The sequence below is a fragment of the Novosphingobium sp. Fuku2-ISO-50 genome (genome assembly GCF_001519055.1).
GTDB lineage: Bacteria > Pseudomonadota > Alphaproteobacteria > Sphingomonadales > Sphingomonadaceae > Novosphingobium.
In genome coordinates this window covers 503,254-559,059 of record NZ_KQ954285.1, presented here as the reverse complement: position 1 = coordinate 559,059, position 55,806 = coordinate 503,254, and the positions used below count along the sequence as shown (strand labels likewise).

The 55,806-nt window shown below is 64.4% G+C and carries 53 protein-coding genes and 1 other RNA gene (1 of these 54 only partly in view); 24 read left to right on the top strand and 30 right to left on the bottom strand.

Going from position 1 to position 55,806, the window contains the following annotated elements:
- From AQZ50_RS02535 to AQZ50_RS02525, 3 genes are all read left to right on the top strand, one after another.
- Nucleotides 1–844, top strand: the 3' portion of a protein-coding gene (locus tag AQZ50_RS02535; protein ID WP_067742017.1) for an A/G-specific adenine glycosylase. Its footprint begins 263 nt before the window's first position; 844 of the gene's 1,107 nt are visible here — the last part of the coding sequence; its start codon lies beyond the left edge, outside the window; its stop codon occupies nt 842–844.
- Between the two features lie 79 nt (nt 845–923).
- Nucleotides 924–1,814 carry an NAD(+) diphosphatase gene (nudC, locus tag AQZ50_RS02530; RefSeq protein WP_067742014.1) on the top strand — a complete coding sequence of 297 codons (891 nt, stop codon included), beginning with the start codon at nt 924–926 and terminating at the stop codon, nt 1,812–1,814.
- Nucleotides 1,811–2,494, top strand: a complete 684-nt coding sequence (locus AQZ50_RS02525) for a DsbA family oxidoreductase (RefSeq protein ID WP_067742011.1) — start codon at nt 1,811–1,813, stop codon at nt 2,492–2,494. The genes nudC and AQZ50_RS02525 overlap by 4 nt, the downstream gene beginning before the upstream one ends.
- Here the strand turns inward: AQZ50_RS02525 and AQZ50_RS02520 are convergent.
- Complete coding sequence (locus AQZ50_RS02520) at nt 2,491–2,883, bottom strand: DUF1489 family protein (protein WP_067742008.1); 393 nt, start codon at nt 2,881–2,883, stop codon at nt 2,491–2,493. The two genes, AQZ50_RS02525 and AQZ50_RS02520, sit on opposite strands and share 4 nt — an antisense overlap.
- Nucleotides 2,884–3,033: 150 nt before the next feature.
- On the opposite strand from AQZ50_RS02520, the gene AQZ50_RS02515 reads away from it, so the two are divergent.
- The 4 genes from AQZ50_RS02515 to AQZ50_RS02500 all read left to right on the top strand — a co-directional run bounded on the left by AQZ50_RS02515 (nt 3,034) and on the right by AQZ50_RS02500 (nt 6,594).
- Nucleotides 3,034–3,492 (top strand): peptidylprolyl isomerase, encoded by a 459-nt coding sequence (locus AQZ50_RS02515; protein WP_067742005.1) that lies wholly within the window; start codon nt 3,034–3,036, stop codon nt 3,490–3,492.
- 205 nt (nt 3,493–3,697) lie between these two features.
- Nucleotides 3,698–5,239, top strand: coding sequence for an acetyl-CoA hydrolase/transferase family protein (locus AQZ50_RS02510; protein ID WP_067742002.1), 1,542 nt, complete (start codon nt 3,698–3,700; stop codon nt 5,237–5,239).
- A 77-nt stretch (nt 5,240–5,316) separates the two neighbouring features.
- Nucleotides 5,317–5,790: a nuclear transport factor 2 family protein gene (locus AQZ50_RS02505; RefSeq protein ID WP_067741999.1), complete on the top strand. Its 474-nt coding sequence runs from the start codon at nt 5,317–5,319 to the stop codon at nt 5,788–5,790.
- 33 nt (nt 5,791–5,823) lie between these two features.
- Entirely contained in the window at nt 5,824–6,594 is a 771-nt protein-coding gene (locus AQZ50_RS02500; RefSeq protein WP_067741996.1) for a bestrophin-like domain, read from the top strand.
- A 53-nt stretch (nt 6,595–6,647) separates the two neighbouring features.
- On the opposite strand, the gene AQZ50_RS02495 is transcribed toward AQZ50_RS02500, so the two are convergent.
- Entirely contained in the window at nt 6,648–8,060 is a 1,413-nt protein-coding gene (locus AQZ50_RS02495) for a MocR-like pyridoxine biosynthesis transcription factor PdxR (RefSeq protein WP_067741993.1), read from the bottom strand.
- A 100-nt stretch (nt 8,061–8,160) separates the two neighbouring features.
- On the opposite strand from AQZ50_RS02495, the gene AQZ50_RS02490 reads away from it, so the two are divergent.
- The 3 genes from AQZ50_RS02490 (at nt 8,161) to AQZ50_RS02480 (ending at nt 10,710) form a co-directional block, all read left to right on the top strand.
- Entirely contained in the window at nt 8,161–8,820 is a 660-nt protein-coding gene (locus AQZ50_RS02490) for a pyridoxamine 5'-phosphate oxidase family protein (RefSeq protein ID WP_067741990.1), read from the top strand.
- 103 nt (nt 8,821–8,923) lie between these two features.
- Nucleotides 8,924–9,721: a hypothetical protein gene (locus AQZ50_RS02485; protein WP_067741987.1), complete on the top strand. Its 798-nt coding sequence runs from the start codon at nt 8,924–8,926 to the stop codon at nt 9,719–9,721.
- Nucleotides 9,722–9,732: 11 nt separating this feature from the next.
- Nucleotides 9,733–10,710 carry a GGDEF domain-containing protein gene (locus tag AQZ50_RS02480; protein ID WP_067741985.1) on the top strand — a complete coding sequence of 326 codons (978 nt, stop codon included), beginning with the start codon at nt 9,733–9,735 and terminating at the stop codon, nt 10,708–10,710.
- 9 nt (nt 10,711–10,719) lie between these two features.
- On the opposite strand, the gene AQZ50_RS02475 is transcribed toward AQZ50_RS02480, so the two are convergent.
- Genes AQZ50_RS02475 through AQZ50_RS02460 form a run of 4 tightly spaced genes read right to left on the bottom strand, consistent with a single transcriptional unit; the run spans nt 10,720 to nt 14,227 of the window.
- Complete coding sequence (locus tag AQZ50_RS02475; protein ID WP_067741982.1) at nt 10,720–11,601, bottom strand: LysR substrate-binding domain-containing protein; 882 nt, start codon at nt 11,599–11,601, stop codon at nt 10,720–10,722.
- A 60-nt stretch (nt 11,602–11,661) separates the two neighbouring features.
- On the bottom strand, nt 11,662–12,615 hold the full coding sequence (locus AQZ50_RS02470) for a hemolysin family protein (RefSeq protein ID WP_067742453.1): 954 nt from the start codon (nt 12,613–12,615) through the stop codon (nt 11,662–11,664).
- Between the two features lie 26 nt (nt 12,616–12,641).
- Entirely contained in the window at nt 12,642–13,148 is a 507-nt protein-coding gene (gene ybeY / locus AQZ50_RS02465; protein WP_231730070.1) for an rRNA maturation RNase YbeY, read from the bottom strand.
- Complete coding sequence (locus AQZ50_RS02460; RefSeq protein WP_067741979.1) at nt 13,145–14,227, bottom strand: PhoH family protein; 1,083 nt, start codon at nt 14,225–14,227, stop codon at nt 13,145–13,147. The genes ybeY and AQZ50_RS02460 overlap by 4 nt, the downstream gene beginning before the upstream one ends.
- Before the next feature lie 295 nt (nt 14,228–14,522).
- Here AQZ50_RS02460 and AQZ50_RS20310 point away from each other — a divergent pair, with 295 nt between their 5' ends.
- Nucleotides 14,523–14,672 (top strand): hypothetical protein, encoded by a 150-nt coding sequence (locus tag AQZ50_RS20310; protein WP_156427199.1) that lies wholly within the window; start codon nt 14,523–14,525, stop codon nt 14,670–14,672.
- Nucleotides 14,673–14,707: 35 nt separating this feature from the next.
- Here AQZ50_RS20310 and miaB read toward each other — a convergent pair whose 3' ends face one another.
- From miaB to AQZ50_RS02425, 7 genes are all read right to left on the bottom strand, one after another.
- Nucleotides 14,708–16,030, bottom strand: coding sequence for a tRNA (N6-isopentenyl adenosine(37)-C2)-methylthiotransferase MiaB (gene miaB / locus AQZ50_RS02455; protein ID WP_067741976.1), 1,323 nt, complete (start codon nt 16,028–16,030; stop codon nt 14,708–14,710).
- Between the two features lie 54 nt (nt 16,031–16,084).
- On the bottom strand, nt 16,085–16,954 hold the full coding sequence (locus tag AQZ50_RS02450) for a lysophospholipid acyltransferase family protein (protein ID WP_067741972.1): 870 nt from the start codon (nt 16,952–16,954) through the stop codon (nt 16,085–16,087).
- Nucleotides 16,926–17,348: a Fur family transcriptional regulator gene (locus AQZ50_RS02445; protein ID WP_067741969.1), complete on the bottom strand. Its 423-nt coding sequence runs from the start codon at nt 17,346–17,348 to the stop codon at nt 16,926–16,928. The genes AQZ50_RS02450 and AQZ50_RS02445 overlap by 29 nt, the downstream gene beginning before the upstream one ends.
- A 202-nt stretch (nt 17,349–17,550) precedes the next feature.
- Nucleotides 17,551–17,991 (bottom strand): Ros/MucR family transcriptional regulator, encoded by a 441-nt coding sequence (locus tag AQZ50_RS02440; protein ID WP_067741967.1) that lies wholly within the window; start codon nt 17,989–17,991, stop codon nt 17,551–17,553.
- Between the two features lie 203 nt (nt 17,992–18,194).
- A complete protein-coding gene (locus tag AQZ50_RS02435; protein WP_067741965.1) occupies nt 18,195–18,665 on the bottom strand; it encodes a GNAT family N-acetyltransferase in 471 nt (156 codons plus the stop codon).
- 17 nt (nt 18,666–18,682) lie between these two features.
- Nucleotides 18,683–19,330: a tRNA (adenosine(37)-N6)-threonylcarbamoyltransferase complex dimerization subunit type 1 TsaB gene (gene tsaB / locus AQZ50_RS02430; RefSeq protein WP_067741962.1), complete on the bottom strand. Its 648-nt coding sequence runs from the start codon at nt 19,328–19,330 to the stop codon at nt 18,683–18,685.
- A gap of 83 nt (nt 19,331–19,413) precedes the next feature.
- On the bottom strand, nt 19,414–19,989 hold the full coding sequence (locus AQZ50_RS02425) for a NifU family protein (protein WP_067741958.1): 576 nt from the start codon (nt 19,987–19,989) through the stop codon (nt 19,414–19,416).
- 153 nt (nt 19,990–20,142) lie between these two features.
- Here AQZ50_RS02425 and AQZ50_RS02420 point away from each other — a divergent pair, with 153 nt between their 5' ends.
- The 3 genes from AQZ50_RS02420 (at nt 20,143) to AQZ50_RS02410 (ending at nt 25,187) form a co-directional block, all read left to right on the top strand.
- Entirely contained in the window at nt 20,143–20,709 is a 567-nt protein-coding gene (locus AQZ50_RS02420; protein WP_082703375.1) for an FKBP-type peptidyl-prolyl cis-trans isomerase, read from the top strand.
- Nucleotides 20,710–20,812: 103 nt separating this feature from the next.
- Entirely contained in the window at nt 20,813–23,692 is a 2,880-nt protein-coding gene (locus tag AQZ50_RS02415; RefSeq protein ID WP_067741955.1) for a M16 family metallopeptidase, read from the top strand.
- A 121-nt stretch (nt 23,693–23,813) separates the two neighbouring features.
- A complete protein-coding gene (locus AQZ50_RS02410) occupies nt 23,814–25,187 on the top strand; it encodes a class II 3-deoxy-7-phosphoheptulonate synthase (RefSeq protein WP_067741952.1) in 1,374 nt (457 codons plus the stop codon).
- Nucleotides 25,188–25,257: 70 nt separating this feature from the next.
- Here AQZ50_RS02410 and AQZ50_RS02405 read toward each other — a convergent pair whose 3' ends face one another.
- A complete protein-coding gene (locus AQZ50_RS02405) occupies nt 25,258–27,750 on the bottom strand; it encodes a TonB-dependent receptor (protein WP_231730069.1) in 2,493 nt (830 codons plus the stop codon).
- A 434-nt stretch (nt 27,751–28,184) separates the two neighbouring features.
- On the opposite strand from AQZ50_RS02405, the gene AQZ50_RS02400 reads away from it, so the two are divergent.
- Complete coding sequence (locus AQZ50_RS02400; protein ID WP_067741951.1) at nt 28,185–30,032, top strand: methyl-accepting chemotaxis protein; 1,848 nt, start codon at nt 28,185–28,187, stop codon at nt 30,030–30,032.
- Between the two features lie 36 nt (nt 30,033–30,068).
- Here the strand turns inward: AQZ50_RS02400 and AQZ50_RS02395 are convergent, their stop codons facing one another.
- Nucleotides 30,069–31,193 (bottom strand): DUF2332 domain-containing protein, encoded by a 1,125-nt coding sequence (locus AQZ50_RS02395; protein WP_082703356.1) that lies wholly within the window; start codon nt 31,191–31,193, stop codon nt 30,069–30,071.
- 62 nt (nt 31,194–31,255) lie between these two features.
- Here AQZ50_RS02395 and AQZ50_RS02390 point away from each other — a divergent pair, with 62 nt between their 5' ends.
- Nucleotides 31,256–32,167, top strand: a complete 912-nt coding sequence (locus tag AQZ50_RS02390; RefSeq protein ID WP_067741949.1) for a hypothetical protein — start codon at nt 31,256–31,258, stop codon at nt 32,165–32,167.
- A gap of 14 nt (nt 32,168–32,181) precedes the next feature.
- Nucleotides 32,182–33,453, top strand: coding sequence for a Xaa-Pro dipeptidase (locus tag AQZ50_RS02385; protein WP_156427198.1), 1,272 nt, complete (start codon nt 32,182–32,184; stop codon nt 33,451–33,453).
- A 38-nt stretch (nt 33,454–33,491) separates the two neighbouring features.
- Here the strand turns inward: AQZ50_RS02385 and AQZ50_RS02380 are convergent, their stop codons facing one another.
- Nucleotides 33,492–34,415 carry a dienelactone hydrolase family protein gene (locus tag AQZ50_RS02380; RefSeq protein WP_067741945.1) on the bottom strand — a complete coding sequence of 308 codons (924 nt, stop codon included), beginning with the start codon at nt 34,413–34,415 and terminating at the stop codon, nt 33,492–33,494.
- Between the two features lie 220 nt (nt 34,416–34,635).
- Here AQZ50_RS02380 and AQZ50_RS02375 point away from each other — a divergent pair, with 220 nt between their 5' ends.
- On the top strand, nt 34,636–36,774 hold the full coding sequence (locus AQZ50_RS02375) for a PQQ-dependent dehydrogenase, methanol/ethanol family (protein ID WP_082703355.1): 2,139 nt from the start codon (nt 34,636–34,638) through the stop codon (nt 36,772–36,774).
- A gap of 35 nt (nt 36,775–36,809) precedes the next feature.
- Here the strand turns inward: AQZ50_RS02375 and AQZ50_RS02370 are convergent, their stop codons facing one another.
- Entirely contained in the window at nt 36,810–37,265 is a 456-nt protein-coding gene (locus AQZ50_RS02370; RefSeq protein ID WP_231730068.1) for a VOC family protein, read from the bottom strand.
- A 141-nt stretch (nt 37,266–37,406) separates the two neighbouring features.
- On the opposite strand from AQZ50_RS02370, the gene AQZ50_RS02365 reads away from it, so the two are divergent.
- Nucleotides 37,407–38,519 carry an S-(hydroxymethyl)glutathione dehydrogenase/class III alcohol dehydrogenase gene (locus tag AQZ50_RS02365; RefSeq protein ID WP_067741942.1) on the top strand — a complete coding sequence of 371 codons (1,113 nt, stop codon included), beginning with the start codon at nt 37,407–37,409 and terminating at the stop codon, nt 38,517–38,519.
- On the opposite strand, the gene AQZ50_RS02360 is transcribed toward AQZ50_RS02365, so the two are convergent.
- The 6 genes from AQZ50_RS02360 to AQZ50_RS02335 all read right to left on the bottom strand — a co-directional run bounded on the left by AQZ50_RS02360 (nt 38,513) and on the right by AQZ50_RS02335 (nt 44,009).
- On the bottom strand, nt 38,513–40,357 hold the full coding sequence (locus AQZ50_RS02360; RefSeq protein ID WP_067742441.1) for an aspartyl protease family protein: 1,845 nt from the start codon (nt 40,355–40,357) through the stop codon (nt 38,513–38,515). The two genes, AQZ50_RS02365 and AQZ50_RS02360, sit on opposite strands and share 7 nt — an antisense overlap.
- 112 nt (nt 40,358–40,469) lie before the next feature.
- Nucleotides 40,470–41,252 carry an SDR family oxidoreductase gene (locus AQZ50_RS02355; protein WP_067741939.1) on the bottom strand — a complete coding sequence of 261 codons (783 nt, stop codon included), beginning with the start codon at nt 41,250–41,252 and terminating at the stop codon, nt 40,470–40,472.
- Nucleotides 41,253–41,283: 31 nt separating this feature from the next.
- Nucleotides 41,284–41,826, bottom strand: a complete 543-nt coding sequence (locus AQZ50_RS02350) for an NUDIX hydrolase (protein WP_067741936.1) — start codon at nt 41,824–41,826, stop codon at nt 41,284–41,286.
- A gap of 13 nt (nt 41,827–41,839) precedes the next feature.
- Nucleotides 41,840–42,520: a TPM domain-containing protein gene (locus AQZ50_RS02345; protein ID WP_067741933.1), complete on the bottom strand. Its 681-nt coding sequence runs from the start codon at nt 42,518–42,520 to the stop codon at nt 41,840–41,842.
- A gap of 11 nt (nt 42,521–42,531) precedes the next feature.
- Nucleotides 42,532–43,347, bottom strand: coding sequence for a TPM domain-containing protein (locus tag AQZ50_RS02340; RefSeq protein WP_197412355.1), 816 nt, complete (start codon nt 43,345–43,347; stop codon nt 42,532–42,534).
- A gap of 26 nt (nt 43,348–43,373) precedes the next feature.
- Nucleotides 43,374–44,009, bottom strand: coding sequence for a LemA family protein (locus AQZ50_RS02335; RefSeq protein ID WP_067741930.1), 636 nt, complete (start codon nt 44,007–44,009; stop codon nt 43,374–43,376).
- 185 nt (nt 44,010–44,194) lie between these two features.
- Between AQZ50_RS02335 and mscL the strand changes: the two genes are divergently transcribed.
- From mscL to AQZ50_RS02320, 3 genes are all read left to right on the top strand, one after another.
- On the top strand, nt 44,195–44,641 hold the full coding sequence (gene mscL / locus AQZ50_RS02330; protein WP_067741928.1) for a large conductance mechanosensitive channel protein MscL: 447 nt from the start codon (nt 44,195–44,197) through the stop codon (nt 44,639–44,641).
- A gap of 54 nt (nt 44,642–44,695) precedes the next feature.
- Nucleotides 44,696–45,099: a transfer-messenger RNA gene (ssrA, locus tag AQZ50_RS02325) on the top strand.
- Between the two features lie 159 nt (nt 45,100–45,258).
- Nucleotides 45,259–46,005: a glycosyltransferase family 2 protein gene (locus tag AQZ50_RS02320; RefSeq protein WP_067741925.1), complete on the top strand. Its 747-nt coding sequence runs from the start codon at nt 45,259–45,261 to the stop codon at nt 46,003–46,005.
- 6 nt (nt 46,006–46,011) lie between these two features.
- On the opposite strand, the gene AQZ50_RS02315 is transcribed toward AQZ50_RS02320, so the two are convergent.
- The 4 genes from AQZ50_RS02315 to AQZ50_RS02300 form a co-directional block, all read right to left on the bottom strand.
- Entirely contained in the window at nt 46,012–46,254 is a 243-nt protein-coding gene (locus tag AQZ50_RS02315; RefSeq protein ID WP_067742437.1) for a hypothetical protein, read from the bottom strand.
- Nucleotides 46,255–46,395: 141 nt separating this feature from the next.
- Nucleotides 46,396–47,655, bottom strand: a complete 1,260-nt coding sequence (locus AQZ50_RS02310; protein WP_067741921.1) for an N-succinylarginine dihydrolase — start codon at nt 47,653–47,655, stop codon at nt 46,396–46,398.
- Between the two features lie 9 nt (nt 47,656–47,664).
- On the bottom strand, nt 47,665–48,705 hold the full coding sequence (locus AQZ50_RS02305; protein ID WP_067742429.1) for an arginine N-succinyltransferase: 1,041 nt from the start codon (nt 48,703–48,705) through the stop codon (nt 47,665–47,667).
- On the bottom strand, nt 48,705–49,940 hold the full coding sequence (locus tag AQZ50_RS02300) for a hydrolase (protein ID WP_067741918.1): 1,236 nt from the start codon (nt 49,938–49,940) through the stop codon (nt 48,705–48,707). Before AQZ50_RS02300 ends, AQZ50_RS02305 begins: the two co-directional genes overlap by 1 nt.
- A 182-nt stretch (nt 49,941–50,122) precedes the next feature.
- On the opposite strand from AQZ50_RS02300, the gene AQZ50_RS02295 reads away from it, so the two are divergent.
- Entirely contained in the window at nt 50,123–52,249 is a 2,127-nt protein-coding gene (locus AQZ50_RS02295; RefSeq protein WP_067741915.1) for a malate synthase G, read from the top strand.
- A 68-nt stretch (nt 52,250–52,317) separates the two neighbouring features.
- Here the strand turns inward: AQZ50_RS02295 and AQZ50_RS02290 are convergent, their stop codons facing one another.
- Nucleotides 52,318–53,589: a hypothetical protein gene (locus AQZ50_RS02290; protein WP_067741914.1), complete on the bottom strand. Its 1,272-nt coding sequence runs from the start codon at nt 53,587–53,589 to the stop codon at nt 52,318–52,320.
- Nucleotides 53,590–54,180: 591 nt separating this feature from the next.
- Between AQZ50_RS02290 and AQZ50_RS02280 the strand changes: the two genes are divergently transcribed.
- Complete coding sequence (locus AQZ50_RS02280) at nt 54,181–55,077, top strand: SPFH domain-containing protein (protein ID WP_197412354.1); 897 nt, start codon at nt 54,181–54,183, stop codon at nt 55,075–55,077.
- 30 nt (nt 55,078–55,107) lie between these two features.
- On the opposite strand, the gene AQZ50_RS02275 is transcribed toward AQZ50_RS02280, so the two are convergent.
- Both AQZ50_RS02275 and AQZ50_RS02270 read right to left on the bottom strand, forming a co-directional pair.
- On the bottom strand, nt 55,108–55,443 hold the full coding sequence (locus AQZ50_RS02275; protein WP_067741908.1) for a type II toxin-antitoxin system RelE/ParE family toxin: 336 nt from the start codon (nt 55,441–55,443) through the stop codon (nt 55,108–55,110).
- Nucleotides 55,440–55,718: a type II toxin-antitoxin system Phd/YefM family antitoxin gene (locus AQZ50_RS02270; protein ID WP_067741905.1), complete on the bottom strand. Its 279-nt coding sequence runs from the start codon at nt 55,716–55,718 to the stop codon at nt 55,440–55,442. The genes AQZ50_RS02275 and AQZ50_RS02270 overlap by 4 nt, the downstream gene beginning before the upstream one ends.
- Nucleotides 55,719–55,806 lie beyond the last annotated feature (88 nt).

The following is a 55,806-nucleotide window of genomic DNA, read 5'->3' as shown; positions in this document are numbered from 1 at the left end:
GCTTGGCTATTACAGCCGCGCGCGCAATCTGATCGCCTGCGCCCGCGAAGTCGCGCGGATCGGCGCCTTTCCCGATGACGAGGCCGGGCTGCGCGCGCTGCCGGGGCTGGGCGCCTATACGGCGGCGGCGGTTGCGGCGATCGCGTACGACCGACGGGCGGTGGTGGTCGATGCCAATGTCGAACGCGTCGTCGCGCGGCTGTTTGCGATTGCCGAGCCTTTGCCCGGATCGCGCGGGGCCATCCGCGCCGCCGCCGCGACGATCACCCCCGACACGCGTGCGGGCGATTTCGCGCAAGCCATGATGGATCTGGGCGCAACGATCTGCACCACGCGCAACCCGCGCTGCCTGTTGTGCCCCTTGCGCGGGGATTGCCGGGCAGAGGCGCTGGGAGTGGCCGACACGCTGCCCGCCAAGGCGCCCAAAAAGGCCAAGCCGCAGCGCACCGGCCATGTCTGGTGGATCGAGCGCGACGGCGCGGTCTGGCTGGTGCGCCGACCGGGCAAGGGCATGCTCGGCGGGATGCGCGCGCTGCCCGATGACGGCTGGACCGCGCGCGCCGACGGGCATGGTCAGCCGCCGTTTGCCGGGCCCTGGCGCAAGGGCGGGGTGGTGCGCCACGGCTTCACTCATTTCGATCTCGATTTGCAATTGATGCTTTGCGAGGGGGATGACATGGTTCACTTGTCGAGCGAGCGTGGGCCCACTGAAATTTGGCCCACTGAAATTTGGTCCGGCGAATATTGGCCGCTTGAGGCGATTGAAGCGGCCGGTTTGCCCACGGTGTTTGCCAAGGCGGCGCGGATCGCCATCGCCACGCGCGAAGAACGGCGCGAGGGCTGAAGCGGGAGAGAATCATGGCGGATTTTGTGGATCGGACGGCCCTGTCACGGCGCGGTCTTTCAGGTGAATGGGGCGCTGCATGACCGATACGACGATCGCTTTTTCCGGCTCGGTGATCGATCGCGCCGATGCCGTGCGATCCGATCCGGACAAGCTGGCGGCGCTGACCAATTGGCGCGCGCGGCTCTTGCGGCTCGATGGGCTGGCGCCGCTGGTCGCGGCAGACGGCGGGCTTGAATGGGGGACGCTGGCCGATGCCGACGAAGCGGCGGAGCTGGTGTTTCTGGGCCTTGGTCCCGATGGGCGCGCGGCTTTTGCAGCGGTCGATCCCAAATTGGCCGGTGTCGGCAGCACGGCGCCGCCCGATCCGCGTCTGTGGCAGGTCATGGGCCTGCTCAGCCCGCCCGATCTTGCCGTTTACGGCGCGGCCAAGGCACTGGTCGACTGGCACGCGCGGCACCGTTTTTGCGCGCGCTGCGGCCATGCGACAAAGCTGACCAAGGGCGGCTGGCAGCGCAATTGCACCAACCAAGCGTGCCGCGCCGAACATTTTCCGCGTGTCGATCCGGTCACCATCATGACCGTCGAGTACGAGGGGCGGCTGTTGCTCGGGCGTCAGCCGCGTTTTCCGGCGCGCCGCTATTCGGCGCTCGCCGGGTTTGTCGAGCCGGGCGAAACGGTCGAGGAAGCGGTCGCGCGCGAAATTTCCGAAGAGGCCGGGCTGGTCGTGCGCGATGTGCGCTATGTCGCCAGCCAGCCCTGGCCGTTTCCTTCGTCGTTGATGATCGCGTGCCATGCTTTCGCCGACAGCGAGGCGCTGACCATCGATCGGACCGAGCTTGACGATGCGCGCTGGTTTACCCGCGATGACATCGTGGCGGCGATGCGTGGCGATGCCGATGCATCGTTCGTCGCGCCGCCGCCGTTTGCGATTGCCCATCACCTGATCCGTTGGTGGCTTAACGCATGAGCGCGCATCCCGTCACGATCGACATCTGGTCGGATGTCATGTGCCCATGGTGCGTGATCGGCACGCGCCAGCTCGAAACCGCGCTGGCCGGGCTTCATGACGAAGTGGCCGCGACGATCCGCTTTCACCCCTTCGAGCTCAATCCCGACATGCCGCCCGAAGGCGAGGACCAGCGCGCACACATCATGCGCAAATATGGCCGTAGCGCCGATGAGGCCGCGCAAGGCCGCGAACGCCTGCGCGAAATCGCCGCGCAGGCGGGCTATTCGTTCGATTACAGCGGCGCAGGCGATCCGCCCCCGGCGATGATGTGGAACACGCGGGCCGCGCACAAGCTGCTGGTCATGGCGCTGCGCGATCATGGGGCGCAAGTGCAGGGGCGGCTCAAACACGCGCTGTTCGACGCGCATTTTCAGGCCCGGTGCAATGTTTCGGACCCGGCGGCGCTGATCGACATTGCCGCTGCGGTGGGGATCGACCGCGCCGAGGCTGCGGCGGCGCTCGCCGATGACGAACTCGATGCGATCGTCACCGCCGGGGAGCAACAGGCGTGGGACTGGAACATCACCGGCGTTCCGGCGATGATCGTCAACGGCAAATACCTGATCCCCGGCGCGCAAGACCCGGCGACCTATACCGCTGCGCTGCGCCGCGTCGTCGCGCGCGAGACTGCCGCTTAAACGAGGCCCAGCTTCGCCAGTTCGCCGGCAAGATGCGCGGGCATGACATCGGCGCTGTCGCCCGAGGCGAGATCGGCGGGCACCTCGCTTTCGTCGAGATAGCGCCAGCCCTGATGCGCGCGGCGCGGGCGGGGGTGAACCTCGATCAGGCGGGTGGAGATGATGATCTCCGTCCGTCCGTCGGGCGCCTCGGCAAAGCCCAGGATTTCCGAGCGCGCGACGAGTTGGTGCTTGAGAATCCAATACAGCGACCCGCCGATCATTTCGGCATGGCGGCGCGGCAGATTGCGCGTGGTCAGCCGCGCCTCGGCGCCGCGATCGGCAAACCAGCCGTGAACTTCGTCAAGCGATTGTGCGCCATAGGCAACTTTGGTCATGTTGAGCGGCATGACGCCGATCTAGGGGGCCGGACGCCGAAAGGGAAGGTGGCCCAAGGCGCAAGCCAATGTCGATCCAATGTCGACCCAATGTCGACCCAATGTCGACAATGCCCGCAAACCTCCTATATCGGCGGCAATTGGCAAAAAAGGACGCAAGCAATGGCCGAAGAAAAACTGGTGTTCTCGCTCGACACGGGCGACGTCGTGATCCGACTGCGCCCCGACAAGGCGCCCGGTCATGTCGAACGGATCAAGGAGCTGGTGAACGAGGGATTCTACGACGGGGTGAAGTTTCACCGCGTGATCCCCGGCTTCATGGCGCAAGGCGGTTGCCCGCAGGGGACCGGCATGGGCGGTTCGAAGAAGCCCGATCTCAAGGCGGAATTCAACGATGTCCCGCATGTGCGCGGCGTCTGCTCGATGGCGCGGACGCAGAATCCGAATTCGGCCAACAGCCAGTTCTTCATCTGCTTTGACGATGCGCGCTTCCTCGATCGGCAATATACCGTGTGGGGCGAAGTCGAAAGCGGCATGGAACACGTCGACGCGCTGCCCAAGGGCGAACCGCCGGCAAAGCCCGGCGTGATCCGCAAGGCAACGATCGTCACCGCCGAGTAAGGCAAGACGGCCGCGCATCGGGGAGGCGGGCGTGATCATCACGGCCGCCTCTTCGGCGTGCAGGCGATTGCAAAATGCGCAATCGCAGTTGCAAATAAAAAATCAGTTTTCGACTGAGGTATAAGTCGTATCGTCACGGTCGAGAGCATAGGGGCACGTTTCGGGAATCCTCCCAGTCCTCCCCTTGCAAAAGGCGCCGAAAACGATGTCCGTTTCCGCTGAGTCCTTCACGCCAACCAACGCTCGCATTGCCCACCCGGCCTATGCCGCAAAGGTCATGGATGCCACGGCCGCCGCAGAGCTGATCCAGCCGGGCGATACCGTGGGGATGAGCGGATTTACCGGCGCGGGGTATCCCAAGGAAGTGCCGCAGGCGCTGGCTGCGCGAATCGAGGCGAGCCATGCGGCGGGCAATCCGTTTTCGATCCGGGTGTGGACCGGCGCTTCGACCGGGCCCGAACTCGACGGCGCGCTGGCCAAAGTCAAAGGCATCGATTTTCGACTGCCCTACAATTCCGACCCTTATGCCCGCGAACAGATCAACGCCGGGACGATGCAATATATCGACATGCATCTGTCGCAAGTCGCGCCGATGGCCTGGCAGGGCTTTCTTGGCCCGCTCAATGTGGCGCTGATCGAAGTTTCGGCGATCCTGCCCGACGGGTCGGTCGTGCCGTCAAGCTCGATCGGCAACAACAAGACCTGGCTCGACCGCGCCGACCGCATCATCCTCGAAGTCAATTCCTGGCAGAGCGAAGCGCTGCAGGGCATGCACGACATCTATTACGGCACGGCGCTGCCGCCGAACCGCGTGCCGATCCCCCTGGTCAAGCCGCAGGATCGCATCGGCCAGCCGACGTTCCGCATCGATCCGTCGAAAGTCATCGCGGTGGTGCCGACCGATACGCCCGATCGCAATGCCCCGTTCAAGGCGCCCGACGCCGCGGCCAACGCGATCGCCGGGCATCTGATGGAATTCTTTGCCCATGAAGTGAAACTGGGCCGCCTGCCGCAGCATCTGTTGCCGATCCAGTCGGGCGTGGGCAATATCGCCAATGCCGTGCTCCACGGATTGCAGGACAGCCCGTTCGAGCAACTGACGTCCTATACCGAAGTGCTGCAGGACGGGATGCTCGACTTGCTCGACAGCGGAAAACTGTCGATGGCTTCGGCCACGGCATTTTCGCTCAGCCCCGAGGCCGCCGAGCGGCTGAACAACAACATGGCGCATTACCGCGATCGCATCGTGCTGCGTCCGCAGGAAATCAGCAACCATCCCGAACTGGTGCGCCGCCTCGGCTGCCTTGCCATGAACGGGATGATCGAGGCCGACCTTTACGGCAACGTCAATTCGACGCACCTGATGGGCAGCCGTATCCAGAACGGGATCGGCGGATCGGGCGACTTTGCCCGCAACGCCTATATCTCGATCTTCATGGCGCCTTCGACGGCCAAGGGCGGCAAGATTTCGACGATCGTGCCCCAGGTCAGCCATGTCGACCATATCGATCAGGACGTGCAGGTCATCGTCACCGATCAGGGCCTAGCCGATCTGCGCGGTCTGGCGCCGAAGCAGCGCGCCGAAGTGGTCCTCGCCAAGTGCGTCCACCCGACCTATCGCGACCAGTTGGCCGATTACTATGCCCGCGCGCTGCGCGATTCCTATGGCAAGCATTCGCCCTCGCTGCTGCGTGAAGCGCTGTCGTGGCACTTGCGCTTCGTCGAAACCGGCACGATGCTCGCTTGATCCGGCTCACCTGACCAGATTCCCCCCGGGGCGTTTCGCTCCGGGGGTTTTCGTGTCATGATCGCGTGATCATGAGCATGGAACCCGATCGCCCGCCGCTGCCGCCGTTTACCCGCGTCGAAGATGCCGCGCAGAAAGTGCGCCTGGCCGAAGATGCCTGGAACGGGCGCGATCCGGCGCGGGTCGCGCTGGCCTATACCCCCGACAGCCAGTGGCGCAATCGCGCCGAATTCATCACCGGGCGCGAAGCCATCGTGGCGTTTCTGGCGCGCAAATGGGCGCGCGAGCTTGGCTATCGGCTGATCAAGGAACTGTGGGGCTTTCGCGAAAACCGCATGGCGGTGCGCTTTGCCTATGAATGGCATGACGACAGCGGGCAGTGGTTCCGCTCTTATGGCAACGAATTGTGGGAATTCGATCCGCGCGGGCTGATGCAGCGGCGCATGGCCAGTATCAACGACGCGCCGATTGCCGAGCCCGATCGCCTGTTCCATTGGCCGCAAGGCCGTCGCCCCGACGATCATCCGGGGCTGAGCGAACTCGGCCTGTAAGGTTCCGGGATTTGGGGGCGAGGGAGAGCGGCTTTGGATTGGCTGGCATACGATCACTATCTCTATGCGGCGGCGGCCTTGCTCGGCACGTTCGTCGCGGCTTGGGTATTGCTCCAGGTGCTATGCGGACCACGATGGAGCCATGCAGTTGCCGGAATTGCGGGTGTGGTGCCGCCGTTCATCAATGTTTTGGGGGTCTTGTTCGGGCTGACGCTGGCGTTCCTCGCCAACGACACCTGGAACGCGCACGATCGCGCTCTGGCAGCGGTCAATCGTGAGGCGGATGCGCTTCATGCCATTGCCGTGCTCGCGGGGCACTTGCCTGCCGCGGACACTGTGCTGGTAGATGGCGCCGTGCGGGACTATGCGCGTGCCGCATTGGGTGAATGGCCGATGCTGTCGCGGCGCAAGACCAGCCCGGTTGCGATGCAGGCCGCCGATCGGTTGCTGGGCGTGCTGTCCGATCCCCATCTTGCCGCAGTCGGCGGCGCTGCGGCGGCAGAGCAGGACATCGCGCTTGCGTTGACGGTGCGCGATGCGCGTGAAACGCGGCTGGCATTGAGCCAGACTCATGTCAATCCGTTGAAATGGGCGGGCATGGCCGTGCTGGGCTTTTTGACCATGGTTTCGGTCGCGGTGGTCCATGTCGGCAATCCGCGCGCGATGCGCGTGGCGGTCGCGCTGTTTGCGCTCGCTTCTGCGCCGACAGCGGTGATCGTGCTGATCCATGGCAATCCGTTTCAGCCGCCCGCAGCCGTCTCCGCAGCGCCGTTGGCAGCCGTGCTGCCCGGCGTGTCACGCTAGTGGTCCGTTTTTGACATTTGCGACCGCGCTATCCGGATGGCGGGATGCAAATGTCAAAAACGATCCACTGGACACGCCTTGCCCAAGGCGCGGTCGAGCGCGGCAATCCGCTCGGGCGTGGCCGATGCTATTCCAAACAGCAGGCCGGGGCGCGTCGGCGCAATGGCGCACGTGGACAGGGCCGTGGGGGCCAGCCCGTGGTGGTGGAGCATCCGGGCGAGCGCGCGGTCATCGGCAGTCTGATCGCGCAGCCGGGTGCAAAGCTGCAATCCCCCGTCACGCGCGCCGGGCACCAGCCATGCGCTCCAGCGTGTCTCGATCATGGCGGCGGTCGCCTCCATGCGCGCGTGATAGATCTTGCGCATGCGGCGGATATGCGCGGCAAGGTATCCGTCGCGAATGAAATCGGCCATCGCCGCCTGAACATGCACCGCGACCGAGCCGCCGCCCTGCCGGATCGTGGCCTCGATCTTGGGCAGGAGCGCCTGCGGCACGATCGCATAAGCAAGCCGCAGGCCGGGGGCGAGCACTTTGGAAAAGGTGCCGATATAGGCAACCTGAGCCCCCGAACCCAAACCCTGGAGCGCGGCGAGCGGGCGCCCGGCATAGTGGAATTCGCTGTCGTAATCGTCTTCGATGATCAGCGCGTCATGGCGCGCGGCAAAATCGAGCAAGGCGATCCGCCGCACCAGGCTCATCGCCACGCCGGTCGGATACTGGTGCGATGGTGAAACGCAGATCAGGCGCGGCACGGTGCCGGGCGGCGCGGCGGCGCAATCAAAGCCCTGATCGTCGACCGGCACCGGCACCAGCCGCGCTCCGGCGCGGGCCAGCAGGCTTCGCGCAGTTGGGTAGCCGGGGTCTTCGACCCATGCGGCATCGCCCGGGCGCAGGCTGACGCGCGCGATCAGGTCGATTGCTGCCGCCGTCGAAGCGAGGATCACGACTTGCGCCGGATCGGCCACCACAGCGCGGGTGCGCGCGACATGCTCGACGATCGCCTCGCGAAGGGGCGCAAGGCCCATCGCTTCGCCATAGCCGAGATCGTGCCAGCGCAAGTGGCGCGCGCGCGCCGTCAGGCAGCGGCTCCAGGCCTTGACCGGAAACGCGTCGAGATCGGGCAGGCCGGGGCGAAACGGCATGAAGCGTTCGGGGTCCTGCGCGGCGCGTGGCGGCGTCGCGGCGGGGGCATCGCCATCACGCGGCCCGGTCGGCAATTCGGCAACGCGCGTTGCCGAGCCGGGCCGACCGGCGAGGAACCCTTCGGCGCGCAGCCGCTCATAGCCGGCGACCACCGTACTGCGCGCCACGCCGAGCAGCGCGGCGAGCCCCCGCGTCGAGGGCAAGGCATCGCCGGGCCGGATCGCGCCGGCGAGAATGCGGGCGCGCACGGCATGATAGATCTGCCCTTCGAGATCGCCACCGGTGCGGTCGAGATTCAGCCATGCTGCGCTGTCTTTTGCCATGAGACATCAAACCGGACTGCTGAAAAAATGGCAAGTGGATGTTTTGGCCATACCGCTTTGTGGATAGCCAGCAACTCCACCCAACCTGTCCGGAGGAATCATGTCGAGCTTTCCCGTAACCGAGCGCAGCAAAATCCGCCGGATGCACGAACGCGGCAGTCACGAGCATGCGGCGGTTCACGCCGTGCTCGACGCTGCGCCCCTGTGTCATGTCGGCTATGTCATCGATGGCGAGCCCTATGTCACCCCGACGATCCATTGGCGCAAAGGCAACCGGGTATTCTGGCACGGATCGGCGGCGAGCCGTTTTCTGCGCAAGATCGAGGGGCAGCGCGTGTGCCTGACCGTCAGCTTGATGGATGGCTATGTGCTGGCGCGTTCCGCCTATAACCATTCGGTCAATTTCCGCTCGGCGATGGTGTTCGGTCGTGCGCAGAGCCTGACCGATCCCGACGAAATCGCCGCCGCGCTGCGCCATCTGGTCGATGACGTGTTCCCCGGCCGTTGGGACAGCTTGCGCCCGATGAGCGCGCAGGAGCAAAAGGCGACCAGTGTGGTGTGGATGGACATCGAGGAAGCCAGCGTAAAGGACCGCGTGGCGCCGCCGGGCGATGATGATGAAGCCGACTATCCGGTCTGGGCCGGAGTCCTGCCGATGCGCACGGCCTTGGGCGCTGCCGAGCCCGCGCCGGGGCCGCACCATGACTTGCCTTTGCCCGAAGAACTGGCCCGGCTGATCGCCTCGGGGCGCTTGCGCTGAGGCGGAAAAGTAACCGTTCCGGACCAAGATGAGGCGATATTAACCACACTTCAAATGTTTCGAGGCGATAGCGGCGGCATCAGTATTTTTACGGAGCCGATGCGTGGTCACGGAACATCTGGACCCACCAGTATTTGAAATCGACCGCGCATCGCAGGCGGTCGATCCGTCACAGACACCCTGGTTCTTCAACGACGGCGGCTTTCCGGTCTATCTGGCCGAGCCGCCGTCGGGTGTGACCCCGATCGATGCCGCGCCGACCGATCCGCGTCTGGCCATGGGCTGCGAAGTCATCGTGTCCGGGGTGTCAGCGGTCAAGGATTGCCAGCTTTACGGTATTGAAACGCGGCTCGGCTTTGTCGCCGAGACGGTTTGTTTCGAACCGCTTTGGGCAACGCACATGATCGCGGCCGCGTTCGGCATCACGCTGGTCGAGCCGGGGCAGGCGGTGCGTCTCGAAAGCCCGGTCAACGATCTGGCGCAAGTCGAATATGAATACGGGGTCTGGGCCGGCCACTGGTCGCCCTATCAGAATACCGGCAACCGCCTGCTGAGCGTGGTCTGCACCGATCTCGAACACCACGATTTTCCCCATGTCTTTGCTTCGACCGATGCCCGCGTTCCGCTGGTCATTTCGGTCGGGCGCTATTGGCCAGCGCTCGGCAGGATGCGGCTGGCGGACTTGTGGGTGCCGCAAGGCTCGGCGCTCTATATCCCGCCAAAGCCCGCGCTGCCCGATCTCGAATGCCTCGACTTGCACAACAACCGCAATTCGGCGCGCGCCTGCTGGGGCAATATCGAGCACGACACCATTCTGACCCACACTTTGCTGCAACCGACCGGTGGATTTTTCCACTGGTACTGGAATGCCCGCGACACAGCCCATTCTCGCCCGCTCTGAGGATTTCGACGATGACCATACTTGCCTTCAATCAGGATTTTGGCGCGGCCGTCGCAGCGGGTGCGTTCGAAAACGAACTGGCCCTGCACAAGACTCTGCTCGAATCGACCCGGGCGATCCCGTGGAAAATCGATTGGGCGACCATGCGTTTTGCCTATATCGGGCCGCAGATCGAAGACTTGCTTGGCTGGGATCAGGGCAGCTGGTTGACTGTCGAGGACTGGGCGAGCCGAATTCACGAGGACGAGCGCGAACGCGTGGTCAATTTCTGCGTCGCGCAGTCGCAGGCCGGGGTCGATCACGAAGCGGACTATCGCGCGCTGACCAAGGACGGCGGTCATGTGTGGATTCGCGACGTCGTCCATGTCGTGCGCAAGCCTGATGGCGAAGTCGACAGCCTGGTCGGCTTCATGTTCGACATTTCCGAACGCAAAAAGGCCGAAGAAGAACTCGTCCGGCTGCAAAAGGAGCTGGAAGCGCTGTCGTTGACCGACGGCCTGACCGGTATCGCCAATCGCCGCCATTTCGATCAGCGGCTCGAAGCCGAATGGCACGCCGCGCGGCGAAATGGTCAGCCCTTGTCGCTGATCCTGCTCGACATCGATTTTTTCAAGCAGTTCAACGACCGCTATGGCCATGTCGGCGGCGATGCCTGTCTCGTCGCGGTGGCGCGCGCGTTGCAGGGCGTGGCACGGCGCGCGGGCGATCTGGTGGCGCGCTTTGGCGGCGAGGAATTCGTGGCGCTGTTGCCCGGGGCCGATGCGGTGGGCGGGCGCATGCTGGCCGATGCCAGCGCCGCAGCGATCGCCGCTTTGCGCATTCCGCACGAGGCATCGTCGGTCAGCGACTATCTGACTGCCAGCATCGGCGTGGGCACAGTCACGGCAAACGGCGCGAGCGAACCGCGCGCGTTCATCGATGCGGTGGACCGCCTGCTCTATGCGGCCAAGCAGAATGGTCGCAACCGGATCGAGAGTCTGGCCCGGTAAAGGGCGCGCTTACAATCCGGCCTTGATCATCCAGTCGTGGAACAGCCGTACCGGGCGCGATTGCAACGCGCGCGGACGGCACACGAACCAATAGCTGTAGGGGCTGTCGACTTCGATGTCATAGACCCGCGCCAGCCGCGTATCATGGCTGCGCGAGAAATGGTCATCATGCATGATCGCGATGCCCAGACCCTGGGCCGCGGCTTCGAGGAGCAACTGGCCCGAATCGAAATGGTCGACCGCCGCCGGTTCGAGGCCTTCGAGATGGAGCGTGCGCTTCCACGCTTCAAAGCTCATCGGCAAGTCGTTGTGGACGAGAAACGTCTGCTTCGACAGCTTTTCGACGTCGGGCCGGTCGCCCAGTTGCGCGGCCATTTCGGTGTTGGCGATGGCATAGACGCGGTTGTGATCGAGACGCACCGCGTGAAGCGAGGCATCGGGCCCTTCGGACAGGATGATCGCGGCGTCGATCGTATCGCCCAGCTTGGTTTCGGCGGCATGGCCGCTGTCGATGTCGATATGCAATTGCGGATGCAGCTTGCGCAGTTCGCCCAGGCGCGGAAACAGCCGCTGGCTGCCAAACAGCGGCAGCACGCCGAGGCGCAGCCGCATGACTTTGCCGGTGTCGATCAGCCGCTCGATACGGTCGGCCATTTCGTCGATCAGCGGCGCGACCGAATCATAGAGCACCTGGCCCTCCTCGGTCAGCTTCAGCGCCTGATGCTTGCGTTCGAACAGCGGCTTGCCGACGAATTCTTCCAGCGCGCCCAGCCGACGCGACAGCGCCGACGGGCTGAGCGCGAGTTCGGCCGCCGCTGTCTTGGCAGAGCCGGCGCGCACCACGCGGATAAACGCTTCGAGCGAACGCAGCGGGGGAAGGCGGCGGATCATGGCCGACCCCGCAGGGCAAATGGTCGTCCTCGACCGGTCGTATCGATCATGTTTTGCCCTTCATTCACCATCATCGTCCGCCGGTGCAGGGGCATGGAGCCGCAACCGGGTCAGCCTTCGCTCGTCCCCATCGGTCACTTCGATCCGCCAGCCGCTGTCATGATCGATGATCCGCCCGACCGGCGGTACTTCGCCAGCCAGCACAACCGCCAGACCGCCGAGCGTATCCACATCCTCGTCCAGAATGGCAAGTCGGGGATCCACCCTTTTTCCGACGTCGTCCAGCTCGGCACGGGCATCGACATCCCAGGTGTCGGCGTCGATGCGGTGAATGAGGTCGACCGGGGCATCGTCGTGTTCGTCCTCGATTTCGCCGACGATCTCTTCGACCAGATCCTCGATCGTGATGATCCCGTCGGTGCCCGAATATTCGTCGATGACAATCGCCAGGTGCATGCGGCTCGCGCGCATGTCGCCCAGCACGTCGAGCGCGCCGCGCGCCTGCGGCACGAACAGCGGCTGGCGCATCAGGCTCGACCAGTCCGCCGGTGGGGCGACACCGTCAAGCGCCATGTCCGCAACGATCCGGAACACGTCCTTGATGTGGACCATGCCGATCACTTCATCGAGCGATTCGCGATAGATCGGCAGGCGGCTGTGGCCGTGTTCGGAAAAGGCGGAGACCAGTTCGGCAAAGCTTGCGCCTGCCGGGACAGCGACGATCTGCCCGCGCGGAATGGCAACGTCGTCGGCGTCGTGTTCGCTGAAATGCAGCAGATTGCGCAGCATCTGCCGTTCGAGCGGCACAAGGTCGCCCGCGCCTTCGCCGGTGGCGCGCGCTTCGCCTTCGTGTTCCTCGATCGCTTCCTCGATCTGCGCGCGCAGAGACTGGTCGTGGTCCGATCCGCGGAACAGGGCCCTGGCCTTGCGCCAAAGTCCACCCCCGCGATGCTCGGTGCACCTGTCGCCTTCGCCCGAACGGCTTTCGCCGCCGGACCCGTTGCCCTCGGGCACTAGGTCATTCTCCATGGTTTGCCGGATCACGCATATGGGTCGGCAAGCCCCAGGAGCGCAAGCGCCTTCCGCTCCAGCGCTTCCATTTCCTCGGCTTCGCGTTCGCCCTCTTCATGGTCGTAACCGGCAAGATGGAGCAGCCCGTGGACGATCAGGTGGCTGGTATGGGCCGTCGTGGCAATGCCCTTTTCGGCCGCTTCACGGGTACATACGCCATGCGCCAGGATCAGGTCGCCGAGCATCGCCGGGGCATCGGCATTGTCCCCGGCCAACAGCACTTCCTCGCGCGAAAGCATCGGAAATGACAGGACATTGGTCGCCTTGTCCTTGGCGCGCCATTGCTTGTTGAGCGCGTGAACTTCCTCGTCATCGGCCATGACCAGGCTGACCAGCATGTGTGCGTGGGCCAATTCCGGAGCGACCGCCGCCGCAGCCTGCGTCGCCGCAGCGGCCAGCGCTTCCCAGTCGACGGTTTCGCTCCAGACCGGATCAATGTCGATGTCGAGCGCGGGCACGCCTGCAGGAGCGGTCAAGGCAGGGCGTCCTCGCCTTCGTAGGCTTCGACAATCAGCCCGACAATCGGGTGTCGCACGACATCGCCCGATCCAAAGCGCACCGTGCCGATCCCGTCGACCCCTTCGAGACGACGGACCGCATCGGCAAGGCCGCTGCCCGCGACGCCGCCGGGCAAGTCGACCTGGCGCGGGTCGCCACAGATCACCATGCGGCTGTTCTGGCCAAACCGGGTGAGGAACATCTTCATCTGGGCCGGCGTGGTGTTTTGCGCTTCGTCGAGAATGACAAAGGCATCGGCCAGCGTGCGTCCGCGCATGAAGGCGATCGGCGCGACTTCGATCTCGCCGGAAGCCAATCGCCGCTCGACTTGTTCGGGCGGCATGCAGTCATAAAGCGCGTCGTAAAGCGGGCGGAGGTAGGGATCGACTTTTTCCTTCATGTCGCCGGGCAAAAAGCCGAGCCGTTCGCCCGCTTCGACCGCCGGGCGCGACAGGATCAGCCGCTGCACCGATCCGTTCATCAGTTGCGCGACGGCTTGCGCCACGGCGAGATAGGTCTTGCCGGTGCCTGCCGGGCCCAGCGCAAAGATGACATCGTCGCGGATCAGCGCGCGCATATAGTCGATCTGTGTCTTTGACCGGGGCGCGATGGTCTTGCGCCGGGTACGGATCAGGATCGGGGGATTGTCGAGCGGAGCGCCGGTGATGATCCCTTCGAGTGTCGGCTCGTTTGACATCGCGATCAGCGCATCGACGGCGCCCGCATCGATTTCCTGCCCCGACAGGAGCCGTTGATGCATCGCGCGCAAGACGTCGCGCGCGCGCGCCACGGCATCGTCGGGCCCTTCGATCAGGGCCTTGGCACCGCGCGCCGAAATATAGACGCCCAGCCGGTTTTCGATCTGCACGAGATTGGTATCGAACTGTCCGAACAAGGCGCCCAGCACGGTTTGTTCATCGAACTCTATCTCGATTCGGGCGCGACGCTGAACGTCGCTGCGATGCGCGCCCTCGTGCGCAGCACCATAGTGGCCGGAAGGTTCGCCATGCGAATCGCGATGCGCCTCGGTCGTGGCGCGGGGGAACTTGCGGGCCATAATCCCCTTGGGGGTGTCTCCCTTGTTTGGGTGCATCCGGATAATGCAGCCCAAGATTATGCCGTGATGTGGCAGGCGCAAGACAGGCAATCACGAATTTTGCCCCGTTTGCGCTGATTTGCACAGCCTGTTTGCACAAAGGCGCAAATCAGGGCCAATCGCGGGGTTATGTCGCGGGCTTGCGACAAAGCTGAATCGTTTCTGCAGGCCCTGTGCGGTGACGGTTCATCGTGGCCGTGCCATAGCGTTCTGCGTTGCCCCGCAATCGGGGCCTCAAAACAGGAGGACGTGTTCCATGCGCTCGACACTCATTGCCGCCATCACCGTTGCCGCTGCCGCGCTTGCGCTGACTCCGGCCATGGCCGATGCCCGCCCCTTTCATCGCCATCACCATCCGGCGCCGCATCACCACTATCATCCGCACCACCGCGCGCATCACGGCTGAGCGGTCGTACCGGGCGGTCAAACCGGGCGGTCGTGTCAGCCGACGCGCCGCCCGGCCAGCGAATTGGGACCGGCGTCGATCAGATCGATTTCGACCAGGTCGCCGATATTCGCTTCATCGGTGAAATGAACCGATTGCAGCCAGGGTGATTTGCCCAGCCACTGCCCCGGCTGGCGCCCGCGCCGCTCGACCAGAACGGTGCAGCGCTTGCCGACCGAGGCGCGGTTGAATGCCAATTGATCGCGGTTGATGTGCGCCATCAGGCGTTGCAGCCGATCGTCCATGACCTCGGCGGCAATTTGGCCGTCCATCGTTGCCGCCGGGGTGCCCGGGCGGGGCGAATACTTGAAGCTGAACGCCTGCGCATAGCCCACGGCGTCGATCAGCGCGAGCGAGTCGGCAAATTCCGCCTCGGTCTCGCCCGGGAACCCGACGATGAAATCGCCCGAGAGCGCAATGTCCGGGCGCCCGGCACGCACCCGTTCGATGATCTTGAGGTAGCCCTCGGCGCTGTGGCTGCGGTTCATCGCACGCAGCACGCGATCGTTGCCCGATTGCACCGGCAAATGGAGAAACGGCATCAGCTTTGCGTTGCTGCCGTGCGCCTCGATCAGCGCATCATCCATGTCGGCGGGATGGCTGGTGGTATAGCGAATACGCGCCAGATCGGAGATCCTGGCCAGTTCGTGCGCCAGCCCGGCGAGTCCGATCGCCTGTCCGACCGCATTTTCGCCCGCCCAGGCGTTGACGTTTTGCCCCAGCAGCGTGATTTCGCGCGCGCCGCCGTCGACCAGCGCCTTGGCCTCGTCGACGAGATCGGCGAACGGCCGCGCGATTTCCGCGCCGCGCGTATAGGGTACGACGCAATAAGTGCAGAACTTGTCGCAGCCTTCCTGGATGGTCAGAAAAGCGGTCGGGGTCGACTTGCGCCGTTTGGGCAGCGCGGCGAATTTCGCCTCGGCGGGCATGTCGGTTTCGGTCTCGCGCGCGCCGGTGGCGGCAGAAGCGACCATTTCGGGCAGACGGTGATAGGCCTGCGGGCCGACGACGACGCGCACTTGCGGCGCGCGCGCCATGATTTCGGCGCCTTCGGCCTGGGCGACGCAGCCCGCGACCGCGATCAGCGGGGTCGAGCCGTCTTCCCGGCGCAGACGCCCGATGTCGGAATAGACTTTTTCAGTCGCCTTTTCCCGGATGTGACAGGTGTTGAGCACGACCAGATCGGCGGTTTCGCGCTCGTCAACGGCGGTCATCCCGTCGGCAACAAGCAGTTCGGCCATGCGCTCGCCGTCATAGACGTTCATCTGGCAGCCGAAGCTTTTGACGTGAAAGGTGCGGGGCGGGGTGTTCGCAGTCATAAGCGCCCGCCCATACGCCAGATTCACCTGAGGCGCAAAGGGGGGGAGAGGTGGTTATGCGGCCTCTTCGGGCGGGGCGTAGCGAACGGGGCTGACGACATGGGCGAACGGGCGCACCGGCTGGCCAAGGCGCGCTTCGAGTGCAGGCAGGATGCGCGCGCGCGCCTCGGCTGCGATCGCCTTGCGTCCCGGAAAATCGCGCGGGTCAAACGGTTCGAGATAGAACACTTCGAGCTTGAACGAGCCGCGTCGCGCCAGAATGCGCTTGGCATTGTCGACTCCGGCCTCGGTGCCGATCCAGCCGATCCATTCGCCGATGTCGCCGCCGTAATCGAGCAGGACGGGCTGAACCATGATCCCTGTCGGCGGCGGTTCGAGCACGCGCAGCATTGAGGTCTTGAATGGCAACAGCGATTTTCCGTCGGTCGTGGTGCCTTCGGGAAAGACCGTGATCGACCAATTGTCGGCGAGCGCCTCGCGCAGCCGGTTGATCTGGTCGGCAACGCCCATGCGATCTTCGCGGCTGACAAAGACAGTCCGGTTTATCCGCGCCAGCCAGCCGACCACGGGCGCCACCGAGAGTTCGGCCTTGGCCACAAACGCTGTCCCGCTCGCCCCGCCAAGCGCAAGAATGTCGAGCCAGGACAAGTGATTGGCGATAAAGAACACGTCACGCTTGAGCGGAACGCCGTGCACGCGCAGCCGCGCGCCGCACAAGCGGCAGGCGATGCGGAGAAACAGTTTGGGAAAGGGCGATCCGTAATGCACGGTGCGATAGGCATAGTGCAGCGGCACGCAGATCACCAACGCGATCAGCAATCCGATCGATCGCAGCACGAGGCGCACCCATCCGGCCCACGAAATCGGCGCGCCGCGATCGGGCCCGACCGTGCGATTACGCGTCACGGCCAAGTTTGACGCCATAAAGTTCCATCCGGTGATCGACCAGGCGATAGCCGAGCTTTTCGGCAATCTGACGCTGCAAGGCTTCGAGTTCGGGGTCGACGAATTCGATGACGCGACCGGTTTCGACGTCGATCAGATGATCGTGATGCGCCTCGGGCGTCGCTTCATAGCGGGCGCGGCCATCGCCGAAATCGTGGCGGTCGAGAATGCCGGCTTCTTCGAACAGGCGCACGGTGCGGTAGACCGTGGCGATCGAAATGCGCGGATCGCGCGCGACGGCGCGTTCGTGCAGTTTTTCGACATCGGGATGGTCATCGCTCTCCGACAGAACCTGGGCAATCACCCTGCGTTGGTCGGTGATGCGCAAGCCGCGTTCGGCACAGAGGGCTTCGATGTCGATTGGCTGGTGCACGTGTCATCCGCAAGTGGAAGGCGCAAGTGGAAGGCCCGCTCATGATAGGCTGTCGGACACAGACTGCAATGGCCGGCGGGAGCGATAGAGATTTTTGGCAAAAAGACACCCGCAAGACCATTGCAGCGCCCGGCGATGCCGGATTGCCAACGGTCATGCGGGTGTTCTTCATGGGCCGCGTCGGCGGCCCGGCATCAAGCGATCAGCTTGCCGCCTTGGCCCGACCGCGCTTGGGCGCAGGCTTGCGACCGAGGCCGATCTTCTTGGCCAGTTCGCGGCGCTTTTCGGCATAGGCCGGAGCAACCATCGGATAGTCGGCCGGAAGATTCCAGCGGGCGCGATACTGATCAGGAGTCAAGTTGTAGCGCGTAGCCAGATGCCGCTTGAGCATCTTCAGCTTCTTGCCGTCTTCAAGGCAGACGATGTGATCGTTCTTGACCGAAGAGCGAATCGAAACCGCCGGTTCCGGAGTCGGTTCTGCCTGCGGTTCCGCCGGCTTGAGACCTGCAAGAGCCGTGTAGACGTTGGTGATCAACGTCGACAGGTCGCCAACGGCAACGCTGTTGTTGCTGACATGGGCAGCGACGATATCGGACGTAAGCGTAATCAGCGTCTCGCGCAGATCATTTTCAGTTTCGGACATTGCGAACCGACCTTCTTTCTGATGGTTACCCGTTTTTACTATTGGCCATGCTATTGATATTGCTGGCTTTTTGCCGATCAGGTGGATCGACTCTCCCATTCGACAGTGGCCATATAGACCATGCATATTCTTAAACAATCAGGTATTGCACGGCAACGAGAAAAATTACGAAAATTACACAGTCAACTTGTTTCGGAATGGATTCATTCGATGACGAGTTCCTGTGTAATCGCGTCAATCCGCTCTCCGTTCAATGTGCGATAATACCGAGGGCGTATTCCGATCGGTCGAAAGCCATGGGCCGCATAGAGAATACCCGCCGGATTGTTGCGGCGCATTTCCAGCAGCAGTCGTTTTTTGCCGCGTTGACGGGCGCTTTCTATAAAACGCGTCAGCAACAGGTGTCCAAGCCCGCGTCGGCGCCATGCCGGTGCAATCGCGAACAGAAGCAGTTCTTCTTCGTCAAACAAACCGCGCGACAGAAAAAAGCCCGCTGCATTTTCGCCTTCGTCGAGGTTCGCTTTGCCGTCGGGGGCGATCAGTCCATGATGCGTGCCCGCCAGCAACAGCGAGTCACTGACCTGGCGGCGGTTCCAGGCTTCGCCGAATTCCGGCGGAAAAGCGGTCTCCATGATAGCCATGATACGGTCGACATCGTCGAGCGGAGGGAGCACCGGCGGGTTTCCTTGCGTCAGGCCGTTTGCGGTGTCGCGGCGGGAGGCGCCGCAACCGGCAGGCGCGCATCCGGTGCCCGGCCATAGACCGGGCTCGTCTCGTCGCGCCATGTCGCTGCGTCGAGCAAGCCAAAGGCGCGCGCGTCGGGACGGATGGCGTGCGCCAGAGCGCCGGTTCGTGTCGCTACGGCCGCAGCCTGGCTGCCGGCAATGACACGTGCAGCGGCGCGCTCGATCGCCGCCTCTGGCAAGAGCGAGGCAAGCGGCGCCTCGGGCTCGCCGGTGGCGGCAAACGGCTGAAAGAACCATTCGCCGTGCCCGCCGGACATGACCACATCGATGGTCGAGCCCGGATATGCGTTCTGCGCCATCGCCGCGACCAGATCCAGGCAGCCATAACCGCCCACGGTGGATCCCCAGGCAAGCCCCAGCGCACGCGCAGCCGCAATTCCCACGCGAATGCCGGTAAAGCTGCCCGGCCCGAGATTGACCATGATGCGCGCCGCACGTCCGTGTCCGGGAAGCGCGGCGATCATCGGAACCAGGCGTTCGGCATGACCCCGGCCAAGCTCGATGTATTCGCCGGCCAGTAAAGTGCCGCCTTCGAAAAGTGCGACCGAACAGGCCTCGGTCGCGCAGTCGATGACAAGCAGGCGCGCGTTCACAGCCGATCCGCCATCACGCGATGGGGCCGGGCACGGCGGAGGCGGGCTGTGTCATGGTCGGCAAGTATTCCTGGATCGGGCGTTCAGGCTGCGCGCACTTCGTTCACTTCGGGAACATAATGCTTCAACAACGATTCAATACCGTTCTTGAGCGTGGCCGTCGACGAAGGGCAGCCCGAACAGGCGCCCTGCATCTGCAGGAACACGACGCCGTCGCGAAATCCGCGATAGATGATGTCGCCGCCGTCGTTGGCCACCGCCGGGCGCACGCGCGTCTCGATCAGATCCTTGATCTGGTCGATCACATCGGCATCGGCGGGATCGTCGGCGAAATCGCCGTCATCGGCTTCAGGCACGGCGAAATCGGCGCTGGCCACGGCGAACAGCGGCGTTTGCGAGACGAAATGGTCGAGCAGGACGGCAAGCACTTGCGGCTTGGCATCGCTCCACGCCGAACCCGGGGCGATCGTGACCGACACGAAATCGCGCCCGAAAAATACCCCCGTGACATCACCCAGGCTGAACAGGGCCTGCGCCAGCGGCGAAGCGGCGGCTGCCTCGTCAGAGGTGAATTCGCGCGTACCCGTCGCCATGATGACTTCCCCGGGCAGGAATTTCAGCGTGGCCGGATTGGGCGTCGTTTCAGTTTCAATGAACATGATTCGCATTTAGATCAGGGGGGCATCGGGTCAAGGGGCGCGGGGTCTAATACGTCCAAACAGTTTCGAAAAACCGGCTTTTTGCCTCATGCGAGGGGCTATGCGGTGTTTCCCCGCTGGCGGGCGCGTGTCGCGCGCCTTATGCGCATGGGCATGATCAAGCCCTCGTTGCGAATCGCATCCGCCCTGTCCGCGCTCCTTTTGTGCGCGCCCAACCTTGCCGCGGCTGCATCGGCGGCCGAAAAGCCGTCCGTTGCCGGGGCGATCATCAAGCTGCCGTTGCAGCCGGTGGTTTCGGCGGACTTGCGCGCCTGTTCGGCCAGGACGGCGTCGGGCCTCGGCTATGCGGCGCTGCGCGAGGGCGCCGGGGCGAAGCCGGGCAAGAGCGATTTTGTTCTGATCAGCTATATCGGTTATCTTGCCGCCACGGGCCAGGTGTTCGACCAGAACCAGGGCACGCCGCTCAGCCTCGACAATGTCATTCCCGGTTTTGCCGAAGGGCTGCAACTGATGCCGCGCGGCAGCGTCTATCGCCTGTGCGTTCCCGCGACGCTGGGGTATGGCGCGGCGGGCGCGGGCGAAGCGATTCCGGCCAATGCGGATCTCGTTTTCCAGATCGAACTGGTCGATTTCAAGACCGCTGCCGAAGTCGAAGCGATGCGCAAGGCGCAGGAAGCCGGCGAAGCCAAGGGTGCGCCAGCCGCTCCGGCCGCACATTGATTCCGGGCTGCTGAAATGTGGGGCCAGTGAAATGTGGGTGGGGCAGGTCTTTGCCCGCCTATTCACTGGCCCTTCATTTTTGTGCGCCCTATAGTCCCGGAATATGGCTTCCCAGCGTCGGCGCATTGCGCGTTTCGGTCTTGTTGTTTCCCTCCTTGCCGGCGTCGTGCTTCCCACCGGGGTTGCCGGTGCCGCGCCGGCGACGGACGTCCCCTGGCTCTACGTCGGGTCCGACGTGCCGCACGACTCGCAGTGGACTTTCGGCATTTTGCCGAACGGCCTGCGCTATGCGGTGCGTCACAACGGCGTGCCGCCGGGGCAGGTGTCGATCCGCGTGGTCGCCGATGTCGGCTCGCTGTATGAAACCGATGCTCAGCGCGGATATGCGCATCTCATCGAGCATCTGACGTTCCGCGATTCCAAATACCTCAAATCGGGCGAGGCGATCCCGACCTGGCAAAAGCTCGGCGCGACGTTTGGCAGCGACACCAATGCCGAAACCAGCCCGACCGAGACAGTCTACAAGCTCGATGTGCCCAATATATCGCCGCCCACGCTCGATGAAACGTTCAAGCTGTTGTCGGGGATGATCGCGGCGCCGATCTTTACCCCGCAAGGAGTTCGGACCGAAGTGCCGATCGTGCTTGCCGAAATGCGCGAGCGCCAGGGGGCCGAGATGCGCGTCATCGAAGCGACACGCGCGGCGTTCTTCAATGGCCAGCCGCTGGCCGATCGCTCGCCGATCGGCAAAGTCGCAACGCTCGAGGCCGCGACCGCCGAGAGCATCAAGGCGTTTCACGACAAATGGTATCGCCCCGACAACACCGTGATCGTGGTTGCCGGCGATGTCGACCCGGCGAGCCTGGTCGAGGAAATCCGCAAGTGGTTTGGCGATTGGCAGGCCATCGGCAAGAAGCCGCCGCAGCCCGATTTCGGCGAACCCAAGGCGCCCGCCGACAATCGCCGGGCAAGTCCCGGGGCAAACCCGGTCGATGGAACCGCCGTGATTGTCGAGCCCGATTTGCCGCGCGTGTTCAACGCCGCGATCCTGCGCCCCTGGCACAAAGTCAACGACACAATTGCCTATAACGAGGGCAATATCATCGACCGGCTGGCGCTGGCGCTGATCAACCGTCGGCTTGAAGCGCGCGCGCGCGGCAATGCCAGCTTTCTTGTTGCCTCGGTCGACCAGAGCCGCATCAGCCGCTCGGCCGACGCGACGCTGCTTACCGTCACCCCGCTTGGCGACGACTGGAAAACGGCCGTGCGCGATGCGCGCGCGGTGATTGCCGATGCTTTGGCAACGCCGCCGAGCAAAGAGGAAATCGCCCGCGAAGTCGCCGAATTCGATGTCGCCTACAAAGTTCCTGTCGAGACGCAGGAAACCGAGGCCGGCTCGAAACTGGCCGACGAGATTGCCGAAGCGGTCGATATTCGCGAAACGGTCGCCAATCCCGATACGGTCTATTCGATCTTCAAGAAGACGATCCCCCTGTTCACGCCCGCAACGGTGCTGACGCATACCCGTGCGATATTTGCAGGGACAGTCGAACGCGCGGTCCTGATCACGCCCAAGGCGAGCGACGGAACGGCGCAAGATGTGCGCGCGGCGATGCTGGCGCCGGTCGACGCCGCCGCCGGGAGCCGGGTCGCGGCGTCAAAGCTGACATTTGCCGACCTGCCGCAAATCGGCGCCCCCGGCAAAGTCATCGACGATGTGCCGACCGGCCTGCTCGGGATCGAGCGCATGACATTGGCCAACGGGGTCAAGGTTCTGCTTTGGCCCAATGATGCCGAGCCGGGGCGGATTATCGTGCGCGTGCGTTTCGGCGGCGGGTTTGCGGCCATCAATCCGAAAGATGCGGTCTATGCCGCGCTCGGCGATGCCGCGCTGATGGATAGCGGCTTTGCCCGATACGGGCGCGAAGATCTCGACCGGCTGGCCACCGGGCGCAAGCTCAGCCTCGATTTCGACATCACCGACAAGGCGTTCGGGTTCTATGCCGATACCCGGCCCGACGACTTGGCCGATCAGCTCTATCTGTTCGCGGCAAAGCTCGCCATGCCGCGCTGGGACGATCATCCCGTATCGCGCGCGCTGGCGGCGGCACGGCTCAATTACGAAAGCACCAACGGTTCGCCGATCAAGGTGCTGCAGCGCGATCTGCCCTGGCTGATCCGCGACGGCGATCCGCGCTTTGCCCAGCCCAATCCGGCCGAGCTGGCCAAGGCGACGCCCGATGGTTTCCGCCGTGTTTGGGAACCGCTGTTGCAGCAGGGGCCGATCGAAGTCGACGTGTTCGGCGATTTTCCGCGCGAGGCCGGGATTGCCGCGCTTGAACGCACATTCGGCGCGCTGCCGATGCGCACGCCGCTTGCGCTCGCGCCGCTGGCGCCGCATCTGCCCGCGCACAACGAGACGCCGCTGGTGCTGACGCATCGGGGCGACCCCGACAGCGCGGCGGCGGTTGTCGCCTGGCCGACCGGGGGCGGGCGCATGGCCTTGCGCGAATCGCGCCAGCTCGGTCTGCTGGCCGAAATCTTCCAGAACCGGCTGTTCGACGTGATGCGCGAAAAGATCGGGGCAAGCTATGCCCCGCAAGTCAGCTCGTCATGGCCGCTCGATCTGTCTTCGGGCGGGTATTTCGCCGCGACCACGCAATTGCGTCCGGGTGATCTTGCCGCGTTCTTTGCCGCTGCCGATACGATCGCCGCCGATCTGGCCGCGGCGCCGCCCAGCGCGGACGAGATCGCGCGCGTGACCGAGCCGATGAAGCAATGGATCACCCGCCTGTCGACCGGCAACGGGTTCTACCTCGATCAGTTGCAGGGCGGCGCGCTCGAACCGCGCAAGATTGCCGACTTGCGCTCGATCCTGCCCGATTCGTCACAGACCACGCCCCAGGAGATGCAGGAGCTGGCCAAGCGCTATTTGAAGCCCGGTGTGGCGTGGAAGCTGGAAGTCGTGCCTGAAAAACGCTGATTTGGCTGCGATTGCGCCCCATCGATCATTGTAATCGGAACGCTCCCTTTGCTTTTGCGCCGTTGCACGCTTATCTCGCGCGCTCGGCCGACTGTCGGCCGTGATCCAAGGACGAGGAAACGTGGCAAGCAACTGGAATGCGCATAGCTGGCGCGGGCAAGAGGCGCGGCACATGCCGGTCTATCCCGATGTGGACAAGCTTCAGGCGGTCGAAGCGACCCTGACGAGCTTTCCGCCGCTGGTGTTTGCCGGCGAGGCGCGTGCGCTCAAGTCCGATCTTGCCGAAGTGGCGGCGGGTCGCGGTTTTCTGCTCCAGGGCGGGGACTGCGCGGAAAGCTTTGCCGAATTCCATCCGAACAACATCCGCGACACCTTTCGCGTGCTGTTGCAGATGGCGGTGATCCTGACTTTTGCCAGCAAGCAGCCGGTGATCAAGGTCGGGCGCATGGCCGGGCAATTTGCCAAGCCGCGGTCGTCGCCGATGGAGCGCCAGGGCGATGTCGAATTGCCGAGCTATCTCGGCGACAATATCAACGGCATCGATTTCACCCCCGAATCGCGCATTCCCGATCCGGATCGCATGTTGCGCGCCTATTCGCAGGCGGCGGCGACGCTCAATCTGCTGCGCGCCTTTGCCGGCGGCGGCTATGCCAATTTGCGCCAGGTCCACCAGTGGACGCTCGACCATATTGGCAAGAGCCCGTGGGCGGCGAAGTTCAGCGAAATGGCCGACAAGATCGGCGAAGCGCTCGACTTCATGGAAGCGTGCGGGATCAATCCCAAGACGGTCCCGCAATTGCAGGGCACCAGCTTCTTCACCAGTCACGAAGCGCTGCTGCTGCCTTATGAAGAGGCGATGACGCGGCAGGATTCGCTGACCGGCAAATGGTACGACACCAGTGCGCACATGCTGTGGATCGGCGATCGCACGCGCTTTGAAGGTTCGGCGCATGTCGAATTCCTGCGCGGGGTGGACAATCCGATCGGGCTCAAGTGCGGGCCGAGCCTTGCGCCGGACGTCTTGTTGAAGCTGCTCGACACGCTCAATCCGGCGCGCGAAGCAGGGCGGATCACGCTGATCAGCCGGTTTGGCCAGGACAAGGTCGAAGGAGGGCTGCCCCCGCTGGTCCGCGCGGTTGCGCGCGAAGGCCATCCGGTGGTGTGGTCGTGCGATCCGATGCACGGCAATGTGGTCAAGGCCGACAACGGCTACAAGACGCGGCCGTTCGACCGTATCCTCAGGGAAGTCGAAGGCTTCTTTGCGGTGCACCGCGCCGAAGGCACGCATGCGGGCGGCATTCATATCGAAATGACCGGCCAGAACGTGACCGAATGCACCGGCGGTGCCATCGCGATCAGCGAAGAAGGCCTGGCCGATCGCTATCACACCCATTGCGATCCCCGGCTCAATGCCGCGCAGTCGCTGGAGCTGGCTTTTCTGCTGGCCGAATCGATCAATACGCAGCGCGCCATGGAAAAAGCCGAAGCGGCCTGAATTTTTCGGAAAACACGAAAGGGGCGCGGCAGGTGACTGCCGCGCCCCTTTTTTGTGTCGGTCTTCTCGATCAGAAGCTCAGGCGGACTGCGCCGGTGACCGTGCGACCGTTAAGCACCTGGGCATTGACCACGCCCGTTTCGGGCAGGTTCGACGCGCTGGCCTGAACGATCGCGAGCGTGTTGAACAGGTTGTAGACATTGAGCCGGACCGAGACCCGCTTTGCCGGACGCAGTTCGACGAACGGATTGACCAGTACATAGCCCGGCTGCTTCAGCCCCTGGTTGTCCTCGGCATAGCTGCTGGTGACGCCCATCAGGTTTGCGCCGATCGACATCAGCCTGTTTTCGAATTGCGGCATGGCAGTGAAGTAGAAATTCGGCTCGTGACGGGGGGTGTTGCCGTTGAGCGCGGGATCGTTGGCATCGCTGTCGATCTTTGCCTTGGTGTACGTCGCGCCAAGCCGCAGGCTGAATGGCCCGTGGCGTGCCTCGCCTTCGACTTCGACGCCTTTGGCGCTGTATTTGCGGTCGATCGGGATCACGACCGCCTGACCACTGGCGTCGGCGGAGATCTGGTAATTGCTGTCGATGGTCGAGGCCCAGAATGCCGTCACATAAAGCGTCATTCCGCCCTGACGATACTTGGCGCCGATTTCGGCCTGCTTGACCGGATCATAGGCGCTTGCCGGGTTGGTCAACTGGCCGGTGGCGGGGTTGATCGAAGGCGGATAGAGCGCGCGCTCGGCGCCGGCCCGACCGCCGCGACTGTACCGGGCAAAGGCCGACAGGTCATCGGCCAGACGGTAATTGGCGCCGACTGAATAGGACACATAGTCATAATTGTAATCGACCAGACCCGGCTGCGACAGCGGGAGAACGGCGACCTGCGTTTCGGGCAGCGTGATCGGGCCGGAACCATTGAGATTGACAGTGGCAGTGCCGATGCGTCCGCCGCCAAGGTCGTCGCCATAGACGTTGCCGCTTACACGACCGGCGTCATAGCGCAGGCTGCCGCCCACCGCGAGCCTGCCGAGCTGGTAGTTGATCGAGCCATAAGGCGCAAAGACGCGGAAATTGACATCGTAATAGTGATGGTAGTCGTTGCCCGTCGGCGATGACAATCCATAGGACAAGGTGCCCTGCTGGGTGAGCAGCGCGCCATTGGCAGTGGTGAGGTCGAGCAGCGTGCTGTTGCCGCCGCCCGCATAATCGCTGATCTCGGTGTTGAAATTCCACATCATGTTGACGTCTTGCGACGAGGCATAGACACCCGCAGTGGTGGTCAGCTTGCCGCCGCCAACGGCCCAGACGCGGCTCGCGCGCAAGTCGTTGGTGACGTTGTTCAGGCTGTTGAGCGCGACATTGATGCGCAAGTTGTAGGCGGCAAGGCCATTGCCGTTAAGCGCGGCGGGATTGGTGATCGCGGTCCCCGTCTGCGGTCCGTCGGCATAGCTGAGCGTCGCGCCCTGGCCGCCGAACATGGCGGCAATCGCAGCCGCCGGCGCAATCGCCAGCCCTTGCGTTTCATTGTACGCCCCGCTGATTTCGGAATAGCGGAAACGGTCGGTAACGGTCCAGCCGGCGATGTCGAACTGGCTTTCCAGACCGATCGAGCGCACTTTGCTGCGGTTGCCCTGATGCAGGTTGATCAGTTCGGGATTGTTGTTCTGATCCATCCCCAGCGTCGAGCCGATATAGCGCGATGAGGCCGTGTCGGTGCGCGCGTCGAAACCGGGCAGCACGCTGTAATGCGGGCTGGCGTCGGTGCCGCTGACCGCCACCGGGGCCAGAGCGTAGTTCGGCTCGCGGTCGTCGAGCACTTTGACATAGAGCCGGACATATCCGGCGTCGAAACTGCGCGTGACGTTGAACTTGATCTGCCCGCCCTGATAGGCGTCATAGCCGGTCGCGCGCGGGCCTTCGCCCTGTCGGTAAAAGCCGCCGATGTTGAAGCGCAAGTGATCGTCAAGCTTTGCGCCATAGTCGAAGTCGACCCGGCCAAGCGAATAGTTGAGCCCCGACGAGAGTTCCAGCGCGCCGCCGTCGACTTCGCCGGTGTGCGAGATGAAATTGACCACGCCGCCGGGCGAATTCGACGCGAACGTCGATGCCGAACCGCCCCGGATCGCCTGAACCTGGCTCAGGCTGAGATCGGTGCGCAGGAAGGCGGTGGACGTGCCGAAATGGATGTCGCCGAATTCGAGGACGGGCAGGCCATCTTCCTCGATCTGCATGAATTTCGAGCCGTCGGCGGCGAGCGGAAGACCGCGGATGGTAATGGCGGTGAGGCCGTCGGTGCCCGAGGTTTCGGCGCGGATACCGGGGATATTGCCGATCACTTCGGCGACCGAACGGGTGCCGATGCGGGCGATGTCGCCTTCATCGAGCGTGCTGGCGGAAATGGCGGTGTCGAGCAGGTCGCGCCCTTTGGCGACGCCGGTGGTGAACGCACTCTTGGCCGGGGCAGGATCGGCAGCGGCATCGCCGACCGGACTGTCCGCCCAGGCGCTGAGCGGGAAGAGCGCGGTCGTGACCGCGAGCAGGGTGATTGTTTTCCTCACGAAAGTCCTCTTGCCTGTTATACCTTGTGAGCGCTGTGATGCTTGGCGGTGATTAACGGCTTGCAGGGCATGCCATCCGCGCGATTGCGGATCGGGGGCGGGCGCGGGCGCCGATCGCTGCGGAAAACGAGGCTTCGCGATCCGCGCCGACCCGCCGAAGCGCGCCGCGCTCCGGGCGTTTTTACATATTCCGATCAGATGGATGGACGTTCCCGGCAAGGCTTTGCCGGGCACGCGGTGCGATCGCGGCCTGTTGCCCGGTAAACGATCCGGGCGTGTCGTTGCGTATCCGGGCTGCCGCACATGGTTAATCCATGGTGCCTATCGCGGACGGGATAGGCGCCGACCCTGGCTGAGTCCGGTGTCAAACGGAACAGGGCCAAGGACGGTGCTGCGGCGCAGTCGTCCAAAGTCTGCCGGCGGAGAATTCCTGAATGCTCAATTCGCTCAACATCCAGCGCAAGCTTGGTCTGTCGTTTGTCTTCGTGATCGCTTCGGCTGCGGTGATGATGGCCGTTTTCCTGGCCAATATCCTGATGATTCGCTCGGTGAACGATCGCAACGATCACAGCCAGCAGATCCATGCCGAGGCGCAGGCGCTCGAATCCGCGTTGCTGCGTCAGAACAGCCAGATGCGCGGCTATCTGGTGACCGGAGATGAGAGCTATCTCAAATCTTACTACGAAGCGCGCGACGATTTCGATCATACCGCCACGACGCTTGAGGCGCAGTTGTCCGATCCCGACAAAGTGGCGCTGGTGCGCAGCGCGCGCGCCGACACGCTGGCCTGGCGCCGCGACTGGGGCGACCGGCTGATTGCCGAAGTCAAGGCAGCCGGGCGCGAAAGCGCCGAGGCCGATGTGCGCGCGGCGGGCAAGGCGGTGCTGATCTCGCGGCCCGTGCTGACCTTGCGCGCATTGCGCGATGCCGAAGACAAGCTGATTGCGGTCAACACCGCGCGGCAACAGAACGCGATCACCACCGCGCTGATCACGCTCGTCCTGGGCGGAATCGCGATGATCGGGCTCGCGCTGATCCTGTCGCGCAAGCTGGGGCAGGGGATCGCCCGCCCGATCGTCGCGCTGACCGGGGTGATGTCGCAGCTCGCGGCGGGCAACCACGATGTGCATGTCCCCGATGCCGATCGCGAGGATGAACTGGGCGACATGGCGCGCGCGGTCGGGGTGTTTCGCGATGCGGCGCGCGACAAGCTGGTCGCCGAACGCAATGTGCGCACGGCGGTCGAGGCCATCGGCGCTTCGCTTCATCGCCTTTCGACTGCCGATCTTACCCACCGGCTCAATGCCCTGCCGACCGAATTCGCCGCGCTTGCGGTCGACTTCAACGCGGCGATGGACAAGCTTGGCGCGGCGATGCTGGTGGTGCGCGAAGGGGTAAGCTCGATCGGGAGCAATGCGGGCGAGATCCGCGACGCGGTCAGCGAGCTGTCGCAGCGCAGCGAGCAACAGGCGCTGAGCCTTGCCAATTCGTCGCGCTCGATCGAGGAAATCACCGGCCTGATGCGCGAAGGCAGCGCGCAAGTGACGCGCGCCAACAGCGCGATGAGCGATGCCCGCGCCGAAGCCGAAGCGGGCGGCGGCATCGTGCGGCGCGCGATCGAGGCGATGAACGGCATCGATCAGGCCAGCCGCGAAATTGCCGAGATCACCACGCTGATCGACGGGATCGCATTCCAGACCAACCTGCTGGCGCTCAATGCCGGGGTCGAGGCGGCGCGCGCGGGCGAAGCGGGCAAGGGCTTTGCCGTCGTTGCCAGCGAAGTGCGTGCGCTTGCCCAGCGCTCGACGGCTGCGGCGCAGGACATCAAGGTGCGGATCGGATCGGCTGCCTCGCACGTCCGTCAGGGCGTCGAACTGGTCGACGAGACCGGGCATTCGCTCGAACGGATCATCGAACGCGTCGGCCATGTCAGCGGCGCGATCGAAACCATCGCCGAAACCGCCTCGCGCCAGTCGCAGGCGATGGACGCGGTCAGCCGGTTGATCGTCGACATGGACCGGACAACGCAGCAAAACGCCGCGATGGTCGAGGAAACCACCGCCGCGACGAATCTCATGGCCGAGGAAGCGCACAAGTTGGGCGATGCGGTGGCCGCCTTTACCGTCAGCGACGAACCGGCGCGCGTTGCGCATGGCCGCCGCAGCGGTCCTCGCGCGATTGCTGTCTTTCCCGCTCTGCGCGCGCCTGCGCCCCGGCCCGTGCCGGTGGCGCGCACGACGAGCGCGGCTGTGGCCGCAGAGGATGACTGGTCCGAGTTCTGATAGAGGCGTGCCCGGGCCGATTGCTCGGGCCGGGACTCACCCGATCCAGCTTACCCGATCGCCATAAGGGTCGGGATGGGCCAGCAGGCGGGTTTCGCCGTGGGGCCAGGTGGTCAGGACCAGCTCGACCTTGCGCCGACCTTCATCCCATTCATAGAACAGGTGGACCAGCGGATGGCGCTCGTCGGCGCGCGCACCGGCTTGGGCGAAGGCCCGCGCGATCCGCGCCCTTGTCGCGGCGTCGAGGTATTGGCGAACCATCGAATGGATCACGGCGCGCGTGATCCCTGCCGATTGCGGCCGGGAAAGCTGCGCGTCGAGCCAGTCGGCGGCGTCGCCCCGCTCGACGCGAGGGGGGTGCAGCCGCGCCAGGCGGATGGCCGCCTGCAATTGCACCATGCGGTCGTCGCGATCGGCCCAGACAAAGGCGAGCAGCCGTTCGCAGCATTCCGGATCGGCGACATCGAGCGGGGTCAGGTCGACCCCGGTGGCGCTGGCGATGCGCAAGGGGTGGCGGCGCGGCGCGGGGCCATGCCAATGCGGCGCGATCCGCACGGTTGATGCCGGATCGCCCGCCGACGTTCCGCCGAGGCAATAGGCATAGCGCGCCAGATTGAGATTGAGCCCGGCGCTTGAGCCGATTTCGAGCAATTCGAGCGGGTGGCCGAATCGCTCTGCGGCAAGCATCAGCCCGGCATGGAGCGCAGCGCTGCGGGCGACTTCATTGGTCTGGGTCGGGCCGTCGACAAACTGCGCCAGCGTGGCGTCGGCGGCTTCGAACGCATCGGCGATGGCGCGGTCGGTATCGCCGCTGCGCGCTGCGTAAAGCGCGCTGAGCGAAGCGACTTCGCCCGAACGCGCCAGCGCATGGAGCGCGCCGTTGACGCGCAGGGCCATCGCCGCCGAAGCGCGATCGCCCTGCCAGATGGCCAGGCGCATCGACAGCAGCGGCGCGCGCGGCAATTGGCGCGCGGCGGCAACCAGAACATCGCGCACGAACGGCGAACCCAGCGCACAGGCGGCTTGCGCCTGGCGGAACAAGTCTGCGCGCGCCGCAGCGAGCGGGTCGTGTTCGTCCAGCGCGTGGGGCAGGAGCGTCGCGGGCGTCAATTTGCTGAGGAACACAGGGCCGATGTCTTTCGCAAGGCGTTTGCGCACCATGGCGAGATCGGGCTTAATGTGCGTGAACTGCGGACTACGCGTTTGTACGCGAAAGGCTGGGCGTGCCATATTGGCTTCAGGAATGGCTCGACCGGCACACCGGCTTTGGGCAAAGGGTGGGGCCGACGCACTTTTCGGGGATTGTGGTGAGCAGGAAGGACAAGAAGGCACGGCGCGCGGCGCTGCGGGATTTTCTGGTGGCGATCCCCGGAGCGCTTGAACGTGCGACGGCCTCGCTCGGCTGGCTGGTCGTGCTGGGGGCCGTCGCGCTTGGCGCCTTGCTGCTGCATCTGCTGTTCGGGCACGACGGGCATCGGCCTGTGCCGCCGCCGGGAGGGCATGGCGACAATCCGGCGGGCGCGCTCTATGTTCGCGATATGGGGCGCCTGCCCGATGGGCGGCACACGTTCGACCTCGTCTATGCCGTCGTGTTGCGCAACGAAACCGGGCGGCGTTTCAGCGTCGATTTCAGCCTCGACCGGCTGGCGCTAAGCGACGGGGCGAGCTCGGGCGACGTGGTCGAACTGGGCCACGCGCCGGGGCTGTTCGATGAAGGGCCTGCGCGATCTGAGGCCGCCTGGCGGGTGGTATCGTCGCGCGCGACTGTCGCGGGCGCTTGTCCGGCTCGATTGCCGGTGCAGGGCCTGCTCGAAGCGCATCGCCTGATTCCGGCCGGTGCGGTCGATTGTCAGGGCGGGCTTTCGGGCGAATATCCGCCGGGGCGCTGGCGCAATCATCAGGCGCATTACCGGATCGTTGCCCGGGTCGAGCAGATTGCCGATGTCGCAATCGGCTATGGCATCGGTCAAGGCCCGCGCGGATGGTTCGATTTTTCGAAGCCCGACGGCGAAGATGCGCTGCGCCATGCCGATGCGCATGACGAGGAAGTGCAGCTTGGCGCGGTGTTGCGGGCGCATTGTCCGCTGGGCGTAAAAGTGCAGCATGGCGAAGTTCGGTCGCTGTGCGGATCATGAGGGTGAAGGCGCAGATGCGGATTGTGATGGCGGCGGTACTGGCGCTGTTGGCCGGTGGGGCGGCGCGGGCCGAAACGGTCTATGTCCGCGCCGGGCATCTGGTCGATCCGGAAAAGGGCACGGTCGAAGGCGCGCGCGTCTTGCGAGTCGAGGATGGGCGGGTCGCGGCGATCATGCCGGAGGGCCCGTTGCCGCAAGGTGCCAAAGTCGTCGACTGGTCGGGCTATACCGTCCTGCCCGGATTGATCGACATGCATGTTCACCTTGCCGACACCGCCGAAACCAACAACCCCGCCGAGCCGCTGCTCCATTCGGCGATGGAAGTCTCCTATATGGGCGCGCGCAATGCCCGCGCGACGCTGTTCGCCGGGTTTACCAGCGTGCATGATGTCGGCTGTTTCCGCGCCTTTGCCGATGTCGAATTGCGCAATGCGATCAATCGCGGCGATGTCATCGGCCCGCGCATGGCAGCGGTCGGCGCCTATATCACCGTGCCCGGCGGCGGCGGCGAAGTGACCGGGTTTGCGCCCGATGTCCATGTCCCCGACGAGATGCGCGCGGGCGTCGTCACCAGCCCCGCCGAAGTCACGCAAAAGGTCAATTATCTGTTCCAGCACGGCGCGGATTCGATCAAGCTGATCGCCACCGGCGCGGTCTTTGCGATCGGCACCGAGGCCGGACAACAGGAATTGACCGAAGACGAGATGCGCGCTGCGGTCGAGGTCGCCCGCGCGCGCGGATCATGGGTGACCGCGCATGCCCATGGCGCGGCGGGGATCAAGGCGGCGATCCGCGCCGGGGTGCGCGGGATCGAACATGCCAGCCTGATCGACGATGAAGGCCTCGCGCTGGCCAAGGCGCGCGGCGTCTATCTCGACATGGATGTCTATAACGGCGACTGGACCGACGAAATCGGGCGCCGCGATCACTATCCCGACGATTACATGCGCAAGAACACCGAGACGACGCTCGCCCAGCGGCAGGGCTTTCAAAAGGCGGTTCGCGCCGGGATCAAGCTGACCTTCGGGACCGATGCCGGGATTTATCCCCACGGGCTCAACGCGCGCCAGTTCAAATACATGGTGCAATGGGGCATGACGCCGATGCAGGCGATTCAGGCGGCGACGACGGTTTCGGCGGACATGCTCGGCTGGAGCAAGGATGTCGGCGCGCTGTCGCCGGGCCACTATGCCGACATGATCGCGGTCGCGGGCGATCCGACCCGCGATGTGACCGTGCTGGAAACCGTCGCCCACGTCATGAAAGGCGGCGACGTCGTCAAATAGGCGCCGCGATCGAAGGGGGGCGATCGAAGGGTGGGCGATCAAAGATTCGCCTTGAACAGGGCCAACATGCGGCCCCAGGCCTTTTCCGCCTGCGCCTCGTCGTAGACCGGGGCATCGAGCGTGCACCAGCCGTGCTGCGCGGGATAGACTTCGATTTCCGCCGGGCGACCGGCTGCGGCGGCGGCCTGTTTCAGCGTGGTCTTGTCATCGGGGGCGCGCGCATCGTCGTTTTGCGCGATGGCAAACAGGAATGCGGCGTGCGTCCTGACCAGCAGCAGGTGCGGGCTGTCCGCCCCGGACGCCCCATCGACCAGACCCGCACCATGGAGCGAGGCCGCTGCGCCGACCCTGCCGGGCACGGCCGCGGCGGTGCGCACGGTAGAGGGCCCGCCCATGCAATAGCCCGCAGTGCCGATCCGGCGCGCCGTATCGACTTCGGCCCGATGGTCGAGCCAGGCGACATAAGCGGCGGCATCGCGCGCGATTCCCGCGGGCGTGATCCCTTCGATCAGCGGCTTGAGCCTGGCCTGACCTTCGGGTGTGCGCCAGGCGACGAGCGAATCGAGCACGGGCGCCCTCGCCCCGCGATAGTACTGGTTGACCACGAGCACGGCATAGCCCGCGCCCGCCAGCCGCGCGGCCATCGTCTTGTAAGCCTCGCGCAGTCCCGCGATGTCGGGCCACACGATCACCGCCGGATGCTTGCCCGCGGTGGGCGTCACAAACCAGGCATCGGCCACGCCGTCAGGCGTGGTGATCGCGACGGCGTGGCCTGCAACCGGCATGCCGGGGCTTTGATCGGCGACTTTGGCGGCGCATCCGGGCACGGTTGCGAGCGTCGCTGCGCCCGCGCCGAGCACGCCAAAGCGGCGACGGTCGAGCACGGGATTGGCCAGCACCAAGCGGGGCGCAAGACGCGCCAGAAAAGCGTCGTTTTCCTGTTCGGTCAGCGCATCGCACATCGCGCGGGCTCCTTGGATGTCAGCGTGTTGACGCAGGATACGCCGCTCATCGCGGCATGCAAGCCATCGCCGTCGGGGGCCGCCTCTTGCCGAACTGCACGGGGGCGTTTAATCAATCCATTAACGTGTATACCGGCCTGCGTCGGATTGCTATGAAGATAACCATTGGGATCATGCGACCGGGGCCAAACCCGGCGCGAGCGAGAGGTGCGAAAAAGCGATGAAGGGCATTGCAAGCGGTCGATTGTTTTCGGGTGGACGGTTCGGGCTTTCGTTGGCTGCGGGGACGGCGCTGGCGCTGATCGGCGCACAATTGGGCGCGAGCGCCGCGCTGGCCGGTGCGGTAACCGGCCCGGACATTGCCGCAGCGCCTGCGGGCGAATGGCTGAGCTATGGGCGTGACTATGGCGAACAGCGCTTTTCCCCGCTTGACGCGATCAATGCGGGCAATGTCGCCGGGATGGGGCTGGCCTGGTCCGCCGATCTCGATACCGCGCGCGGGCAGGAGGCAACGCCGCTGGTCCATGACGGCGTGATCTTCATTTCGACCGCCTGGTCGATGGTCAAGGCCTATGACGCCGCGACGGGCAAGCAACTGTGGGCCTATGATCCCAAAGTGCCGCGTGAAACCCTGGTCCGCGCCTGTTGCGATGCGGTCAATCGCGGCGTCGCGCTCTATGGCGACAAAGTCTATGTGGGCGCGCTCGACGGACGGCTGATCGCGCTCAATGCCCGATCGGGCAAGCCGGTCTGGTCGGTGCGCGCCGTGCCCAACCAGAGCGATTATACGATCACCGGCGCGCCGCGCATCGTCAAGGGCCACGTGGTGATCGGCGAAGGCGGCTCGGAATACCGCGCGCGCGGCTATCTCGCCGCGTTTGATGCGCAGACCGGAAAGCTGGTGTGGAAATTTCACACCGTTCCTGGCGATCCGAAGAAAGGTTTCGAAAACAAGGCTATGGCCGCTGCCGCCAAGACCTGGGCGGGCGATTGGTGGACCATGGGCGGCGGCGGCACGGTCTGGGATTCGATCACTTATGATCCGAAGACCAATCTGATCCTGTTTGGCACGGGCAATGCCGAGCCCTGGAATCCGGGGCCGATGGGGCGCAAGGGCGACAATCTCTATACCTCGTCGATCGTCGCGGTGAACGCCGACACCGGCGCCTATGTCTGGCATTTTCAGGAAACCCCCGAAGACCGCTGGGATTTCGATTCCGACGCACAGATCACCGTGGCCGATGTCCTGATCGAGGGACACGTGCACCATGTCGCGATCCACGCGCCCAAGAACGGGCACGTCTATCTGTTCGATGTGAAAACCGGCAAGTTCCTCTCGGCCAAGGCGTTTGTCCCGGTCAATTGGACCAGCGGGATCGATCCGGTCACCGGTCGGCCCACGCTCAATCCCGCCGCGCGCTACGAACAGACCGGCAAACCGTGGATCAGCGCGCCCGGCGCGGTCGGCGGCCATAGCTGGCAACCGCAAAGCTACAGCCCGGCTACCGGCTATCTCTACATCCCCGCCAACATTGCCGCCTTTCCCTATATGGCGGCCAAGGACTGGAAACCTTCGGCGATCGGGTTCCAGACCGCGCTTGATGGCGCGACGACCGCGATGCCCGCCAACAACGGCGTGCGTGCGATGGCGCGGGCGGCCACGACCGGCGCGCTGATCGCATGGGATGTCGCCGGGCAAAAGCAGGCCTGGCGCGTCGACCTGCCGAGCCCGTGGAACGGCGGGGTGCTCTCTACGGCGGGCAATCTCGTGTTTCAGGGCAACGCCGGGGGATCGTTTGTCGCCTATAGCGCCGACAAGGGCGAAAAACTGTGGTCGTTTCCGACGCAGACCGGGGTGATTGCCGCGCCGATCGCGTATTCGATCGGCGGCGTGCAATATGTTGCGGTACTCGCCGGTTGGGGCGGGGTGTGGGACATCGCTACCGGATTGCTTGCCAACAAGGGTGGCGCGGGGCGCAATATCAGCCGCCTGCTGGTGTTCAAGCTGGGCGCCAGAGGACAATTGGCGCCCGCCCCGGCGCCGGCGAGCATGGTGCTCGATCCGCCGCCGCCGTTCGGCACGCCGCAACAGATCGCGGCGGGGGCCGGTAACTATGCGCGCTATTGCAGCGTGTGCCACGGCGATGCGGCGGTTTCGGGCGATCTCAACCCCGATTTGCGCCATTCGGGGGTGATCGCCTCGGCTGAGGCGCTGCGTCTGGTCGTGCTGGGCGGGCAGTTGCACACGATGGGCATGGTCAGCTTCAAATCGGCGCTCAATGCCGCCGATGCCGAAGCGATCCGCGCCTACCTCGTGCACCGCGCCAACGAAGACAAGGCGCTCGAAGCGAAGAACTGAAGGCCCGCGTCCTCCTCCTTCGCGAGGAGGACGTTTCAGTCGCCGAAGAAATTCAGCTCCAGCAGGACAGCGTTGGGGTCGGTGGTGAATACCTGGGTCAGGCCGATCGCGGCGATGGTGTTGATCCGATGGATCAGGCCCATCGCTTCGATCCGCTCGATCAGGTCGGCCAGCCCGGTGCAGGCCAGCGCGACATGGTGGATCGCCCCGGTCGCCGCGCCGGGTTCGACCGCGCGATCGAAGCTCCGCGGGCAATCGACCGAATTGAGATGCAGGATGGCAAAGCCGTTGTCGTCGTGCATCCATTGCGCCTGATCGGGCGTCAGCGGCGGCGGCGCATCGCGGCGTTCGAGCCCGAGCAGCGCGGCATAGAACTGTGCGGTCTGATCGAGCTGACTGGTGATGATGTTGACATGATCGAGCCGGTTGACGCGCATCGAGCCTCTCCCTTGTTTGGGGCCGATCATCGCCTGTTTGGCGCGGTTTGTCATGCGTCATCGGCTTATGCAGAATAAGCAGGGCAAAAAGCGGCCATCAGAAAAGGCTGGGCAAGCCGGTGGTGATTGCCTCGCTGTCGCGCGCGTCTTATGCAGCGTCTCGCGTTTCAATATTGCCCCCGGGGAGACCGTTTCATGAAAACCCGCGCCGCCGTCGCGTTCGAGGCCAAAAGGCCGCTGGAAATTGTCGAAGTCGATCTCGAAGGGCCCCGGGCGGGCGAAGTCCTGGTCGAAATTATGGCGACCGGCGTGTGCCATACCGATGCCTACACGCTCGACGGGTTTGATTCCGAAGGCATCTTTCCCAGCATTCTCGGCCACGAAGGCGCCGGGATCGTGCGCGAAGTGGGCGCGGGCGTGACCAGCGTCGTCCCCGGCGATCATGTTATCCCGCTTTACACCCCCGAATGTCGCCAGTGCAAAAGCTGCCTGTCGGGCAAGACCAACTTGTGCACCGCGATCCGCGCGACGCAGGGCAAGGGCCTGATGCCCGATGGCACCACGCGCTTTTCCTACAAGGGTCAGCCGATCTTTCACTACATGGGCTGTTCGACCTTTTCGAACTTCACCGTGCTGCCCGAAATCGCCGTGGCGAAGATCCGCGAAGACGCGCCGTTCAAGACCAGCTGCTACATCGGCTGCGGCGTTACGACGGGCGTGGGCGCGGTGGTCAATACCGCCAAAGTGCAGGTCGGCGAAAACGTCGTGGTGTTCGGCCTCGGCGGAATCGGCCTCAATGTGATTCAGGGCGCGCGGCTGGCCGGTGCGGGCAAGATCATCGGCGTCGATCTGAACCCCGATCGCGAGGAATGGGGCCGCAAGTTCGGCATGACCCATTTCCTCAATTCCAAGGGCTTGAGCCGCGAGGAAACCGTGGCGAAAGTGATCGAACTGACCGACGGCGGCGCGGACTATACGTTCGATGCGACCGGCAACACCGAAGTCATGCGCACCGCGCTCGAAGCTTGCCATCGCGGCTGGGGCACCTCGATCATCATCGGCGTTGCCGAAGCGGGCAAGGAAATCAGCACGCGCCCGTTCCAGCTCGTCACCGGGCGCAACTGGCGCGGCACCGCGTTCGGCGGCGCCAAGGGCCGTACCGACGTCCCCAAGATCGTCGACTGGTACATGAACGGCAAGATCGAGATCGACCCGATGATCACCCACGTCATGGGTCTCGAAGACATCAACAAGGCCTTCGACCTGATGCACGCGGGCGAATCGATCCGCAGCGTGATCGTTTACTGATCGTCATCCTCGCCGTTATCGCTCTCGTCCGGCTTTGACGGCTGGGCGGGGGCGACGGTCGGGGCGCCGGGTGCGGCAAGACCATAATCGGCGTAGAACTGGTCGATGGTCGGCGTGATCGTGCGGGCGGCGGCAAAATCGATTTTGGCCCCGGCTTCATCGGCGCCGGCGAGCTTGGCCAGCCCTCTCAAATACAGCGTCGAAGAGGCCTTGGGCGCCTTGGCGAGCGCGGCATCGGCATCGGCAATCGCGGCGGGATAGTCCTTGCGCCGCAGCTGGATCAGCGCGCGGGTGTCGAGCATCGACGGATTGGGGCCGCTCTTGCGGAGCGCTGCGTTGCAATCCTTGAGCGCGCGATCGAGATCAGCATTGGCAAGCGCCCGGTTCCAGGCGCGCTCGTGGAGCAAATTGGCATAGCTGCTGTCATCGTGGTGCAAGTCCAGCACCGGGTCGAGCAGCGCGAGGCCGCGATCGGCCTTGCCCAGCCGTTCGTACAGCGACACGACATCGACCATGGCGAGCGAGCCCTTGGGCGTGGCTGCGGCGGCGGCATCGGTATCGGCGAGCGCGCCGACTTTGTCGCCCTTGCCCAGCCGGATGCGCGCGCGGCGAAGCAGGAGCCGATGATCGGTGGGCCGGATTTTCAGCGCGGCATCGATGTCGCCCGCCGCCAGATCGGGATGGCCGCCCCGGGCATAAGCTTTTGCGCGGTTGGCCCAGAAATCGGCATTGCCGGGGGCCAGTTTGATCGCTGCGGAAAAGTCGGCAATCGCGCCGGTCGCATCGCCCCGGGTCAGGCGACCCGAACCACGTCCCGCGAATTCGTCGGCAGTCGTGGGCTCGGCGGTTTTTCCCGCGCTGCTGATATTTTCCGCGCGGGTTTCGATATGGCCGATTTCGGATTCGGTGCTCACGGAAAAGATCGGCCCGCCATTGTAGGTCAGAAACATCTTGTGCTGCGCGGGCGAGATCAGCACGTGATGCGCCATCAGGAAATCGACGCCGAGCAGCATGTCATCGCTCTTGTCGTCGGCGCGGTCGTCGATCACGCGGATCGGGCTGTGCTGGATTTGTTCGCCCCCGATGTCGATCGTCTTCGTGCGCACGATCCAGCTTTGCCGCAAGTGCGATCCGACGCCGCCCATGGCCATCGAGTTGACCACCTGCGGCGCGGTCAGGTCGATTCCGGCGCGCACTGCCGCATGGCTGCCGATGGACGTCTGCGGCGCGCCGGTATCGAGCATGGCGCGCAGCGGATGGCCGTTGATGCTCACTTCGACATAAATGTGATGATCCCTGTCCGTTTCCCCGCTGAGCAGGCGGGCCTCGAACACCGACATGCCCGCCGCCCAATAGGCAAGGCTCGTGCGGCTGCAGCCGGTTTCCCTGAACAAGTTGACCGCGCCTTTGGCGAGGTCGAATTCCGTGGTCCACACGCCGAGCAGGTTGGAGCCGAGAAAGGCATTGCCGATATCGCTGCCGCCGACGACGAATTCCATATTGTGCAGTTGTACGCCGAGAAGGCCGAATTCCCGCACCCGTGCCAATTCCGGCGTAAAACTGCCGCCGATCCCGGTGACGTAAAAGCCCTGCGGCAAAGGTTCGGTTTTCAGGCCCAGTTCCACCGCCTTGGCCTTGGGCATGAAATTGAAAAAGGCCCCGCTGTCGAGCCAGATGCGCGTGTCCTTGCCGTTCACCGAGACCGGAATAGTGGCCCGTTCGCCTTCCATCACCACCGGCAGTTTCACGAACTGGACGAGTTTGCATTTGCTTGCATCGGCCCAGACGGGTTGGGACAAGCCGATGAGGAGCGCCGTGGCGGCAAGGACAAGCTTCATGGCGTCGAAGCTGCCCGTCCCATTTCCCCGGATCAAGTGCAATCGAACAATAAAGTGCCATTCCGGCGGCATCTCTTGGCGATGGTCCGCCGGAATGACTGTCATGTAACAGTTACATCGCCGAAATTCCGCCGTCGAGCTTGAGTTCTGCGCCGGTCATGAAGCTGGATTCGTCGCTGGCGAGATAGAGTACGCCGTTGGCGATTTCTTGGGGTGCGCCGACACGGCCCAGGGGAATCTGGCGCGCCAGCTTGCCCATCACGACGTCTTTTTCGATTCCTGCATTGGCGCTGATGCCGTCGAGGATCGGCGTGTCGACAAAGGTCGGGTGGACCGAATTGCAGCGGATGTTCCAGCCGCGCTTCGCACAATAGAGCGCGACCGATTTCGACAGCATCCACACCGCCGCCTTGCTGGCATTATAACCGGGCATCGTGTCCGACGCGATCAGGCCGGCGATCGAGCTGATATTGACGATCGAGCCGGGCTGGTTGTCGCGCATCAGCGGCAGCGCCTTTTGGCAACCGAGAAACACGCTGTCGACATTGATGGCAAAGCCGCGATGCCATTCTTCGAGCGTACAGGTCTCGATCGTGCCGCGCACGCCGACGCCCGCGTTGTTGACCAGCACCGACAGCCCGCCCAGATGCTCTGCGGCAAAGGCGATCGCACAGTCCCAGTCATCCGGGCTGGTGACATCGTGGGCGAGCGCAAAGGCCGTGCCCGCGCCAAATTCGGCATTGATGGCGTCGGCTTGGGCGGCGACTTTGTCGGCATTGATGTCGGTCAGCAGCACGCGGGCCCCTTCGCGAGCCAGCGTGTGGGCATGCGCCGTGCCCAGGCCTTGCGCCGCGCCGGTGACCAGCGCCTTTTTCCCCGCAACCCTGCCTGTCATGAAACCCTCTCCGTCTTGTTTAATCGTTGGATTAAACGCTTATGAGGCGGGGGCCGAGAAACAGCAACATTCTTGTGTCGATACCCAAGCCTTCGCCGCGCTTTGCCGCGAGGAATGCGTCGATCTCGGTCAGGGCCACGCGATGGACGGTAATGTCTTCATCGCCGACGCCGCCGCCCGCGCCGACTTTTTCCAGCGCGGTGGCATGAAACAGCGTGAAAGCCTCGGTCACCATGCCGGGCGAGGAATAAAATTCGCCAAGGGTTTCGATTTGCCCGGCGCGATAGCCGGTCTCCTCTTCGAGTTCGCGTGCGGCGGCGGTCAGCGCGTCTTCGTCGGCGTCTGCTTCGTGATCGCCGACGAGCCCTGCGGGCAATTCGATCGTGCGGCGGCCAAGCGGCACGCGGAACTGTTCGACCAGGATGACATGGCCATCATCGGTGGCCAGGATCACCGCCGCGCGAATATTGCGCGTGCGGCTGACATATTCCCAGCGGCCGCGCGTCTTTGCGGCGATGAAGCGGCCCTGCCAGCGCAGTTCCTCGGCTTGCGCATATTCGTCTTCGAGGCTCATGCGGGATTCTTGCTCACAATTCGATCGGGCCGTCGGGCAATTCGTTCGGGCCGCGCGATTCGCGCGGGAAGTGCGCGGCCAGCACCTGCCCGACATGCGCAACGCCTGCAACCATGCCCTCGGCGACGCGGCCATGGCGGATTTCGGCAAGCATGGCATGCATCGCATCGCCCCAGATTTCGGGCGCGACTTTCGCCGCGATCGCCGCATCGGCAAAAATTTCGGCGCGACGCTCGGCCATCGACAGGTAGATGACGACGCCGGTCGATCCTTGCGTGCGCCCTTGCGCGGCGAGCCGGAACGCCGCGACCGCACGGGCCCGGACGCGCGCCGCCTTTATCCTGCCCGGCGTGAGCCAGAGGCGCAGGCGCCGCCACAAGAGGATCACCCACATGCCCGCGAATTTCACGCTGCCGACAAACAGCGCGAATTCGAGGATTTCGCGCGCGGTCCAGTCATGCGCCCAAAGCCCGAGCAGGCGATCGATCAGCCCGAGATAGAACCCGGAGGCAAGCGTGATCGTCAGCAGCGCCAGCCCGGCAATGCCCGCCGACCACGCCAGCGCGACATCGGCATAGCTGTCGGAAGAATGGGCGATCACGGTAACGATTTCGCCATTGGCACGCGCTTCCGCTGCGCCGACGGCTGCCGCGATCGCGTCGCGATCGGCGGGGGAGAGAATCGTGGTATCCATGCCCTGATCCCCTACCAGCCGCCCGAGGCGCCGCCGCCGCCGGAGCTGCCGCCGCCGCCGGAAAATCCGCCGCCACCGCCGCCGCCCCAATCGCCGCCGCCGCCAAATCCGCCCCCGCCAAATCCGCCACCGGGGAAAATCCACACGCCGCCGCCATAGCGCCGTCCGCCGCCGCCCAGCATGCGCAGGAACGGCAGGACGAAGAACACGCCGAAAATGATCAGGAACACGACCGTGCCGCCATCGAAATGCGGCGCCGCTTCGCGCGCGTCCTGCGCTTTGGCCTTGGCCGCGACGGCGCGCGCCTGATCGTCGGGCAGCCGCAACTGGGTGATCAGTTCGTCGACTGCGGCATTGATCCCGCCCGCATAGTCGCCCGCCTTGAAGCGGGGGGTCAGGTCATGGCGGATGATCACGCTCGACAGCGCGTCGGTGACAATCCCTTCGAGGCCATAGCCGACTTCGATGCGGACTTTGTGTTCGTGGGGCGCGATAACCAGCAGCAGGCCGTCGTTGCGCTGCTTGTTGCCGATGCCCCAGGCGCGGAACAGCCTGTTGGCATAATCGTCGATGTCATCGCCGCCGAGATCGGACACGGTGGCGACGACGATCTGGCGCTGCGACTGGGTTTCGAGCGCGGCGAGCTTGGTATCGAGCGTGGCGACATCGCCGGGCTGAAGGATATGGGCATCATCGACCACGCGCCCGGCCAGCGCGGGAAAATTCTGCGCCGAGGCCGGGGCGAGGGACAGGGCAAACGCTGCCGCCAGGGCGATCAGCCCCGCGACGAGCTGGGCGATAAACCGGGGGGCGATAAACCGGGGCATGGCGCGCGTGCCTTCCGCGCCGCCGATCAGTTCGCGCCCTTCTTTGCCGCAGGCGCCGGGGTGTCAAAGCTGACTGTCGGCGCGGTCTGGGCGCCTTCGGCCGCAGCGAACGGCACCATCGGCTTGGCGCCATAGATCACGTTGGCCGCGATGACCGCCGGGAAAGTGCGGATCGTTACGTTGTATTCGCGCACGGCCTCGTTGTAATCGCGGCGCGCCACCGCGATGCGGTTTTCGGTGCCTTCAAGCTGGCTTTGCAGTGCGAGGAAATTCTCGTTGGACTTGAGCTCGGGATAGGCCTCGCTCGTGGCGAGCAGGCGGCCCAGCCCTTGCGACAATTCGCCCTGCGCCTTCTGGAACTTGGCAATCTTGTCCGGATCGGTAACATCGTCGGCGCTGATCTGGATCGAGGTCGCCTTGGCGCGCGCCTCGGTCACTTTGGTCAGCGTGTCCTGTTCCTGCTTGGCATAGGCCTTTACCGTGGCGACCAGATTGGGGATCAGGTCGGATCGGCGCTGGTACTGGCTTTGCACATCGGCCCATTTCGCCTTGGCGTTTTCCTGCGCGGTGGGGATCGAATTGACCCCGCATCCCGCGAGCGAGGCGGCGGCGGCGATGACGAGTGTAAAGCGGGCGATACGGCTGAACAGGCGAGCGGCCATGAGCGTTGACTTTCCCTTGCCCGGGGATGTGCAAACCGGGCTATCATGCCCACAGATAGCGCACATGCATGACGGTTCAAGGCATACCGGTCGATCCCGGTCGGCTGTTCGTCGGGGCGAGCGCTCTTGCGAGGCGGGCGCCGCGGTGGCAAGCAGGGCTCCTTAACCATGGAGTGGGGTGCGAAATGGCACTGTTGACCGAATTCAAAGCCTTCATTTCGCGGGGCAACGTGCTCGATCTGGCGGTCGGTGTGATCATCGGCGCAGCATTCGGCAAGATTGTGACCTCGCTGACCGAAGACCTGATCATGCCGGTGGTCGGGCTGATCACCGGGGGCATCAATTTTTCCAACAAGTTTGTGATTTTGGGCGCGATTCCCGAAACATACAAAGGGTCTCTGGCCGACTATGCCGCGCTCAAGGCGGCGGGCGTCGCGCTGTTCGGTTATGGTGCGTTCCTGACCAACGTGATCAATTTCCTGTTGATGGCCTTTGTCATCTTTCTGCTGGTCCACTTTGCCGCAAAGCTGATGGCCAAGCCCGAACAAGCCGCGCCGCCTGCGCCGCCGTCGGGGCCGAGCGAAGTCGACCTGCTGACCGAGATCCGCGACGCGCTCAAAGCCAAAGCCTGATTTTTGCGTCCATATTGAATGGAAATGAAGGGGGCGGGATCTTCGCGGGATCCGCCCCCTTTCTTTTTTGCGCGCGCGCCCTATATCGGCAGCGCCGGTCTCGTACCGGCTATGGTGATAAAGTGTGACGTGCAATAGGCGCAGCGGACCCGGGGGCAGTACCCGGCGGCTCCACCACCTTTTCCGTTGGAGGCTCTTTCGTGGAGCCGATGGCGGAGCAGATGACGGGGCCGAACTAGGATCGACGTGTGTTGAAAAGCGTTGCTTTTGCCCGGGCTGAGTAACCCGTTCAAGGCTCAAAACCCACAAGTGCCAACGATAACGAAGCACTCGCAATCGCCGCGTAATCTGACGGCCTAACGGCCAGATTTTACAAGGCGCAAGCGCGGTTGGACCCACCGGGCAACAGAAGGGATTCCAGGGGTTGGGGGCGTACCCGGCAACAGAAACGCCCCACCTGACAGGCTTGAAGCCGGGCGATGCAGGCCTCTTCGTCCGGCGCGATAGCCGGTTTGGGGGCAAAGGCGGCTTCGTCTGGCCCCAAAAGCCGTGACAATCGTCGGATTCATGCAAATCTGCTCTGGCGAGAAGCGCCAACTTGCGGCACGAGCGCCCCCATGATCAGCAAGACCGGCATGCCCCGAACGCCAAGACCGACCATCAGCCTCATCATCCCCGCCTATAACGAGGAAGATTACCTTCCTGCGTGCCTCGACGCGGTGATGCAGAATGTCGCGGGGCTGGCGAAAGAGATCATCGTCGTCGACAACAACAGCACCGACGGCACCAAGGCCGTGGTCGAGCGCTATCCGACGGTGCGGTATGTGTTCGAGCCGCGCAAGGGGATCACCCGCGCGCGCCAGTGCGGCTTTCTGGCGGCCACGGGCGACATCCTTGCCTATGTCGACGCCGATACGCGTCCGCCTGCCGGATGGATCGAACAGGTCGTCGAGGCATTCGGCACGCGCGAGGATCTCGCCTGCCTGTCCGGGCCCTACAGCTTTTATGACCTGAGCGGGATCAGGAACGCGATTTCGTCCGCCTGGTTCGTCGCGGCGCGCCCGCTTTACAAGCTGACCGGGTACATGATGGTCGGCGGCAATTTCGCGATTGTGCGCGCCGTGCTGGAAAAGATGGGCGGTTTCGACAGCTCGATCGAATTCTATGGCGAAGATGTCGACATCGGCAAGCGCGCGAAAAAGCACGGCAAAGTGTTGTTTTCACAAAAATTTGTCATGCCGACTTCGGGGCGCCGCATGAAGAAGCAGGGCTTTGCACGGATCGCCGGGATCTATCTGGTGAACTATCTTTCGATCATGGTCCGGGGCAAGCCGTCGCACTCCGATTATCAGGACGTGCGCTAACGCCGATCAGGCGGTTGGACCGGTGTCGCGCGTTTCCTTGCGTTCATAGGTCAGCGCATCGAGAATCTTGGCACCGGCCATGAACACCGCGACCATCGCCGCGACAAACAGCATGCGCCCGCCAAACCCCGGAAAGCTGACCAGATAGTGCTTGCCGCGTTCGGCCCCGCCCAGCGCGAGCGCATAGATGATCGCGAATGCCTCGATCCGGTTCTTGATGATGAACAGCCGACCGATCTTTCGCATCATGTTTGTTGTCCGGTTAAGCATGGGCGTCCACCATGCCAGTGCAGCAAGCATCGTGCCAGTGGCTGATTTGCCGGATTGGTTCACGGCAATGGTTTGTTAACTGTAAACCGGCCCGACGCGCCGGGCCAATGCGCAGGGCGATCAGGCCAGTTCGCGCAAGCCCGCCGTGTCGAGCAAGGCTGCCCTTGCCGTCCGCACCGATTCGGCAAGACTTGCCCGGCCGATGTCGACCGGATCGATCTGTTCGGGCCATGTTTGCGCGACAACGCCGGCCAGCAGATCGATCCGCGCCGCATCGAGCAGAAAGCGCGGATCGACTGTCGCCGGATCGGCCACGACGCGCAGTCGCAAACAGGCCGGCCCGCCGCCATTGGCCATCGATTGGCGCACGTCGACCGGAAGCACGCGCCGGATCGGCCCGTTCGACGCCAGCATGGTATCGAGCCAGCCCCGCACCGAGGGCATTTCCCAAGCCTCTGTCGGAATGACGAGGCCCATCGCACCGTCACCCAGCGTCAGCAATTGCGCATTGAACAGATAGGATCTGATCGCTTCGGCCAGGCTGACCGCGCTGGCCGGAACGATCACGATTTCGGCCTCGGGCAGGGCGGCGCGGATCGCGGCATACGTGCCGTCGGGGTCGGCAAAGGCCTGTTCGTGGGTAAACAGCACGCGCTCGTTGGCGACGGCGACGACATCGTTGTGAAACGCGCCCGCCGCAATCGCTTCCGCCGACTGTTCGACAAACAGGGCGCGCGCGGGATCGAGCCCGTGGAGCCGGGCGACGGCGCGGCCGGCCTGTTCATGCTGGCGCGCGGGGAAGGGGCCGCCGGGGCGACCATAGACAAACAGTTCGAGGCCCGGCGCATCGTGGCGCGGCGCCATGCGCATGTGGTTCGCCGCGCCTTCGTCGCCGAAACAGGCAGGGACGGCATCGTGGACCGCGAAATGCGCCGCATCGGCAAAGGCCAGCCGCAATTGGCGCACCGTATCGGGCCACTCCTGCGACCGGTGCGGCATCGTCACGAGATTGGCGGCAGTCAGATGGCAGCGCCCGTCGGCCGTGTCGGGCGCGGGCGAGACGGTGGCGGCATTGGCTGTCCACATCGAACTGGCCGACCATGCAGCGGCACGCAGGCGTATTTCGGCGGAATCGGCGGGCTGCGTCAGCCCGAGCGAGTCAAGAAAGCCCTGGTTGGGGCGCGGCAGCGGCGCGAACCAACCCTGGACCAGCCCGAGCGACAGGTTGTGGCGCATCTTGTCCAGCCCCTGCAGCGCCGCCGCGCGCGGGTAGGACGGATCGCCGCCATGGCTTGCCGAAGCGAGATTGCCGAGGCTGAGCCCGGCATAGTTGTGGCTCGGGCCGACAAGGCCGTCGAAATTGATTTCCACCAGTGCCATGTGCCGTCCTTATCGAGCCGCGTGCCAGACCGTATCGCCGACGCTGACGTCCAGCGCTTGCGCAGCGACCGGATCGAGCACCAGTCCATCGGGGCCGTCCGCCGCCACTTCGCCATACGTGCAGCGAAAATCGCTCAACCGTCCGGTCGCGATCAGCGCGCGGGAATGGCCGGTATCGCTTTCGGGCGCGCGGACGTGGGTAATCGTGGCCGCTTTCGCTCCGGCGATCGAGCGCACGCGGTCGGTGCGCGCGGTCATCGTCGGGCCGCCGTCAAAGATGTCGACATAGCCTTCGGCGGCAAAGCCTTCTTCCTCCAGCATGCGCATCGCCGCGCGTCCGGTAGGATGGGGCAGGCCGATGACTTGCCGCGCGCCTTCGGGCAGCATGGCGACATAGACCGGATGCTTGGGCATCAGGTCGGCGATGAACTGATGGCCGTTGATCGCGTTGAAATAGTCGGCTTCCTGAAAGCTCATGCCAAAAAAGCGCCCGGCGACGCCGTCCCAGAACGGCGATCCGCCGCGCTCGTCGATGATCCCGCGCAATTCGGCCAGAATGCGGTCGGCAAAGCGCTGTCGATGCATGGCGATGAACAGATAGCGGCTGCGCGCGAGCAAGAGCCCGAGGCCGCCCGCGCGCTCGCCGGGATGAAGGAACAGCCCGCCGACTTCGCTCGACCCTTCGAGATCGGTCACCAGATTGAGCAATTCGGCGCGGAACGTGCGCCCCAGTTCCTTTGAATGCTGGGTCAGCGTGGCGATGCGATAGGAATAGAACGGTGTCTCCTGCCCGACGCAGGTAAAGATCTGGGCGGTGCCGCGCACTTCGCCGGTCGTCGCATCCTCGAGCACGAGCACGAACAGCTCGTCCTTCACATCGCGCCCGTTGCCTTCCTCCGGATTGCCATAAGCGGCGGCGGCGCGGTCGAGCTTGGCGGTCAGCGCCTTGCGGTCGGGCGGCAGATTGGTGAAGCCTCCGCCGGTCAGCTTGGCCATGTCGTAAAGGTGCTGCAAGTCGCCGGGCTTGGCCGCGCGGATGCGAAAAGTCATCATTCCCCCCCGGAAAGGCGATGCAGCACAAGCGCTGCGAGCTGGGCCCGCTCGGCCAGCGACGGCACGATCAGGAATTCATCCGCCGAATGGATCGCGCCGCCGCGCACGCCCATCGTATCGACCACCGGCACGCCACAGGCGGCAATGTTGTTGCCGTCGCACACGCCGCCGGTCGCCTGCCAGCCGATTGTCTGCCCCAGCGCCGCGCCGCAGTCGCGCACGAGATGAAGCAGGCGCTCGGCATCCTCGCTCAGCGGCTTGGGCGGGCGCGAAATGCCGCCGTGGACATGCGCGTGGACGCCGTGGCGCGCCTCGATCCGTGCGATCGCTTCGGGCAGGGCGGCGGCAAAGCGCGCGGCGGCATCTTGCGCGCGCGGGCGGATGTTGAAGCGCACGATGGCGAGATCGGGCACGACATTGTTGGCCGATCCGCCCTCGATTTTCGCCGGGTTTACACTGATGTCCGGCCCGGCCAGCTCTGCGAGCGCGAGCACGAGGCCAGCGGCGGCGACGATCGCGTTGCGCCCGTCTTCGGGATTGCGCCCGGCATGGGCCGATTTCCCATGGATCACCACGCTGTAATTGCCGCTGCCCGCCCGCGCTCCGGCCAATGTCCCGTCGGGCCGCGCCGAGGGTTCGAACGTGAGCGCCGCCGCCTTGCCGCCCGCGAGCCGCGCGATCAGCGGCGCGGATGACAGGCTGCCGGTTTCCTCGTCGGCGTTGATCAGCACGTCATAGCCCACGCCCGCCGCCGCCGGGCCAGCCGCCACCGGGCCAGCCCCCACCGGGCCAGTCTCGAACGCGGTCAGCGCGGCGAGGATGACCGCGAGCCCGCCCTTCATGTCGGCCACGCCCGGCCCATTGAGCGTCTGCTCATCCAGCCAGCGCGCTGTCTGAAACGGATGGTCCTCGGCAAACACCGTATCCATGTGCCCGGTCAGCAGAAATCGCCGGTTCGCCTGGGGCCGCACGCGCAACACGAGAGAGCGGCCATGCGCAAGGACGATCGGGCGCCCGTCGGGCGCCACCGCCTCGACCGGACCGGCGTCTTCGAGCGTGATGTCGCCCGGCAGCCCGGCAAAGGCATCGGCCAGCGCCGCCGCCTGCCGCGCGAGCCCGGCAAGATTGCGCGTGCCGGTGTTGATCGCGCTCCACGCCAGAACCTGATCCAGCATCGGCGCGGGATCGATCCGGGCGATCAGATCGCGTTCGGCGGGGGAAAGCTCGCTCATCCGATGGGGTCTAGCGCAGCGGGCAAGGAAGGTGAACCCCAGCGCCCTTCAGGCAATTGCCAAACCGGGCCAAAGGCGGCATAGGGGACCGGCGTTCCTCCCCAGGACTGCCGATTCATGCCCGGTGTTGCCCATAGCGGCAGCGCCACATACTGTCTCGCAAGTCTATGGGAATGCAAGCAATGAACGAACGCGTCGCCCGCTCCGGCCTTCAAGTCGATGCTGCGCTGGCCTCCTTTGTCGAAAGCGATGTTCTGGCCCCGCTGGGGATTGACGCGACCGGCTTCTGGGCCGGTTTCGCCGCGCTGACCGATCGCTTCGTGCCGGTAAACCGCGCGCTGCTGGCCCGGCGTGACGCGTTGCAGGCCGCGATCGATGCCTGGTATCGTGCGCGCAAGGGGCAGCCGATCGATGCGGGCGAATATCGCGCGTTCCTTACCGAGATCGGCTATCTCGTGCCGGAGCCCGCGCCGTTTGCCATTTCGACGGTCAACGTCGATGCGGAAATCGCGACGATGGCCGGGCCGCAGCTGGTCGTGCCCGTGCTCAACGACCGCTTTTTGCTCAATGCCGCCAATGCGCGCTGGGGCAGCCTCTATGATGCCTATTACGGCACCGACGCGCTCGATGCCGAACCGGCCCGGCCCGGCGGCTATGATCCGGTGCGCGGGGCGGCGGTGATCGTCGCCGCGCGCGCCTTTCTCGATCAGGCGCTGCCGCTGGCTGCGGGCTCGTGGAGCGATTGGGATGGTGAGGGCGTGCCTGCGCTGGCCGATCCGGCGCAGTTCGTCGGGCAAAAGCCGGGCGCCTTGCTGTTCCGTCATAACGGGCTGCATGTCGAAGTGGTGATCGACCGCTCCAGCCCGGTCGGCGTGACCGACAAGGCGGGGATCGCCGATGTCATTCTCGAAGCCGCGCTGACCACGATTGTCGATCTGGAAGATTCGGTCGCTGCCGTCGATGCGGAAGACAAGATCCTGGCCTATCGCAACTGGCTCGGGCTGATGCGCGGCGATCTCGTGGCGCATTTCCAGAAGGGCGGGCGCACGCTGACCCGCGCGCTAGATGGGGACCGGGAATGGACTTCGCCCGATGGCGCGGCGTTTGCCCTGCCGGGGCGCAGCCTGCTGTTTGTGCGCAATGTCGGCCATCTGATGACCAATCCGGCGATTCTGCTCGCCGACGGCAGCGAAATTCCCGAAGGCATTCTCGATGCCGTCATGACCAGCACGATCGCGCTGTTCGACATTCGTGGACTCGGCCCGTTCCGCAACAGCCGCGAAGGATCGGTCTATATCGTCAAGCCCAAGATGCACGGGCCCGACGAAGCCGCCTTTACCAACGACCTGTTTGCGGGCGTCGAAGATCTGCTCGGCCTGCCGCGCTTTACGCTCAAGGTCGGGGTGATGGACGAAGAGCGCCGCACCTCGGCCAATCTTGCCGCGTGCATCAAGGCGGTCAGCGACCGCGTGGTGTTTATCAACACCGGCTTTCTCGACCGTACCGGCGATGAAATCCACACCGCGATGCAGGCGGGCCCGGTCATCCGCAAGGGCGCGATCAAGGCTTCGACCTGGATCGCCGCCTATGAAGCGCGCAATGTCGCGATCGGCCTTGCCCATGGGCTCGACGGGCGGGCGCAGATCGGCAAGGGCATGTGGGCCGCGCCCGACATGATGCGCGACATGCTGGCGCAAAAGATCGGCCATCCGAAAACCGGCGCCAACACTGCCTGGGTGCCGTCGCCCACTGCCGCCACGCTTCACGCGACGCATTATCATCAGGTCGATGTCTTTGGCTTGCGCCCCGCGATCGCCGCCGCCGGTATCCCTTCGCTCGACGCCTTGCTGACCGTGCCCTTGGCGCAAGGGGTCAACTGGTCGGCGCAAGAGATCACCGAAGAGCTCGACAACAATGCGCAAGGCCTGCTCGGCTATGTCGTGCGCTGGATCGATCAGGGCATCGGCTGTTCCAAAGTGCCCGACATCAACGACGTCGGGCTGATGGAAGATCGCGCGACTTTGCGCATTTCCAGCCAGCATATCGCCAACTGGCTGCTCCACGGGGTCGTCACCGAAGCGCAGGTGATCGAAAGCCTTCACCGCATGGCCGCCAAAGTCGATGCGCAGAATGCCGGTGACCCGCTTTATGAACCGATGGCAGGCAACTGGGACACCAGCTTTGCCTTCCGCGCGGCCAGCGATCTCGTGTTCAAGGGCGTCGAACAGCCCAGCGGTTATACCGAGCCGCTGCTCCACGCCTGGCGCCGCAAGAAGAAGGCGGCGGCCAAAGTGGCCGAACCGGCCTGAACATTCGAAGGGGCGGGGCCGATGGGGCGGGGCCGATTGAGCGGGGGTCGTCGATCCCCGCCCGATTGTCAGCGGATCTTGAGGCGCACAAACGGCATCACGCCGGTCGGATTTTGCGCGCCATAGGCGACCTTGAGCGACGAGGGGACGGCATCGATCGTCCCCTGAATGCCGAGCCCGAGCGCGACATGGCGGGCGACGGGAATGTCGAAGACATAGCCCAGCGTCATTTCGGACACCCGGACGACGGCATCCGAACCGGGGACCAGATCGTCTTTCTGCACCGTCTCGGCGCGGGCAAACAGCGTGTGCGGGCCAAGACCCAGCCCGGATTCGAGCAGCCAGGCTTGCAATACGGCGCCCGGTTGATCGCGGTTCTGCCCCCAGGCGAGCGTGGTCTGCCAATTGCCCCCGGCAAAAGGACGGTTGTATGTGCCCGACGCGGTCAGGCGGCGCTGATTGACCTGTGGCGTCAATTGTTCGGGGCTGTGCAAATAGCCGTAACTGACCTGAAACGACCAGTCGCGCGCGGGATTGAGCGTGATCCGGCCCGACCACGAATCGAGGCGGAACGGCTGAAAGCCCCAGCGATTTTGATCCGGCTCGCGCCCGTTGAACACCGAGCCTTCGACTTTCCACGGGCCATGGATGAAACCGGCGGTGGCCACGCCGAACGTGATATGCGTCGAATCGAGCCAATGATGCGTGATCGGGGCGGCGGGATCGTCCTGCCCGGAAAAGCGGTGCATGAAGGTCGCCGGGCCGAGCGCGGGCTCTCCGGGATAACCCAGATAGACGAATGCCGATGATCCTGCCGCGATCGGCAAGGCATAGACCCCGGCCAGCTCCATCAACAGGTTGTGCGGATGCTGCCGGTCGACCAGTGGGGTCGCCCCGTTTGCCGTTTCTCCGGTTTGCAGCAACAAGGGGTATCCCGCCGGGCCCATGACCGGATCGAGCGACAGCATCGATTTCAGCGTCAGCGTGCCCGGCCCGGCGCCATGCTGCGCAGTGACCATCAGCATGCTTTCGGAAAACGCCTTGTCGCCGCCGCGCGGGCCGCTCTGCCGGTCATAGACCAGATCGGCAAAGCCGTGTGCCATTCCGTTCCAGCCGCCCGATGACCACATCATCCCCTGCATCGGGCTGGATGCAGGCTGCCACGCGGTGCCCGAGGCATCCTGCATCATCGCATAGGTGCCGAGCGTGCCGGTGGCCATGGTCATGATGGGCATGTCGGCCGACTGCGCAAAGGCGGGATCGGAAAGAAAGGCAAATGTCGGGGCAAGCGCGCACAGCGCGGCGCGGACCGCAGGGGCGGATCGTGCAAAAGGGGGCATGATGGATGGTTCCTGAAACAGCCAGGTCGGCGGCGCGCGTCTGCGGCCGCACACAAATGGGCGATAATGGTTTCAGCTTGCGCGCCGTGGCGGCCGATCAAGTCCGGAAGGACGCGCCTCTGCAAGCAGCGCGGCGTTGCGTGGCATCCCGACATCGGATGCCGCGATGAAGGGGCGATGCGCCCATACGAAAGGTCTGGGCGCATCGGCTCCCACGCAGATCGGGCAGCCATGGCATGACAGGCGATTATCGCGATGATGGGCGCAATCGCCGTGTGCTGCCGCCTGTGGCGGAGCGTCCATCCGCATCGCCACCGGGGCCCTGGCGTAAACGTCCTGCGGCATCATGGCGCCGAGGCACGTCATCAAGGCAAACGCGATCAGCAAAGAGAGCAGGCGGCGAACCATGTGCAGATATTCGCATGATCGTCGCACGTTTGAAATGCATTTTTGCGATGGCTTCTGTCGATTGCGGGAAATACCTGGCGCTTCACATCTTTCGAACTATTTTCGGGCTAGGCGGTATTCTGGTATTTGGCTGGGCGGCTTGCGGGCCGGGATGAATTTCACGAGGGGGTGGCGATGGATTTCGTGCTGACAATTTTTGGGGCCGGCGTCCTGTTTTTCGGTCTCAGTGCCGTGTTTGGCAGCTTTTACACGGTCAAGACGGCCGAGGCGGCGATCATCACGCGCTTTGGCCAGTTTTTGCGCAGCGCGCCTCCGGGGCTGGGCTGGAAAGTGCCCTATATCGATCGGCTCGATGGCCGGGTCAGCCTGCGCGTCAATCAGATCGCGCTGACCATGGAAACCAAGACGCGCGACAATGTCTTTGTGACCATCCCGATCTCGGTTCAGACGCGCGTGCGGCCCGAAAAGATCTTTGAAGCCTATTACAGCCTGTCCGATCCGGTCGCGCAGATCCAGTCCTATGTCGAACAAGTCGTGCTGGGCCATGTTCCGGGCATGACTCTCGATGAAGTCTTCGCCAGCCAGTCGAGCATTGCCGCCGCCGTGAAGCAGGAGCTCGATGTCGACATGGCCGCATTCGGCTATGAAATCGTCAACGTGCTGGTCACCGACATCGTGCCCGATACCAAAGTCAAAGCGGCGATGAACGACATCAACGCGGCGCAGCGCGAACAAGTCGCCGCCAATGCGCGCGGCGAGGCGGAAAAGATTCTGGTCGTCAAAAAGGCCGAAGCCGAAGCCGAAAGCAAGGCGTTGCAGGGGCAGGGCATTGCCAACCAGCGCCGCGCCATCATCGAAGGGCTGAGCACCTCGATCGAAGGCTTTCAAAAAGCGCTGGGCGAAGCCACCGCGCAAGATGTCATGCAACTGGTGCTGATCACGCAATATTTCGACACGCTGAAATCGATTGGCGAAAGCGACAAGACCAACACGCTGTTCCTGTCGCACACACCCGGCGCCGTGCAGTCGATTTCCGAAGAGATCATGCAGTCGATGATCGCGGCCAACGCGAAGGGGTGACGGGCTTCGCTGTCTTGCAGTCGCGATTTGTCATTGGCCGAGCAAGCGTCGTTCGAGCAGTGCGCGCATGTCGCGGCGGCCATCGGCGATGATCAGGATAACCACGCGTTCGCCAATGACGCGATAGATCAGGCGGAAATGGCCGAGCAGGATCTGGCGGAATTCGCGGATGCCCAGCGCGTCGAGTTCCTGCGGCACGGCGCCACGCAACGCAAATCGTTCCAGCGTCGCGATCGATTCGAGAAATGCATCGAGCAGAACCGCCGCGTCATCGGCCCCGCGCAGCGCAGCGAGATGGTCGACAATATCTTCAAGTTCGCGCGTCGCCCCGGCGGTCAGTTCGACCGCATAATGGACATCGCTCATGTTCGCGCCGAAAGCTTCGCCTTCAACCGAGCCGCGACATCGCGCGCCGGCTCGGTCCTGCCTGCTTCAATATCGTGTGCGCCCAGAGCCAGCATTTTGAGGAGGGCCAGCGTTTCCTGTGTTTTTTCAAAGGCGGCAATATCCTGAATCACTGCCCTGGCTTCGCCGTTCTGGGTGATCACCATCGGTGCCCCGCCATGGGCAAGATCATGCAGCACGTCAGCGGCATTGGCCTTGAGATAGCTGATCGGCTTGATCTGCGTGGATAGACGCATGGCGCTTGGTATCCCGACTGAATTCAGTCTGTATTTAGTCCGAATTTAGGCTGATTGCAAGGACGTTAACGGAAACGGGCGCGATGGT

Coding starts and splice junctions, on each gene's coding strand:
- AQZ50_RS02370 (WP_231730068.1), bottom strand. CDS start 37,265: ATGACAAACCGCGCCAAACAGGCGATGATCGGCCCCAAACAAGGGAGA.
- AQZ50_RS02525 (WP_067742011.1), top strand. CDS start 1,811: ATGAGCGCGCATCCCGTCACGATCGACATCTGGTCGGATGTCATGTGC.
- AQZ50_RS02365 (WP_067741942.1), top strand. CDS start 37,407: ATGAAAACCCGCGCCGCCGTCGCGTTCGAGGCCAAAAGGCCGCTGGAA.
- AQZ50_RS02505 (WP_067741999.1), top strand. CDS start 5,317: ATGGAACCCGATCGCCCGCCGCTGCCGCCGTTTACCCGCGTCGAAGAT.
- AQZ50_RS02295 (WP_067741915.1), top strand. CDS start 50,123: ATGAACGAACGCGTCGCCCGCTCCGGCCTTCAAGTCGATGCTGCGCTG.
- AQZ50_RS02450 (WP_067741972.1), bottom strand. CDS start 16,954: ATGGCGTCAAACTTGGCCGTGACGCGTAATCGCACGGTCGGGCCCGAT.
- AQZ50_RS02395 (WP_082703356.1), bottom strand. CDS start 31,193: ATGGTGCGCAAACGCCTTGCGAAAGACATCGGCCCTGTGTTCCTCAGC.
- AQZ50_RS02305 (WP_067742429.1), bottom strand. CDS start 48,705: ATGACTTTTCGCATCCGCGCGGCCAAGCCCGGCGACTTGCAGCACCTT.
- miaB (WP_067741976.1), bottom strand. CDS start 16,030: ATGACTGCGAACACCCCGCCCCGCACCTTTCACGTCAAAAGCTTCGGC.
- AQZ50_RS02315 (WP_067742437.1), bottom strand. CDS start 46,254: ATGATGCGAAAGATCGGTCGGCTGTTCATCATCAAGAACCGGATCGAG.
- AQZ50_RS02400 (WP_067741951.1), top strand. CDS start 28,185: ATGCTCAATTCGCTCAACATCCAGCGCAAGCTTGGTCTGTCGTTTGTC.
- AQZ50_RS02320 (WP_067741925.1), top strand. CDS start 45,259: ATGATCAGCAAGACCGGCATGCCCCGAACGCCAAGACCGACCATCAGC.
- AQZ50_RS02510 (WP_067742002.1), top strand. CDS start 3,698: ATGTCCGTTTCCGCTGAGTCCTTCACGCCAACCAACGCTCGCATTGCC.
- AQZ50_RS02345 (WP_067741933.1), bottom strand. CDS start 42,520: ATGGATACCACGATTCTCTCCCCCGCCGATCGCGACGCGATCGCGGCA.
- AQZ50_RS02480 (WP_067741985.1), top strand. CDS start 9,733: ATGACCATACTTGCCTTCAATCAGGATTTTGGCGCGGCCGTCGCAGCG.
- AQZ50_RS02270 (WP_067741905.1), bottom strand. CDS start 55,718: ATGCGTCTATCCACGCAGATCAAGCCGATCAGCTATCTCAAGGCCAAT.
- AQZ50_RS02310 (WP_067741921.1), bottom strand. CDS start 47,655: ATGGCACTGGTGGAAATCAATTTCGACGGCCTTGTCGGCCCGAGCCAC.
- nudC (WP_067742014.1), top strand. CDS start 924: ATGACCGATACGACGATCGCTTTTTCCGGCTCGGTGATCGATCGCGCC.
- AQZ50_RS02425 (WP_067741958.1), bottom strand. CDS start 19,989: ATGTTCATTGAAACTGAAACGACGCCCAATCCGGCCACGCTGAAATTC.
- AQZ50_RS02340 (WP_197412355.1), bottom strand. CDS start 43,347: ATGCCCCGGTTTATCGCCCCCCGGTTTATCGCCCAGCTCGTCGCGGGG.
- AQZ50_RS02350 (WP_067741936.1), bottom strand. CDS start 41,826: ATGAGCCTCGAAGACGAATATGCGCAAGCCGAGGAACTGCGCTGGCAG.
- AQZ50_RS02275 (WP_067741908.1), bottom strand. CDS start 55,443: ATGAGCGATGTCCATTATGCGGTCGAACTGACCGCCGGGGCGACGCGC.
- AQZ50_RS02385 (WP_156427198.1), top strand. CDS start 32,182: ATGCGGATTGTGATGGCGGCGGTACTGGCGCTGTTGGCCGGTGGGGCG.
- AQZ50_RS02490 (WP_067741990.1), top strand. CDS start 8,161: ATGTCGAGCTTTCCCGTAACCGAGCGCAGCAAAATCCGCCGGATGCAC.
- AQZ50_RS02440 (WP_067741967.1), bottom strand. CDS start 17,991: ATGTCCGAAACTGAAAATGATCTGCGCGAGACGCTGATTACGCTTACG.
- AQZ50_RS02460 (WP_067741979.1), bottom strand. CDS start 14,227: ATGGCCCGCAAGTTCCCCCGCGCCACGACCGAGGCGCATCGCGATTCG.
- AQZ50_RS02495 (WP_067741993.1), bottom strand. CDS start 8,060: ATGGCAAAAGACAGCGCAGCATGGCTGAATCTCGACCGCACCGGTGGC.
- AQZ50_RS02420 (WP_082703375.1), top strand. CDS start 20,143: ATGATCAAGCCCTCGTTGCGAATCGCATCCGCCCTGTCCGCGCTCCTT.
- AQZ50_RS02360 (WP_067742441.1), bottom strand. CDS start 40,357: ATGAAGCTTGTCCTTGCCGCCACGGCGCTCCTCATCGGCTTGTCCCAA.
- AQZ50_RS02375 (WP_082703355.1), top strand. CDS start 34,636: ATGAAGGGCATTGCAAGCGGTCGATTGTTTTCGGGTGGACGGTTCGGG.
- AQZ50_RS02515 (WP_067742005.1), top strand. CDS start 3,034: ATGGCCGAAGAAAAACTGGTGTTCTCGCTCGACACGGGCGACGTCGTG.
- AQZ50_RS02290 (WP_067741914.1), bottom strand. CDS start 53,589: ATGCCCCCTTTTGCACGATCCGCCCCTGCGGTCCGCGCCGCGCTGTGC.
- AQZ50_RS02335 (WP_067741930.1), bottom strand. CDS start 44,009: ATGGCCGCTCGCCTGTTCAGCCGTATCGCCCGCTTTACACTCGTCATC.
- AQZ50_RS02300 (WP_067741918.1), bottom strand. CDS start 49,940: ATGAGCGAGCTTTCCCCCGCCGAACGCGATCTGATCGCCCGGATCGAT.
- AQZ50_RS02520 (WP_067742008.1), bottom strand. CDS start 2,883: ATGCCGCTCAACATGACCAAAGTTGCCTATGGCGCACAATCGCTTGAC.
- AQZ50_RS02380 (WP_067741945.1), bottom strand. CDS start 34,415: ATGTGCGATGCGCTGACCGAACAGGAAAACGACGCTTTTCTGGCGCGT.
- AQZ50_RS20310 (WP_156427199.1), top strand. CDS start 14,523: ATGCGCTCGACACTCATTGCCGCCATCACCGTTGCCGCTGCCGCGCTT.
- mscL (WP_067741928.1), top strand. CDS start 44,195: ATGGCACTGTTGACCGAATTCAAAGCCTTCATTTCGCGGGGCAACGTG.
- AQZ50_RS02415 (WP_067741955.1), top strand. CDS start 20,813: ATGGCTTCCCAGCGTCGGCGCATTGCGCGTTTCGGTCTTGTTGTTTCC.
- AQZ50_RS02355 (WP_067741939.1), bottom strand. CDS start 41,252: ATGACAGGCAGGGTTGCGGGGAAAAAGGCGCTGGTCACCGGCGCGGCG.
- AQZ50_RS02475 (WP_067741982.1), bottom strand. CDS start 11,601: ATGATCCGCCGCCTTCCCCCGCTGCGTTCGCTCGAAGCGTTTATCCGC.